Consider the following 47,395-nt stretch of genomic DNA (forward strand, 5'->3'; position numbering starts at 1 on the left):
GATCAGGTTGATAGGTTCGAGGTGGAAGCATGGTGACATGTGGAGCTGACGAATACTAATAGATCGAGGACTTAACCATATAATATGTAGCAATGTTATCTAGTTTTGAAGGAATATGCATTAAAATTTCTTCTTGACATTTCGAAAGAAATGTTTATAATGATAAAAGTCTGGTAATGATGGCAGAGAGGTCACACCCGTTCCCATACCGAACACGGAAGTTAAGCTCTCTAGCGCCGATGGTAGTTGGGACCTTGTCCCTGTGAGAGTAGGACGTTGCCAGGCTAATATTATTCCGCAGTAGCTCAGTGGTAGAGCTATCGGCTGTTAACCGATCGGTCGTAGGTTCGAGTCCTACCTGCGGAGCCATTATGCTTCCATAGCTCAGCTGGTAGAGCACTTCCATGGTAAGGAAGAGGTCACCGGTTCAAGCCCGGTTGGAAGCTTGGGAATAGGTTTAAAACTTTTTTGGCCCGTTGGTCAAGTGGTTAAGACACCGCCCTTTCACGGCGGTAACACGGGTTCGAATCCCGTACGGGTCACCACTTTTGGAGGATTAGCTCAGCTGGGAGAGCACCTGCCTTACAAGCAGGGGGTCGGCGGTTCGATCCCGTCATCCTCCACCATATATATTTAAAATGTCGGAGGGGTAGCGAAGTGGCTAAACGCGGCGGACTGTAAATCCGCTCCTTCGGGTTCGGCAGTTCGAATCTGCCCCCCTCCACCATTTTCTTTAAAATAACCTGAGAGGGTTTATTTTTTTGAAAAGATAACCATACTAGTAAATATTAATGGGCTATAGCCAAGCGGTAAGGCAACGGACTTTGACTCCGTCATGCGCTGGTTCGAATCCAGCTAGCCCAGCCATTTACGAGCCATTAGCTCAGTTGGTAGAGCATCTGACTTTTAATCAGAGGGTCGAAGGTTCGAGTCCTTCATGGCTCATCATTTTTGCGGAAGTAGTTCAGTGGTAGAATACAACCTTGCCAAGGTTGGGGTCGCGGGTTCGAATCCCGTCTTCCGCTTAATTAAGGGGCCTTAGCTCAGCTGGGAGAGCGCCTGCCTTGCACGCAGGAGGTCAGCGGTTCGATCCCGCTAGGCTCCATCTAAATAAAAAAGCTTACATCATATGATGTAAGCTTTTTTTGTGTTCAAAAAGACAACTTTTATACTTGTCGTTTAAAATGAAGAAAACGTAAAAATAAGGGATGGGGAGATAATTGTGAAAGTTGTTATTGCATCTGATTCATATAAAGAAAGCCTAAAAGCTATAGAAGTATGTGGAGCTATTGAAAGAGGTTTTAGAGCAATTTTTCCTAATGCAGAGTATGTGAAAATACCAATTGGAGATGGAGGAGAAGGGACGGTTGAATCACTTGTTGATGCTACAGGGGGGAGAATTATATCAATTAGTGTGACAGGACCGCTTAGAGAAGGTATACAAGCTTTTTATGGCATTTCTAAAGATAAAAAGACAGCGTTTATTGAAATGGCAGCAGCATCAGGATTACAGCACGTTCCAGTTGAAAAGCGCAACCCACTTATTACAACGACAAAAGGAACAGGAGAACTTATATTACATGCGCTAGATCAAGGAGTGGAGTACATAATTTTAGGACTTGGAGGAAGTGCTACAAATGATGGTGGGACAGGTATGTTAGCAGCTTTAGGAGTAAGATTTATAAATGACAAGGGTGAAGTAATAGATCCATCTGGAGGCACATTACATTCGATTGTTGCTATTGATTTTTCACGAATGGACCCCCGCTTAAAGGGGGTAAAGATAGAAGCGGCATGTGATGTGGATAATCCATTAGTCGGAATGCAGGGAGCATCTTTCATATTTGGGAGACAAAAGGGTGCAAATGTAGAGATGATGAAAGAGCTAGATGAGAATTTACAACATTATGCGAATATGCTTAAACGATATGTATCTTTTGATGTATCTGAAATACCTGGTGCAGGGGCAGCGGGAGGAATGGGAGCGGCTGTTATTTCAGTGTTAAAGGGAGACTTGCGGAGGGGCATTGAAATTGTATTAGATTATACAAATTTCGTTAAACATATAGAAGATGCAAATCTCATTATAACTGGTGAAGGTAGAATAGATAAACAAACTGCATATGGAAAGGCTCCTGTGGGTGTTGCGGGGCGTGCAAAACGTTTTTCTGTGCCTGTAATTGCTATTGGAGGGTCTGTATCACCTGATTATTCAGCTGTGTACGAGAAAGGAATAGATGCGGTATTTAGTATTACAACGAGACCGATGACACTAGAAGAAGCATATAAAGTAGCAGAAGAAAATATTGAAATGACAACAAAAAATATTGCAACAGTATGGAAAATAGCATCAGAAAAACACTTCTAAATGTAGGAGTGTTTTATTATTATTATTTAATAATAGTGATTGCGATTGTTTCATTAAGTTAACTTTATACATAGAATAGTTTTAAAATTTGGTTTTCAGTATGAATATAAGTGAATAAATTGTATATCCATACAGAAAAATGTCGAGTTGAGTCAGACTATATAAAAGATTTAAAATATTTAGTGAAGGCATAAAAGGGGGATACTATCTATGAAAAAAGAAATCTCAGTTATTGGAGTTCCAATGGATTTAGGACAGATGCGCCGTGGAGTTGATATGGGACCGAGCGCGATCCGTTATGCAGGGGTAATTGAAAGAATTGAAGAAATTGGATATGAAGTTAAAGATATGGGAGATATATGTATAGAGAGAGAAAAAGAGATAGATGAAAATACAAAATTAAGAAACCTTACACAAGTTGCAACTGTATGTAATGAATTAGCAAGTAAGGTGGATCATATTATAGAAGAAGGTCGTTTTCCACTTGTATTAGGTGGTGACCATAGTATTGCTATCGGTACATTAGCTGGTGTAGCAAAACATTATAAAAACTTAGGCGTTATTTGGTATGATGCACACGGTGATTTAAATACAGAGGAAACTTCACCATCTGGAAATATTCATGGTATGTCACTTGCAGCAAGTTTAGGTTATGGACATTCTTCACTTGTAGATTTATACGGAGCATATCCAAAGGTGAAAAAAGAGAATGTCGTAATTATCGGTGCGCGTGCATTGGATGAAGGAGAAAAAGATTTCATTCGCAATGAAGGTATTAAAGTGTTCTCAATGCATGAAATTGATCGTATGGGGATGACGGCTGTTATGGAAGAAACAATCGCATATTTATCTCATACTGATGGTGTACACTTATCATTAGATTTAGACGGTCTTGATCCTCATGATGCACCAGGTGTTGGAACGCCTGTAATTGGCGGTCTATCTTATCGTGAAAGTCATTTGGCGATGGAAATGTTAGCAGAAGCTGATATTATCACATCTGCTGAATTTGTTGAGGTAAATACGATTTTAGATGAGAGAAATAGAACGGCAACAACAGCAGTTGCTTTAATGGGTTCTTTATTCGGTGAAAAACTAAAATAAATGTAAGAAAAGCAACTGAGAAGTTGCTTTTTTTATTTGAAAATAGGCGTATAATAATGATTTATATTATACTGTACAATAAAAATGTTTGACATCTTACCAATTTGAGCTAAAGGGGGTTGTTTGTAATTGTCGTTTGTTTCATGTATGGTATAATTAACTAGTTGTTGGAAATACATACAGATAGAGCATAAAACAATATTTCAATATATGGATAGAATTGCTCGTAAGTAGGAGGAAGGGATAGCATGCCTTTTGAAGATACGACCATTTTGAAATATCTTAGTACGGCATTAGATATTGCCATTGTATGGTTTATTATATATAAGCTAATTCTTATAATCCGAGGGACGAAAGCTGTTCAACTTTTAAAAGGGATTACAGTTATTATCGTCGTTAAGATGATCAGTATTTTCCTTGAATTGCGTACGCTATCTTGGCTAACTGAACAAGTATTAACGTGGGGATTTTTAGCCGTTATTATTATCTTTCAGCCAGAATTGCGAAGAGCACTTGAGCAGCTAGGGCGCGGAAGCTTATTTTCGCGTGTTGGAACGCATGAGGATGATGAACCTGAAATGGTTGCAACAGCGATAGCAAAAGCAACCGAATATATGGGGAAACGTAGAATTGGTGCATTAATTACTTTGTCAAAAGAGACCGGTATGGGTGATTATGTGGAAACGGGTATTCCGCTGAATGCAAACGTATCATCGGAATTACTTATTAATATTTTTATTCCAAATACACCTCTTCATGACGGAGCGGTAATTATGCAAGGAAGTACAATTAAAGCAGCAGCATGCTATCTTCCATTATCAGAAAGTCCGTTTATTTCTAAAGAATTAGGAACTAGACATCGTGCTGCAATGGGAGTTAGTGAAGTTACTGATAGTATTACAGTAGTTGTGTCTGAAGAAACTGGTCAAATTTCTTTAACGAAAAATGGTAAGTTGCATCGTGATTTGAAGACAGAACAGCTGAAGGATATGTTATTAGCTGAATTTAGTGGAAACGAAAAAACGACTTCTTCGTCTTTATGGAATTGGAGGAGAAAGCGTCATGGATAAGTTAATGGAGAATCATTGGTTTTTAAAAGGGATCTCATTACTATTGGCGTGTATGCTTTTTATGTCAGCGACGTTAACTGAAAAAAATACGACATCAGGTATATTACCTTTTGCAAATGATACGAAAGAAACATTAACTAATTATGCTATTAATCTTAAGTATGATGAGGAGAAATATATTGTAAGTGGTATTCCAGCAGAGGGCGTTAAGGTGAAATTAGAAGGCCCAAAAGCATCAGTTGCTACAGCAAAAGCAAAAAAACAATTTGATATACCGATTGATTTGCGAGATAGTCCAAAAGGAACTTATGAGATTTCTTTAAAAACGAACGGGCTTCCAGATGATGTGAAAGGAACAGTTCAGCCATCAACAATTAAAGTTACTCTGCATGAAAAGGCGAGAAAATATGTTCATGTAGATCTGAAATTATCAAATGAGGATCAGATGCCAGCGGGGGCTACACTAGAAAAATCAAGCCTTAAACCGGATACTGTTGAGGTAGTTGGGACGAAAGAAGAAATTGAAAGTATTTCATCTGCCAAAGCGTATGTTGATTTAAAAGGTGTTAATAAAACTGTTACAAAAACGCCCGAAGTTACATTATACAATAAAGAAGGAAAACGTTTAAATGTAAGAACAAGTCCATCTAAGATTAGTGTAACGTTGAATGTGGCAATGCAAACTACAGCCAATAATACTGAAAAAACTGTTCCTGTAACGTATACGAAGAAGGGGAGTTTAGCAGAAGGATTGGCAGTTACAAATATCAGTGTTGAGCCGAGAGAAGTAACGATAGCAGGTCCAAAAGATATTTTGGATAATATACAATCGCTAGAGGGGGTCGAAGTAGATCTTAGTCAATTGACAGAGTCTACAACATTCGATGCCTCTGTTTTATTACCCAAGGGTGTAACAAGTGCAAAACCGAATCAAGTGAAGGTTTCGGTGGGAGTGCAAAAAACAAAACAAACGAAAACAAAAACGATTGATGGTATCCCAATCCAGAAAAATGGACTTTCTAAAGATGTTACTGCTCAGCTACTTTCGCCGCAAGATGGAAAGATAAGTGTTGATATTTCAGGAGAAGCAAGTATAGTAGATAAAATAACAGCTGCTCAAATAACAGCGGTAATTAATCTGCAAAATGTATCTCCAGGAACGAAAGATATTTCCATTCAAGTGAGTGGTCCTGGTAATATTTCAATAGAACCAAAACAAAAAAGTGCTAAAGTTACTATTGTGAAGAAAGAAAAACCAGATAAAGAAGTACAGGGTAACGGTCAACAACCGGATTCAAACACCGATCAAGAAAATCAAAATGAGAAACCAAAAAATCCTGAACCTGATTCAGAAAAAGAACAGGAAAAGAATCAAAACCAAAACCAAAACCAAAACCAAAATCAAAATCAAGATAAAGAAACGAGTCAAGAACCAACAGTAGATAATCACAATCAAAAAGAGCAAGAAAAAGGAGCGAATCATAATGGGTAAATATTTTGGTACAGATGGAGTACGCGGAGTTGCAAATAAGGAGTTAACACCTGAATTAGCTTTCAAAATTGGACGTTTTGGTGGTTATGTATTAACAAAAGATACAGATCGTCCAAAAGTAATCATCGGTCGTGATACACGTGTATCTGGCCATATGTTAGAAGGAGCTTTAGTAGCAGGGCTATTATCAACTGGAGCAGAAGTAATGCGCCTTGGCGTTATTTCTACACCGGGCGTTGCTTATTTAACAAAAGCACTAGACGCACAAGCGGGTGTTATGATTTCTGCATCTCATAATCCAGTACAAGATAACGGTATTAAATTCTTTGGTTCAGACGGCTTTAAATTAACAGATGAGCAAGAAGCTGAGATTGAAGCTTTATTAGACAAAGAAGTTGATGAACTACCACGTCCGACAGGTACTAATCTTGGACAAGTGAGCGATTACTTTGAAGGTGGACAAAAATATTTACAGTACATTAAACAAACTGTTGAAGAAGATTTCTCCGGCCTACATATCGCTTTAGATTGTGCACATGGTGCAACTTCTTCTCTAGCTCCATACTTATTTGCAGACCTAGAAGCTGATATTTCAACAATGGGAACTTCTCCAAATGGTATGAATATTAATGAAGGTGTAGGATCTACACATCCAGAAGGCTTAGCTGAATTGGTAAAAGAAAAAGGAGCGGATATCGGACTTGCTTTTGATGGCGATGGCGACCGTTTAATTGCTGTAGACGAAAAAGGAAACATCGTTGACGGTGATCAAATTATGTTCATTTGTGCGAAGTATATGAAAGAAACTGGTCAATTAAAACATAATACAGTTGTTTCAACTGTTATGAGTAACTTAGGTTTCTACAAAGCACTTGAAGCAAATAATATTACAAGTGATAAAACAGCAGTTGGTGACCGCTACGTAATGGAAGAAATGAAGCGCGGAGGTTACAACTTAGGTGGAGAACAATCAGGCCATATTATCTTACTTGATTACATTACAACTGGTGATGGAATGTTAAGTGCACTTCAACTTGTAAACATCATGAAAATGACGAAAAAGCCATTATCTGAGCTTGCAGGAGAAATGACGAAATTCCCACAATTGCTAGTAAACGTTCGTGTAACAGATAAAAAATTAGCATTAGAAAACGAAAAAATTAAAGAAATTATTCGTGTTGTAGAGGAAGAAATGAACGGTGATGGCCGTATTCTTGTTCGTCCATCTGGAACAGAGCCACTTATTCGTGTAATGGCAGAAGCACCAACACAAGAAGTTTGTGATGCATATGTACATCGCATTGTAGAAGTTGTGAAAGCTGAAGTTGGCGCTGAATAATTAGCTAAATTTATATGAAAAAGGAGCACAAAAAGTGCTCCTTTTTCATATGTTTTATAGACAATGAAAAAAATTTCATTGACGGTTTATCCATGTTTGTTATAAGATAGTCTTGTTCTTTTTCTCAAAGGAAATATTGTAAATTATAAAAGCGCCAGAACTACAAATAGTGTAGTTGACGAGGTGGGGTTTATCGAGATTTCGGCGGATGACTCCCGGTTGTTCATCACAACCGCAAGCTTTTACTTAAATCATTAAGGTGACTTAGTGGACAAAGGTGAAAGTGTGATGAGAGAAGAGGAACGGATGAAAACTAGCTGTATAAGTATATACGGACTTAAACCCAATCGAGAGGAAGGTGAAAGCCGTTACAAGCTTACAGGGCTAGCAATATGTAATCCGTTTTTTAGTATAAATAAAAATGGTATCGGACTATGTCGTTACATGTTCGCAGAGCAGTGTAAGCATTTGTAACGGCGACTAAACATGTGTGGAATCGTAGGATTTATTGGAGAGCAAGATGCAAAGGAAATTTTATTAAAAGGTTTAGAAAAGCTAGAATATCGTGGATATGATTCAGCAGGTATTGCAGTACAAGCAGAGAACGGTGTTGTTGTATACAAAGAAAAAGGCCGTATCGCAAAACTTCGTGAAATCGTAGATGAGAACGTAGCAGCAAGCGTAGGTATCGGACACACACGCTGGGCTACACACGGTGTTCCAAGTAAAGTAAACGCGCATCCGCATCAAAGTACATCAAAACGCTTTACATTAGTTCATAACGGTGTAATTGAAAACTATGAATTAGTGAAAAAGGAATATTTACAAGATGTAACGTTCGTAAGTGAAACAGATACAGAGGTTATCGTACAGCTTATGGAACAACAAGTGAGCACAGGATTAAGTGTAGAAGAAGCGTTCCGTAATACACTATCTCTTTTACATGGCTCTTATGCAATCGGATTACTTGATGCTGAAAATCCAAACATGATTTATGTTGCTAAAAACAAAAGCCCGCTATTAGTAGGTGTTGGTGACAACTTTAATGTTGTGGCAAGCGACGCTATGGCGATGTTACAAGTTACAGATCAATTTATTGAGTTAATGGATAAAGAAATCGTAATTGTAACGAAAGAAAGTATTACAATTAAAAACTTACAAGGTGAAATGATTGAACGTGCACCGTTTACAGCGGAATTAGACGCAAGTGATATTGAAAAGGGAACATATCCTCATTTCATGCTTAAAGAAATCGATGAGCAACCACTTGTAATCCGTAATATAATTCAAAAGTATCAAGATGAAAATGGCGAAATTGAATTAAATCAAGACATCCGCAATGCGATTTTAGATAGCGATCGTATTTACATCATTGCATGTGGAACGAGTTATCATGCAGGTCTTGTTGGAAAACAATTTATCGAGAAGTTTGCAAAAATGCCAGTTGAAGTACACGTGGCAAGTGAATTCTCTTATAACATGCCATTATTAACAGAAAGACCATTCTTCATTTACATTTCACAAAGTGGTGAAACAGCTGATAGCCGTGCAGTACTTGTGCAAACAAATGAAATGGGCCATAAAGCCTTAACAATTACAAACGTGCCTGGTTCTACACTTTCTCGTGAAGCTGATTATACACTTCCGTTATACGCTGGACCAGAAATTGCAGTTGCATCAACGAAAGCTTACACAGCACAGCTTGCAGTACTTTCAATTTTAGCAGCTGATATTGCTAAAGCAAAAGGTGAAGTTCTTGATTTCGATTTAACACACGAACTAGGACTTGTAGCAAATGCAATGATAGAACTTTGTGATCAAAAAGAAGAAATGGACGCATTAGCAAAACAATTTTTAGCAACAACGCGTAACTGTTTCTTCATCGGACGTAGCGTAGACTTCTACGTAGGATTAGAAGGCGCGTTAAAACTAAAAGAAATCTCTTACATCCAAGCAGAAGGATTCGCTGGAGGAGAGTTAAAACACGGTACAATCGCTTTAATTGAAAATGGTACACCAGTTATTGCACTTGCTACACAAGAGCACGTAAACCTTGGAATTCGTGGTAACGTGAAAGAAGTAGTAGCACGCGGAGCTAACCCATGTATCATCTCAATGAAAGGCTTAGAAATGGAAGGTGACAGCTTCGTATTACCAGCTGTACACGAAGCACTAGCACCGCTAGTAGCAGTTATTCCATTACAACTTATCTCATACTACGCAGCACTTCACCGCGAGTGTGACGTTGATAAGCCACGTAACTTAGCTAAGTCTGTTACTGTTGAGTAGGACGTTGGTAGGTTAATAAATATAGTATGCGTTTGAAATAAATTTTGATAGTTTATAAAAAAGTCTGATCGTTTATAATAAATTAAAACTAAGAAAAAAACTCTGTAAAAATCATTTTACAGAGTTTTTTTAGTTATTTATTGTTTTACATAACAAATTGTTACTTGTTCGTCTATGTGGAAAATCTGTAATGCTTTACCATCTAAATTTTTAACTTCATATGATGAATAAATAGGTCTTTCCAATTTCACTTCTTGACCATTTTGAGTTCCTTTTTCCACCATTAGCGTTAACTGATGGGAAGAAACGTCTGCTTGGTATGTTCCTGTTAAGTAATTATCTTTATTTGGATAAGAACCATTTGCATATGTTTCAAATGTCTTATCTGCTTTTAGGACTAACGTAGTTTTGACTCCGTCTCCGTAATCAATACCCCAATTACCTACAAGCTCTGTACCGTCTTTATAGTTGTTCTGTACATTCTTAAACTTAGCGGAATCCTCGTCTGGTGTATCAATTTTTCCTTTGAATATACCAGTTTTATCTTGGGTACTGTATGTTTTAACTGTATTACCACTAGATAAACTCGGTGAGTTAGAAGAACTAGTACCACTTGTTGTAGAAGTAGTTGTTGAACCACCCTTAGCTTCCGCTTTTAACTTATCAAATACAGGTTTCCAAATGCGTTTTGCTTCATCTAATTTATTGTTTGCTTTATCTATGATTGCATCATCCGTATCTTTAAGTGTTTTAGAGTAATCAAATAACTTCGATACTTCTTTGAAAGACTCTTTTAACTTTTGAACAGCTTTTACAATTTCCTTATGGTCTTCCTTGTATTTTCCTGGTGCATCTATACGCTCTATTTTATTAAATACTTTATCTAAGTCTTTAATACTATCTCGTACCTCTTCATTTGACTTACTTCCCTTTTTATTATCCCTTACAGAAGCATCATAGTAATCTAGACGTCTTAATAAGTCTTCTTCAATGTCTACCATAAGTTGTGGGTAATCCTCAGGTAAAACCATAATCATCTTAACATCTTTACTTTCTTCTTTCGAGTTAGTTGATTTTTCCTTTGTTTCAGATGATTTACTTTCTGACTTAGTTGAACTTGTTCCTTCTGTCGTAGTTTCTTTACTTTCTTGTTTACCAGATTCAGCATTTGTTTTTTCTTTTTCTCCAAATAAACTAGTTACACTACAAGCTGACATAGAAACTACTAATCCGGATACTAGTAAAATTTTACCTGTACTCTTTTTGAAATTCTTCATATGATTTTTCAATTCTCCCTCTAAAAACATAAAATAGATGTGCTTTAGCCCCTTTAAAACTAAAAAACATACCCCTTCTATATTTATTTTATAATACCTTTCTATGTGTAATATTTTACAATTAATTACAGATGCAGTCAAAGTTTATCTTAGTTTAACGATGTTCATAAAAAAGATGCGAAGCTTTATTCCTTCAAGTAAAGATTCTAAGTGAGTTTTGATTAAAATTTTTTTATAAAAATCTCATACTTAGTTAAAAAGAGTAATTCTATTTTGATCAATCGTTTTTTCAAAATGGATTTTTTTGTTGTTAAATAAAGATTTGTGACTTCATTTTTATCAAATTTTATTCCAAACCAACATATAGTTATAGCTTTAAAATAAACTTACAAATTTGTATCTAAAAGGGGTGTTTTTGTGTCGAAAAAGAACATCTAGAATTGGTAAGCGGATAGAACCCTATAGATTAAAGTTTTACTTTATCGAATTCACTTTTATTTATCTGAATTTTCGATTATCATTTTAAGTATTCGTGAACAATTTCCTTTATTACGACAAAAAGAGACGAGAGATTTATGGACATTTCAAGGGGGTATATTGATTAAAGTGAATGAAAAAACATATTTAAGTATAGAAGAGATTATTTCATTACCAACCTTATCAAGTACAAACATAAGTGATGATGGTAAAAACGTAGCATTTGTTAAGAAGACGGCTGATTGGAAAGAAAATACATATAGGAATCATGTATGGATATATGAAAAAGATAAGAAGCAGAGTTACCCATTATCAAATGGGGATATAGATAGTACACACCCATTATGGTCTCCAGATGCTAGGTGTATCGCATATCTTAGTCTAGTTGGTGATGGGAAAAATCAGATATTTGTTAAGTCACTAGATGGTTATAGAGAGGTTCAAATTACTGATGAGAAAGAAGGAGTCAGTACATTCAAATGGGGTCCTACTGGCAAGGGTCTTTATTATGTTACGCAGTCAAAAGAATGTGAGGAGATAAAGAAACGTAAGGACCTATATGGAGATTTTCAACATATAGGTAAGGAACACCAGAATAATTGTTTATATTACATTGAAATAGAAAAGGTGATACAAAGTGATACAGATGAACACGAGAACAGAGTTGTTTATCAATTAACGGATGGTAAGGATTTTCATATCCATGAATTTGATATTTCAAATGATGGTAAAAAGGTTGTATTTATGGCGACACCAAGCTCAAATATGGAAGATTATATAAATGGAGATCTATACATACTCCATATTAAAGCTGGAGAGCTACAAAAGCTGAATGTGAATAAGTTGTTGGGAGGGAGTGTTTGCTTTTCTCCTGACGGCAGTAAAATATGTTACACAGCAAGCATAAGAGAGAAGGATTACTATAGAAACCATATACAAGATAGTACGTTAGAGATATATGATATAAATACCGGAGAGCTAATTCAACTTTTAACAGATTTTGATAGTACGGTTATGCCATTACAGTGGACAGCTAAAGGGGTTTTAATTAGGTGGCAGAATAAAACGAATTATCTTATTGGATTGCTAGCCGAAGATGGCACTGTGGAAATATTAAGCGAAAAAGTAGATGGCTTTATAATGGATGCTTCTATAACAAAGGATGGCAAACATATATCCTACAATAAGGCAATAACAAATGAAACCTTTGAAATCTATTTAGACGATAAAAAAATAACGAATGAAAATAGCTTTTTCAAAGGGAAACTTAGAAGTAACAGGGAAATCATCTCATGGAAAAGTAGCGATGATCTTGAAATAGAAGGTGTTTTATCAACGCCAGTAGAGTTTGACACTAATAAAAAATATCCTTTATTAGTAGTAATTCACGGCGGTCCGGCTTGGGCATCTTTTCCGATATTTTCAGACTGCTTCAATGAGAAATATCCGATTGAACAGTTTATTGAAAAAGGCTTTATCGTTTTAGAACCAAATTACAGAGGAAGTTCAGGTTATGGTAATGAATTTTTAAAAGCTAACTATAGAAAACAGGGGATTGCTGACTACGATGATGTTATATCTGGAGTGGATGAACTAGTAGAAAAAGGGATGGTAGACAAGGATAGGGTAGGAGTTATGGGATGGAGCAACGGTGGATATGTATCAGCTTTCTGTTCTACATTTAGTAGTCGATTTAAAGCTATTTCAGTTGGCGGTGGAATCACTAACTGGAGTACCCATTATGTAAATACAGATATACCTTACTTTATTAGAATGTATTTAGGAAATACTCCATGGAATGATCCAGAGATATATACGAAGACATCACCTATGACGTATATTAAATCAGCTTGTACGCCTACCTTAATTCAACATGGGGAAAAGGATGCAAGAATTCCAATTACAAATGCATATGATCTATATCAAGGATTAATGGATATGGAAGTTGATACAGAATTAATTATATTTAAAGGAATGGCATATAGTTCTGACCAACCAGGAGTTCATGTAGCTATTATGAAGCAGAACTTGATGTGGTTTTCACACTATATTCTTGGAGAGAGTATGGAGGGTTTTAGGACTTTGTAATGGGTGTTTGTACAAGACATAAGGTTGAAACGGTCTTCATATTGAGATGATTTATTATAAAATATATACTTAAACTACTATCAGTACATACATTAGGGAGGACTAATATGACAGGGAATAAAAATGACTTACTAGTAGAAAAACGTGAAGAGTTATTGAAAGTATTGCAAGTTCGTTTTGAGAAAAACATGAACCGCCATGAAGGTCTTGAATGGGCTAAAGTTGAAGCGAAGATAGAAGGTAATGCTGAAAAATTATGGTCACTTAACGAAATGGAAGTAACTGGCGGTGAGCCGGATGTTGTCGGTTATGATGAAGAAAAGGACGAATATACTTTCTATGATTGTTCAAAGGAGAGTCCTAAAGGTCGCAGAAGTCTTTGTTATGATCTTGAAGCGTTAGAATCAAGAAAAAAACATAAACCAGAAAATAACGTTATTGATGTTGCCAATGCTATGGGCATTGAACTATTAACGGAAGAACAATATCGGGAATTGCAACAACTTGGCGATTTTGACATGAAATCATCAAGTTGGGTACAAACACCTTCAGATATTAGAGAACTCGGTGGTGCTCTATTTTGCGATTATCGTTTTGGACATGTTTTCGTGTACCACAATGGAGCAGACTCTTACTATGCTGCCAGAGGTTTTCGTGGCTCGTTAAAAGTTTAAATTAGGATAAATAAGAAAAAGAGCCTATATTCAGGCTCTTTTTCTTATTTATATTTTAAAAGTAAACTGTTACTACGCAGTTTTACTTAATTTATATGTTCCGTGGTTGTTTTTACGGAAAAGTTTAGGGAAAACAGAGCCATCTAATCCAATACGTCCAGCGTTCTGCCCTGCAACTAAAATGAACATAGTCAAAATAAGCAGGTTTGGGTTTACACTAACAGTTCCACTTAATAAAAATGAAAGATTCATTATGATTCCGAAAAATGCAGCTGTTTTTGTTAGTCCGCCTAAAATTAAACCTAGACCTACTAAAATTTCTCCCCATTGAACTAAAAAGCTAAATAGGTCTGCGTTTGGAAGGACAAAATGTTGAAGAAAATCTGCCCACCAACTTTGTACTGCAGGGTGGTCACCAGATGCTTGAGCAATAGCACCCTTTAGAAAGCCACTTGCGTCAAAAGATTGTCCGAAGACTTTGCCTATCCCAGCAGCGAGCCATGTATATCCTATGTAAAGCCGTAAAAGTAATAATATGAAAGTAGCACGTTTATCAGTTCTTAAAAAATTGATAACCATTGAAATCCCTCCAATATTGTATTTACAAGTTTATTATATATCCATTGTGAAAAAAATCACAATGGATATAATGTGAACAAGGATAGGCTGTGAGTAATTGTTTTATTTTTTGTAACATTTTATCTGTTTTGGTAAACTAAGAATAGAGATATATGGAGAGGAGACAACGACTCAATATGTGGATGAACTTGTAATGATTAGAAACTACTAGATAGATGAATTTTTCTCTCATAAGCGAGGGTTTATTTAGTTATCTGTAAATCATTCAAGGAATGCATATTTGGCTTGTATATCCTTTTTGTAAGGATAGATACCTATTTTATGTATCTGTCTTTTTTGTGGGAAGGTTTATATCTCTTATATAAAATATGCGTCCTTTAAATTTGGAGGAGTATATGATAAACCAATTAAAAAATAAGGTAGCAGTTATTACAGGGGTAAGTCGTCTAGATGGTATAGGCGCAGCGATTTGTAAAGAATTAGCTGAATCAGGATACGATATATTTTTTACGTATTGGACAGCTTACGATAAAGAGATGCCTTGGGGCATTGATGAAAATGAACAAATACAATTAGAAGAAGAGCTATTACAAAAAGGTGTTAGAGTATCGAGTATGGAGTTAGATTTAACTCAGAATGATGCACCGAGAGAGCTTATAAATAGAGTTACTGAACAAATTGGATACCCTCATATATTAATTAATAATGCAGCGTATTCTACGAATAATGATTTCTTTAATTTGACTGCTGAAGAATTGGATAGGCATTATATGGTGAATATTCGTGCGACTACATTGCTCAGTAGTCAATTTTCCCGGGGATTTGATAAGAAATCTGGTGGTAGAATTGTGAATATGACTTCGGGGCAATTTCAAGGTCCTATGGCAGGAGAACTAGCTTATGCGACAACGAAGGGAGCTATTGATGCTCTTACTAGTACGTTGTCAGCAGAGGTAGCTCATTTAGGAATAACAGTGAATGCAATTAATCCAGGACCAACCGATACAGGATGGATGACTGAAGAGATAAAACAAGGGTTAAAGCCGATGTTTCCTTTTGGCAGAATTGGTGAGCCAAGGGATGCAGCTAGACTCATTAAATTTTTAGTAAGTGAAGAAGCTGAGTGGATTACTGGGCAAGTTATTCATTCAGAAGGTGGATTTAAAAGATAAAAAGAAGGTATCTCACCTTGGTGAGATACCTTCTTTTTTAATCTTTCTTCAGTCTTCGTGCAACACCATTCCCTAAAGATTGTAATCCTTGAACGAGGATAATTAAAATAAAGACCGTTGCATACATTACTTCAGGCTCGTAGCGTAAATGTCCGAAGCGGTATGCTAAATCCCCTAATCCGCCAGCACCTACAAGGCCAGCCATTGCTGTTGCGCCAATTAAGCCAATTGTTGCAATTGTTAATCCAAGTACAAGGGAGGGACGAGCTTCTTTCACCATGACGTGCCAAATGATTTTTATAGTAGAGACTCCCATCGCTTGGTAGGCTTCAATGACACCGCGATCGACTTCTAGTAAAGCTGTCTCCATTAAACGTGCGATATAAGGGGCTGTGAAGACGACAAGCGGTACGATAACACCTTGCACGCCAATGGATGTTCCCATTAGAAACTTTGTAAAAGGCAAGATAAAGAATAATAGAATGATAAATGGAAGAGAGCGAATAACATTAATAACCGTATTAAGAATAGGATAGATGATTTTATTTTCACGCTGCCCACCAGGTCTCGTTAAAACAAGTGTGACGCCAAGTGGCAGTGCAATAAGGATCGAGATGAGTAATGAAATAGATGTCATTTGAAAGGTTTGGATTGTGGCTTCCCATATGACTTTACCCCATTCATCCAAAAAGGACTTGTTTCCCATAATCTGTTCTACCTCCTTCTACGATGATTCCTTGCTCTTGTAAAAATGATAAAGCACGGTGGATTTCATTTTGTTCCCCTTGCATATGAACGACTAGTTTCCCATATGCTTCATGTTTTAACTGCGTAATATTACCGGATAAAATATTCGGATACACTTGGAAACGTTTTGTGGCAACGGCTAAGGCAGGTTCCCCTGAAGTAGTGCCAATAAATGAAAGTGTTACAATTTCTCCAGTACGTTGTAGTTCTTTCTGTACCTCTTCTGGAATTTTCGCTGCAAATGCGCTATTTACAAATTTCTTCGTTGTTACATGTTGTGGGTTTGTGAAAATATCTTTTACAGTTCCACTTTCGACTACAGATCCATGTTCCATAACAGCAACGCGGTCACATATACGCTGGATGACATTCATTTCATGTGTAATGAGTAAAATCGTAATTCCGATTTCTTCGTTAATCTTTAATAGCAAATCAAGGATAGAATCGGTTGTTTCTGGATCTAATGCGCTCGTTGCTTCATCACTTAATAACACTTCAGGTTCATGTGATAGCGCACGAGCAATTGCAACACGCTGTTTTTGACCACCAGAAAGTTCGCTTGGATACGCATCTTTTCGATTAAAAAGATCGACAATGCGTAAATACTTTTCTACTCTTTTTTCAATTTCTGCTTTTGGAATGCCAGCAAGCCGTAACGGTAATGCGATATTTTCATAAACGGTAACAGTTTTAAGTAAATTGAATCCTTGAAAGATCATTCCGATTTTTTGTCTCGCTTTTGCTAGTTCTTTTGTCGATAACGTTGTTAAGTCTTGTTCGTTTACAATGATATTTCCTGTCGTTGGTTTTTCTAATAAATTTACACATCGAATCAATGTACTTTTACCAGCGCCACTATACCCAATGATTCCAAATACCTCGCCTTTTTCTACTTTAAGGGAAGTAGACTTAAGAGCCTCAACATTCCCTTTTTTTGTTGTAAATACTTTGGATATGTTTTGTAATTCAATCATTATCGTCAGCTCCTACCAAGATGGTAAAACTGAACCATCAAATTTTTTCTCGATAAACTCTTTTACTTCTTTAGATTGATAAGCTTTCTTTAATTTATTTACAACGGCATCATCTTTATTTTCAGTACGAACAACAACCCAGTTCACATATGGTGAATCTTTTCCTTCGCGGAAAATAGAATCTTTCGCTGGACTTAATTTTGCACCTAATGCAAAGTTTGTGTTAATTGCAGCTGCTTTCACTTCACTTAGTTGCGTTGGTAATTGAGATGCCTCTAATTCGACAATCTTTAATTTTTTTGGATTTTCAATTACATCTTTTGCAGTCGCTTTTTCTGTAGCCTTTGGATCAACTTTTAAAACCCCTGCTTTTTCAAATAATTTTAAAGCTCGAAGTTCATTTGTTGGGTCATTTGGTACAGCAATTGCGTCGCCCTCTTTTAAATCTTTTACATCTTTTACATCTTTAGAATATACGCCCATAGGGAATGTTACTGTTGAAAATACTTCAGTTAATTTCATATTGCGTTCAGCTTTAAATACATCTAAATAAGATTTCGTTTGGTAGCTATTTACATCAAGGCTTTTTTCATCTAATGATACGTTTGGCGCTACATAATCATTAAATACTTTTATATCAATTTCGAGACCATCTTTTGCTGCAACTTCTTTTACCTTTTCAAAAATTTGTTCATGTGGTCCACCTGTTACACCGACAGTAATCTTTTTCTCGTCTAATGCTTTTACCTCTTTATTTGAACTCACGCTACATGCGCCTAATAACAATACTGCTCCGCTTACAATGCTTAATAATACCTTTTTCATCTATAAATCCTCCTTCATATACGTTCCAAAATAAAAAGCACCTCCCAAAAATAAGAGAGGTGCCGAATAGACGAAATAGATTCCTCTCTTATCTTCCAAAACGAAAAATCGTTTTGCAGGAATTAGCACCTTAGCTTATACGTCATAAGCTCGGTTGCCGGGCATCATCGGGCCAGTCCCTCCGCCACTCTTGATAAGAGTATGTGTATGTAGTTTTGAATATGGTACTAATAGTAAATCGTACAAAAAGAATTGTCAATAATATTTTCAGAATATATTTTATTTTAAGGTAATCGAAACGTTTCCCTTTTTATGTCCTTTTTCTACATATATATGTGCTTCAGCAATTTCTTCTAATCGGTAAGTTCTATCAATAACAGGTTTTAGCTTTTCTGTTTCAGCTAGTTGTTTTAGCAGGTTCATATCTTCTTTACTGACCTTTGCCATCATTCCGTTCACAGATACATATTTTCCATTAGGCATTAATGCATCTGTACAAAGAGACTTTTTATATTTTCCAACTGCATCAAATATAATATCGTAGTGCTCGCCCTGCTTAGTAAAATCTTCTTTCATATAATCAATTACGTTGTCTGCCCCTAATGTTGTTACTAAATCGAAATTCGAACTACTACAAATGGCTGTGACAGTCGCCCCGAAGTATTTAGCAAGTTGTATGGCAGCTGTCCCTACTGACCCAGAGGCGCCGTATATAAGTACTCGTTGCCCTTTTTTTATCTGTCCTTTTCTAAGGAAGTGTAATGCTGAAGTTCCGCCAAAAGGAATAACGGCAGCTTCTTCATATGTCACATTGGTAGGTTTTAATGCTATTAATCCACTTTCATGCACGCATGTGTATTCCGCATAACCACCAAGGTTTAGTTCTGTTAATGCAAAAACTTGATCTCCCTTTTTAAATTGTGTTACATCTGTTCCAATGTCTTCGATTTCACCGGATAACTCTACGCCAAGTATAGGTTTTCTCGGTTTTCTGAAACCTAATATGATCCACATAGGAATCCAAAATAAGGGGGGGCTATTAAAGCCACGTATTCTACAATCTCCAGTCGATACACTTGTTGCGTGAATTTTAACTAATACTTCATTTTTTTTAGGTTTAGGCTTTTCTACATTTTGAAGCTGGAGAACATTAGGTGGTCCATACTTTGTGCAAATAATAGCTTTCATAATGACCTCCTGAAATGAGTTGTTATTATTTACAACATATTTAAAGTTTTTCTCAAACATGTTGCTATATAGAAAATAAATTTAAAGAGGAATATTAAGAATTATATGGATTTCATAGGAAAAGAGATGATATTATTTTTGGGGAGGAGGGGATGTTATGAAAAAATTTATTTTAATTTCAAGCTTAGTACTTGCAGTCGGTCTAGGAGTAGGGTGTAGTAATGAGAAAACTAAAAAGACTGATGAACCGAAAAAAGAAGTTGTGCAGAAAGAAAAGGAATTAACAGCGAAGGATGTTTTTAATAAAGCGAATGAAGCTTTTAAAAACGAAGAAAATGTAACGATGACATATGATGTGGGAATAAAGGCTGAAGGAACAGAGATGAATGTAATAAAGGCTAAAATGCAACTAGAGCCGAAGAAAAAAAATTCTCGTTCTGAAATGAATGTTTCTGGTACAGAGGTTGTTGTTTATGATGTGGGTGGCAAAATTGCTGGTCAGTTAAAAAATCCTAATACGGGTGAAATTATGTCTGTACCAGAGGAACAATTGAATGCTAACGGAATGAACGCGACTCAAGGAATGGTAGATAATTTAGAGATTCCATCGGAAATTTTAAATAAAGTGAAGATGGAGAAAAGTGGAGATAATTATAAGCTGAAGTTTGCATTAAAAGGGCAAGAGACAGAGAGTATGCTAGCTAGTATGGATGAAAAGCAGAAACAAATGCTACAAGGCCAAAATGCAAAGATAGAAGAAATAGATGGGGAATATATTATTACAAAAGAATTTAAATATGAATCAGCAAAGATAGATATGGTTATGAGTAGCAATGGTGAGGATAAAGCGCACATTATTACGGATGCAAAGTTTACATCGTATGATAAATTTGATCCAATACAATTGCCAGCAGCAAAGTAATCACTGTCAAGAGAGGTACCTGAAAGAACGGGTATCTCTTTTTGTTGCTAATAAGGAGAGTGTCCTTTGAAAAAAAGAAAGATAGCAGTGGTCATTGTCGCATATACGGTTTTGCTTGCAACGTCTGTACATACGTATAAAAAACAAATTGATCATCCTATTATGAGTGATGTAGGTAAATTGCTTCCGACAAAAATAAAACGTGTTGAAAGTGCTACGGAAGAGCACTCGTTAATAAAATTAGTGCGAGATGCAAAAGTTTCAGGAGAGAAAATTTCCATTGCAGGCATGCAACATAGCCAAGGAGGACAGACATATTATCCGAATGGCACGATGCTCGATATGAAAGGATATAATAAAATATTAGAATTTGATCCAGAGAAGAAGCGGATTACAGTGCAAAGTGGTGTCACCTGGAATGATATTCAGAAGAAAATAAATCCTTATGGCCTTGCGGTACAGGTCATGCAGTCTCAAAATATTTTTACTGTTGGCGGTTCATTAAGTGTAAATGTACACGGGCGTGATATTCGTCATGAGGCACTGATTGATACAGTAGATTCATTTAGATTGTTAATGGCAGATGGCACGGTACGTAATGTAAGTAGAGAAGAAAATGCAGAGTTATTTCCATATGTCATTGGGGGTTACGGTTTATTTGGAGTTATTTTAGATGTGACGCTGAAGTTAACAGATGATGAATTATATGAAATGCACACGAGAATGATAGATTATAAAGAATACGTATCTTATTTCAAAGAGAAAGTGAAAAGAGATGAGAATGTTCGTATGCACTTAGCGCGTATTTCTGTTGCTCCAAATTCATTTTTAAAAGAGATGTATGTGACAGATTATACTTTGGCACAAAATCAAAATATGAGAGAAGAGTACAGTGAATTAAAGGAAGAAAATATTATAGCTGTACCGAAATTTTTACTTGGGTTATCACGTTATAGTGATTGGGGAAAGAATACATTTTGGGATATACAAAGAGGTTATTTTGAACGTACAGATGGAAAGTATGAGACGCGTAATAATGTTATGAGATCAGATAGTGCTTTTATGGAATATGAAAATCCAAATAGGACCGAAGTGTTACAAGAATACTTTGTGCCTATAGATGCTTTCACAGAGTATATAGATGATTTACGTAACGTATTAAATGAAGAAGAGTTTAATTTACTCAACATTACCATTCGTTACGTGGAAAAGAATGAAAATGCAGTTTTGTCCTATGCGAAAGATGATATGTTTGCGCTGGTTCTTTTGATTAACCAGGGACGCTCAGAGAGTGAGATAAAGAAAACAGAGGATGTCATTCGCAAGATGATTGATGTTACTTTAAAGCATAACGGTAGTTACTATTTGCCGTATTATTCTTATCCAACGAAAGAGCAGTTAAAGAGGGCATATCCTCGTATTGAAGAATTTCTCAAGAAAAAGAAGGAAGTAGATTCAGAAGAGAGATTTGTGAATTTATTTTATAGGGAGTATACGAAATGACATATAGAAGATTTGTGGCCTCGCAAAGTATCATCATGATGGCAGGAAGTATGGTATTTCCTTTTTATATATTATTGCTTCGAAACGTTGGAAATAGCTTCTCGCAATTTGGCTGGGCGTATGGCTTATTTGCTTTAACATCAGCACTTGTATATCCACTAGTGGGGAAGGTATCTGATCAAGTAGGTGATAAAAAATTATTAATCATATACGCTTGGTCCATGGCAATCTTAATGCTTTGCTTTCCAATTGCCACGGAAGTTTGGCATGTGTATATTCTTCAAATTGTAATGGGCGTTTTAGGTGCTGTGCAGCGTAATACTGAGAAGACTTCGTTAGCACGAAAGGTTGCGCAGGAAAAGGCTGGTTATGAGATTGGAAAATACCATGTGTGGACATCCATTGGCGGAGCAGTAGCGGTTATTACCACGGGATATTTAGTAGATTTCTTTACGATTGGTACAATTTTTTATATTGCAACTATTCTATATGTAGTGAGCGGGATTGTATTAAGTAGTAAAAAAATATAACTATTCCTATTTTCACCTTAATACCCTTTATTTGTTATACTAAAAGGGAATACAAAAGAAAAGGGGACAGTGCCTTTGATGAAATTTGTAGTTTTAGCTATTCTTACTTTGTTTTTGATTCCATGGACAAGAAGTAGTAGTAAGCTTCGAGCAGTGGATAAGAAGGGAGATAAGAAGATTGTAAAGGGTAAGAAATCATCTATTTTAGTTATTCCTGTTTTATTTTGGATAGGTATTGCAATCTATGAATACTTTTGGCTAATTGATGATCGAGTAGATTCGATTCTTACTCATTATTCTGTTGCAGTAGCAATTTTAATTGGGCTTGTTTTATTTTCACAAGATCAAATAGGGAAATTAGAAGGTACATTAAAAGGAATTCTAATGTTTATTTTACTCGCAGGTTACGGCTACTTTGGTTATTTGCACGATATAGTAATCTCGCAAAAGAAATATGATTCTGTTGTTAAGGTAGAGAAAGATATTTCAGAGCCATTTACTGAAAATGACCAGCCGTTTACAGTGCCGCCAAAGACAGCGGAGAATAAGATGAAAAAAGTATTTGGTGATATTCCAAAAGTAGCTTATTTTGAGCTAGGAGAATTAACGCCACAAATGGTAAACGGCGAGGCTTTATATGTAGCGCCGATTGAAGTTTCAGGATTTTTTAAAGCGCGTAAAGCTGAGACAATTCCAGGGTACGTAACGATGTCAGGTACGAATCCTGATGCGGAAGCGAAACTGCACCTCGGTTATAAAATGAAATATGTGCCAAGCATGTTTTTTGGTAATAATTTAGAGCGTGTGGTAAGGCAAGCAGAACCAAATTTAATCTTTAAAGGAAAACCTAAATTTGAGGTTGATGATAAAGGAAAACCATATTATACAATGACGTATGGTGAATTTATTTCAGGAAGATCTGGATTTGAGGTAGAAGGTGTTGTCGTAGTAGATGCACAAACAGGTGAAGTGAAAAGATATGATAAAGGAAAGGCACCTAAATTTGTTGATGGTGTATTAAATCATGAGACTGCATCTACGTTAAATACGTACTTTGGTAAATATATTCACGGATTTTGGAATACGAAATTCTCACAAACAGATATGAAAATTCCGACTGAGTGGGGAACGAAAGAAGGCGTGACCCCGATTTTTGGTAAAGATGGAACACTGTATTATTTTACAGACTTTACTTCTCCAAAAGAAGGAGTAGATTCAGCTCTAGGCTATTCATTAGTAGATGCACGCACAGGCAAGCTATATTACTATAATGGAAAAGAAGTAAAGGGGATTATGGATGGTTCAGCAGCTACAGAAGTAGTAGATAATTCCTTTAAGAGAGAGAAATGGCATGGGACAATGCCTGTCATTTATAACGTATACGGTAAACCAGCTTGGATTATTCCGGTTGTTGATGACGGAGGCCTAGTACGTGCGCATACAGTTGTATATGCTGCTAATGCAAAAATATTTGCAACAGGTTCTTCGCAGAAAGAAGCGCTTGAGAATTATAAAAACGTAATGAGCGGTAATGGTGATACATTTAGACCAACCTCAACAGGAAAAGAAGCGCAAAAAGAAGGTATTGTACAACGTGTATATAAAGAAAAATCAGGTGAAAATACAATCGTGTACGTACTTTTAGAGAATGAACAAAAGGTATTTATGATACCAGTGAAGAAATTCCCATATGCTATGTTTACAGAAGTAGGAGACCCAATTCAAATTACATATTTAGATACGGGAGAGACGATGGCCTCAGTATCTAAATTTACGAATAGCAATGTGAAAAAGTAAAGCGATAGAATTTCTATCGCTTTTTTTACATTATGAAAGAGGAAAATGCAATGTACTTGACGTATGTTTATGATGTAACTATAATTGTTACGATTTGGTGTGTATAGGAAAGGGTGAATTGGAAAAGTGAATGAAGTTAATCACGAAATATATAAACCTGTAAAGGCAAACAGGTTATGGATGATTCTTGTATTAGGAACACTTACGGCGATTGGGCCATTATCTATTGATATGTATTTGCCTTCATTACCGAAGTTAACGGATGACTTGCAAACAGGTGCATCCCTTGCGCAACTTACATTGACAGCTTGTTTACTTGGGCTTTCAGTAGGACAATTATTTGTCGGTTCGATTAGTGATATTTACGGAAGGCGCAAACCTCTTATTATTGCACTTATTATTTATGTAGCTTCTTCTTTACTTTGTGCTGTTGCGCCATCTATTTGGACATTAGTGTTATTGCGCTTCCTACAAGGAGCTTCAGGATCAGCCGGAATTGTTATATCACGTGCAATGGTAAGAGATATGTACTCAGGTTCTGAAATGACGAAGTTTTTCTCACTGCTTATGTTAGTAAACGGAGCAGCACCTATTTTGGCACCAATTATTGGAGGGCAATTGTTACAGTTTACAACGTGGCGCGGTGTCTTCATCGTCCTTGGGGCAATTAGCATATTCATGTTAATCTCAGCTACTTTCGTATTGCGCGAAACATTACCTCCTGAAGAAAGAGAAACGGGTGGTTTGTCAGGGACTTTGGCGACGTACGGGAAATTGTTAAAGGACCGTCTGTTTATGGGATATGCATTGTCACAAGGATTAGTAACAGCGGCAATGTTTGCATACATTTCGGGCTCACCATTTGTGTTGCAGAACATATACGGAGCATCACCACAGCAATTTAGTTTATTTTTTGCGATTAACGGCATCGGTATTATTATTGCTAGTCAGGTAACGGGTCGTTTAGCGGGGAAAGTAAATGAGAAGACATTATTTGTTGCGGGTATTATTATCGCAGCTGTTGGTGGTCTATCTTTACTACTGACAATTGTATTAGGAATAGGTTTAATTGGTGTTTTATGTTCGTTATTCCTTGTCGTATCAAGTGTCGGGGTTGTATCAACAACTGGGTTCTCATTAGCGATGAGAAATCAGAAGCAAGCTGCAGGAACAGCATCAGCTTTATTAGGTTTATTACAGTTTATTTCAGGAGCTCTTGTTGCTCCGCTAGTAGGTATCGGTGGAAGTAATACAGCATTACCGATGGGTGTTGTTATTGCGCTTTGTGAAGTAGGAGCAGTGTTATGTTATCTATTTATGGCTAGAAGAAGTGAGAAGCAGTTTGAACTGCAACAAAAACAAAATCTAGAGGCTTAACAAAAAAGAACTGATTCAAAGGGAATGTTTGGATCAGTTCTTTTTTTCATTTCTTTGAAATACCTCATACAGTTTTGTAAGGTGATGTAGTAAAGCATTGCAAAAGTTATTTGTATAAAGTGACGATACTGTGACAAACATGTTGGTATATATATTACGATGTCGTCTTAAGTGTAAAAAGTAGGATGTTCTCGGTATAATAACAAGTGGAGATAAAAGAAACTATAATGAGTAATAGTTGTAGATAAAAGGAGAAGAAGAGATGAAGAAGGTTTTGGGTATTGCCGTAATGGGAGGAATGCTCCTTCTAGCAGGGTGTAATGGAAATAAAGATACGAAAGAACCGAAAGAAAAGGTAGAGCAATCTACAGAACAAACAGAAGAGATGAAAGAATACCGTGCAGTACATGAAAAATATGATTTGAAAATGAATAAAGAAATTAATAAAGCACTGCAGTTATTTGAAGTAGCAAAAGAAAAGGGCGGTAAGGAAATAACGACTGCTACATATAAAGAAGATGTGCAAAAGGTAACAACGAGCATGTTAGAAGATATTGATCATATACGTAAAGAAATTCGTGTGCCGAAGTCGAAAGAGCAAGAACATGAAGTATATATTGGTTTCTTGAATGAATCGGAGCAAGCGATGAAAAAATTACAGAAGTTAGCTAAAGAAGAAGATTCATCGTTGATTCGTGATATAGAAATTAATTTTGCAACAGCATCGACATACTATAAACGTTTTCAAGCAGAAACGAAAAAATAACCTTGCCTGTGCAAGGTTATTTTATTTCTCTTTTGTATTCTTTTTTCGTTCCATCAGAGAAGACAACTTCTAAATCGAATTTTTGATAGTCTTTATCAAGTTTGAACACGTTCACTACTTGATCGATTACTTCTTGGTCAGGAGTGTCTTTATCAAATTTTAATTCTTGTAGAAGTGGGCTTAATTTTGTAATAGCCTCGTCACCTGTAAACTTTGCATTTGTTTTATGATCTTCAAGCTTTGCTTCCATTTTCTTATCAGCCGCTACATTTTTATAATCAGCTTCGTAGTCTTTCTTCGTATCTTCATAGTCTGCATCTAAACTAAATTCATTAAAGTTTAATTTTAAATCTGCAGGAGCCTCATTTTTTGCTTCTTCAGTCGTCTTTTTATTAGAAGTTGTGTCTTCTTTTGCAGGAGCTTTACATCCTGTTAATGCAGGTACTAGCATAAGAGCTAATAAAACTGATAGTAGAATTCTCATTATAAATTCCTCCTTATGTAAATTCGTTCTATACAAGTTTTTCCCAAAAACATGTAATTATGTATGTGTTGAAAATAAATTATTATTCTGCAGTCACAAGGGCTAATCCGCAATTTAAATCAAAAACGATTTGTATGTATATGGTAAATTGAAGTTGTGAGGGAGGGACTAAAATGCATGAAGAATATAAAGAGATAATAAAAAAATCAATTGAATATATAGAGAATCACTTACATGAGGAGCTTACAACAGAAAGAGTGGCATCTCACAGTGCAGTATCGATGTACCATTTTCATCGCATCTTTCAAAGATATGTTGGGATGAGTGTAACGGATTATATTCGAAAGAGAAGGTTAACTCATGCTGCACAAGTTTTAGTGTCAACGGAGAGAGCTGTTATTGATATTGCAGTGCAATACGGTTTTTCCTCACAAGAGGCATTTACGAGAGCTTTTAAAAGAATGTTTCAATTGCCACCAAAGAAATATCGAAAGTACTTCCAGTCATTTTATATAGAAAGAGAGGGTGTTTCAATGCAAAAAGGTATACCAAAAGGATGGATCTTAAGTGGAAGTCATCCTGCTGAATATGAGATGGGTTTAGATTATGAAGTTGTCCATCAAGGAAAAGTATCTGCATACATAAAAGCAAAAGAGAATGTTACGCACGGAGGATTTTCGACATTAATGCAAATGTTCAGAGCGGATAAATATGTAGGGAAGAGATTACGTTTTACAGCATTTGTTAAGAGTGAAAGCGTAAGAGATTGGGCAGGATTGTGGATGCGAGTAGATGGAAAAGATACAGAACCGCTCGCTATGGATAATATGCAAAATCGCCCCATTAAAAATACGAATAACTGGCAATCGTACTCGGTTGTATTAGATATACAAGAAGGAGCGCTTGGTATTGCATTTGGTGTTTTATTATCAGGGGAAGGTTGTGTGTGGCTAGATAGTATTCGATTTGATGAAGTAGATGAAAAAATTCCTTCAACAGATTTGGCAGAGAACTTTTATGAAACACTTTTAGAAGAACCGGTGAATCTACAATTTGAAGAAGTAGAAAAATAAAAACAAGGAGAAAAGATATGTTCAAATATGTAAAACTAATAAGTATTAGTATAGTAATATCGTCTTGTATTATGGGAATTAATTATTTAGTTAGCTATCTTTGGTCAGGGCATATACCTTCTTTGACGTGGAGAACATATTTGATGTTTATGTTTATATTTATTATGAGTTTTAATTCTGTGCAAAAAGAGGGAGAAGAGGATTATTGACAATAATTAGAAAAGGTATATAATCTAAATGTAAGTGATCACTTGCATTAGGGAGAGAGGTTTTTTATGGCGCGCTCAAAGACAGCAGAAAAAATTATTCAAGCAGCAATTGAATTAGTGAAAGAAAAGGGATATACGGCGGCAACAACGAAGGAAATTGCAATGCGTGCTGGTGTTAATGAAGTAACGATATTCCGCAATTTTAAAAGTAAAAAGGGTGTTATTGAAGCGGCGGTTGCTGAATTTTCATATGTCCCGCATTTAAAACATTTTTTACAAACAGAAATTGTATGGGAATTAGAAACGGATTTAAAGAACTTAGCGAGGCATTATCATAAATTTTTAGATAGCATAAAAGACATTATTTCTATCGGTATACGTGAGGCGAGGGAATTTCCTGAATTAGATGAGGAAATCTCCAAAATTCCAAAAGGGTTAAAAGAAGAATTAATCATATATTTTGCTGAAATGCAGGAACAGGGAAAGGTTATTCATACAAATATTGAAGCGCAAGTAATGAATTTTATATGGATTAATTTTGGTTACTTCTTATCTAAATTACGTTTTGAAAACCGACTTATGGAAATCGATGATGAGAAATTTATTGAGAATAATATAGTTTTATATGCTAGGGCTTTAAGACCCTAGTATTTATTTAAAAACAAAATGTAAGTAAGTACTTGCTTGCTGTACGGGAGAGCGGGAAGATGGATACATTAAAACAGTTTTTAAAAAGACCAGGTACGTATATTGGAATGGTAGTAGCGCTATCGTTCCAACTTGTTTTCTTTTGTGTTTGGTTAACGGCATATGATGGAGTGAATGAAAGGGCAGACCAAATGCGTATTGCTATTGTGAATGAAGATGGAAATATAGGTAGTAAAATAGCAGAAGGCTTACAGAGAAGTTTACCATTTCAGGTGAAAGCAGAACAGTCTGTGGAAAAAGCAAATAAAGCAATGAATGACCATGTATACGATATGATTATTGAAATTCCTGCTTCTTTTTCAAAGGATATAAATGAAACAGGAAAATCAAATTTAAACTTTCACATTAATCAAGCGAATGCCATGATGGCAAAGCAACTGATGGAAGGAGCCGCAAAACAAATCCGAGACAATGTAAATAAAGAGATAACAAGTTATAAAAAACAAGCGATTGTGGGGAAATTACAAGCTGTAGGGCCTGAAAATGTAGAAGTAATAAAAGGGTTAAACGAAGATTCAATTAGTTTTACAGTGCATAGAGTAAATGATGCAAAAGGATTTTCGGTTAACATGGTACCACTAATGATGGTATTAGCTTCATTTGTAGGAGCCATGATCATGAGTATGGAACTATCAAAAGTTGCAAAGGAAGTAAAGAACGGTTGGAGTAATTTTGTATCAAGACAGGTTATTAACAGTATAGTATCAATTTTACTTGCATGTATTACAATTGGTTTGATGAGAGGATTTCAAATTGAAATACATGAAGCAGTATGGAGTATATGGATGTTTCAAGCGATAGTCTTCTTCGCCTTTCTTTCATTAACACAAATGTTCATAGCTGTTTTCGGAAACGCAGGTATGATTTTTAATATTATCTCGCTATCACTACAACTTGTAAGTTCGGGTGTAATTGTACCGCATGAAATGCTTTCTAAAACATATCAAACAATGGGTGAAGTATTTCCCGCAACATATGCAGCAAATGGCTATTATACAATAATATTTGGGGGAGTTAGTCTAGAGAAAAATATTATTTCATTATTAGTCATTATATTAGTTACGCAATTGGTAGCGGTAATTACTGTATCTATAAAAGGAATAGTAAAGAGAAGAAGTCATGTAGTTAAAGAAGTATAAAATAAAAAGGTATCCTGTGATTGGATACCTTTTTATTTTATTATTTTGCAACTTCTGTCCACTTGTAGTTAAATTCACCGCCGAAGTCAGTTGTTACAAGCCCTTTAATGAAAGAGCGTTGTAGGTAAGAACGACCTTGTTGGTATAAAGGAGCGACAGCACCGTCTTGTAATAGAATTTTTTCAGCTTGCTTCATTGCTTCAAAGCGTGCTTTTTCATCGCCAGCTAAATCTGTTTTCACTTTATGAATTAGCTCATCGTACTCTTTGTTAGAGTATTTATCGAAGTTATAAGCACTATCTGTTGTAAATAAATCTAAGAATGTAATTGGATCAGCGAAGTCAGGGCCCCACCCGTCAATACCAATTTCATAGTCACCACTTAATAGTAGTTTCAACTGTTGTTTGCGTGGTTGCGGTTTTAAATTCACTGTTAATCCATCTAAGTTTTTTTCTAATTCACCTTTTAAATATTCACCAGTCTTTTTAGCTAAAGCATTATCACTTGTTAATAGTTCGATTGTTACTTTGTCAGTACCAAGTTCTTGTTTTGCTTTTTTCCAATTTTCTTTCGCTGTTTTCACATCATCCTTGACTAGATTTCCATTTTCTTTACGGAAGTCATTGCCTTCTGGGCTCTTTGCAAATTTCGCAGGAACCATTCCTTCAGCTGGAACAGCGCCGTTATTTAAGATTGTTTCTACGTAAGCTTTTTTATTCATTGCGCCGTTAATAGCAAGGCGTGCATGTTGATTTTTTAATGTTTCATTTTTCTGATTTAGTCGTAAAAATTGAATGCCGACTTCAGCGCGTTCCTTGAAGTTTGGATCGCTTTTATATTTATCAACAAACTCTGCAGTTAAAGCAACACGATCAATTTGTCCTGAATCATATAAGTTCACTTCTGTAGACTTATCTTTAACGACATTGAAGTTGATTTCTTCTAATTTTACAGTTTTAGCATCCCAATAGTTAGGGTTTTTCTTCAATTGGAAGCTTTGTTCATGTTTCCAGTTCTCTAATGTGAAAGCACCGTTGTAAATTAAATGATTTGTTTCTAAACCATATTTATCGCCTTGAGACTTTAAGTACTCTTCATTAATTGGTAAGAATGTTGAGAATGTCGTTAAGCTTAAGAAGTAGGGAACAGGACGGTCTAGTTGTACTTCTAACGTTTTGTCATCAACAGCTTTGACCCCTAGTTGATCAATTGGCAATTGTTTTTGGTTTATTTGTTTCGCATTCTTTATATCGAAGAATAAGAATGCGTATTCAGCTGCTGTATTAGGATTTACAGCACGTTGCCAAGCGAAGGCAAAGTCCTTTGCTGTAACAGGAGTACCGTTTGACCATTTTGAATCACGCAGATGGAATGTATATTTTGTTTTATCGGGACTAATGTCAACCGACTCAGCGACGCCAGGAACCGGTTTATTATCTTCTCCCATTGCATATAACCCTTCAAAAACATTGCGCATTACGTTCATGGATTCCCCATCCGTTGCTTTTGCAACATCCATTGTTGGAATTTCTGAAGCGAATGATAAGTTAATTGCCTGTTTATCAGGTGCTTTATCGTTTGCTTTCGCTCCGCTTGCATTATCTTTATTTCCCCCGCAAGCAGTTAGTAATAGACTTGCCCCTAAAACAGATGCAACAACAGGTACAACTTTTTTCTTCATTGTTCGTTCCTCCCTAAATGTGTTGTTCGTAACGTCATAATGTCCGTGTCTTGAAGTGGCTATAGAAGGAGATAAAACCTATTATAAATATTTGTTTATAGGTAATCATGTGTTCTATATGTATATACATGTTGAACTATAATCTATCGTTATGTGTTTCAACGTAGTAGACATTATATTTTGATGGTGAAATATTTTGTTTCTTTGAATATTTAGAATATTAGCACTGGAAAGAACTATATGTCAATAGTAAAAATAGATTGTTAATTTCTTAGAATAATATATTAAAAAAGCAGATTCTCATGTGTGAGAGAACCTATTTTTAATATATTTTGCTAAAAAAACAATTGGTGTGGGCTAATAATAAGTGGGGATGAAGAACCCCCCACTTATTAAAGTTTCACTTTATTTTTCAATTTTTGCCCACTTGAAGTTTAATTGACCTGCAAAGTCTACTTGCACAATTCCTTTCACATAAGAACGTTCTAAATAAGATTCGCCTTTTTGGTAAAGAGGAGCGATAACAGAGTCTTTAAATAATATTTTCTCGGATGCTAGTAATGCTTCCCAGCGAGCTTTTTCATCACCAGCTAAAGTTGTTTTCACTTTTGCTATTGTTTCATCGAATTCCTTATTAGAGTAATGATCTAAGTTATAAGGGTTATTCGTTGTAAATAGCTCAAGGAATGTAATTGGATCCGCAAAGTCAGGGCTCCAGCCATCAATTCCGATTTCGTAGTCACCTTTTAATAAAAGCGAAACTTGTTGCTTACGCGGTTGCGGTTTTATATTTACTGTTAATCCATCTAGATTCTTTTCTAGTTGTCCTTTTAAGAATTCACCAGTTTTCTTATCAAGGTCAGCATCACTCGTTAATAATTCTAATGTTATCTTTTCCGAACCAAGCTCTTGTTTAGCTTTTTTCCATAACTCTTGTGCAGATTTTGTATCAACTTTTGTTAAATCGCCGTTTGCAGTACGGAAGTCTTTTCCTTCAGGTCCTTTTGCAAAGTTTTTTGGAACGAGACCAAATGTTGGTGTAGATCCATCATTTAATAACGTATTTACAAAGGATTTTCTATCAATTGTTTGATCAATTGCTTGGCGTGCAGAAACGTTTTGAAGCACTTTGTTTTGTTGATTCATACGTAAAAATTGTACGCCTACGTTTGGACGTTCTTTAAAGTTAGCATCCTTTTTATATTTATCGACGAAGTCAGATGTTAGTTTTATACGATCTAATTGTTTTGACTCGAATAAATTTACTTCTGTTGATTTTTCTTTTACGACGTTAAAATTGATTTCTTCTAGTTTGACAGTATCTTTATCCCAATAGGTAGGGTTTTTCTTGAATTTAAAGCTTTGTTCGTGCTTCCAATCGCTTAGTGTAAAAGCTCCGTTGTACAAGATTGTATTATCTTCTAAAGCGTACTTATCACCTTGTGCTTTAAAGAATTCCTCGTTAATTGGTAGAAATGTTGGGAACGCTGTTAAGCTAATAAAATACGGAACAGGACGCTCCAATTCTACCTCAAACGTATGGTCATCAACTGCTTTTACACCAAGTTGGTCGGCTGGAAGTTCTTTGTTGTTAATTTTTGTTGCGTTTTTAATATCAAAGAATAGAAATGCATATTCAGAGGCTGTTGCTGGATCTACGGCTCTTTGCCAAGCGAACACAAAATCTTTAGCTGTAACAGGAGTGCCGTTTGACCATTTTGAATCTCGCAAATGGAATGTGTATTTCGTTTTATCGCCACTTACTTCATGAGATTTTGCAACACCAGGAACAGGTTTGTTACCTTCACCAAGATTATACAAACCTTCAAATACGTTTCTCATTACTTGACCAGAATCAGTATCTGTAGCACGAGCCGTATCCATTGTTCGTATTTCAGTAGGTGAAGATAAGTTTAAAACCTGTTTACTAGGTGCCTCGTCTTTTGCATTTGCTCCGCTTGCTTCGTTTTTATAACTACCGCAACCAGTTAATAAAATACTTACTCCTACAACTGATGCAATACCGGGTACAAACTTCTTTTTCATTTGATTTTCCTCCTAAATAATTAAGTTTGGATGATGATGAGGGAAATGAAAAATAAAAAATCCCTCTTTTCATATTGAGAAAGAGGGATTTTTACGTACAAGTTATGCACCCGTATATAAACGAAGTCCCTCATTCTATCTTTCAAGCATAAAGCTTGCAGGAAGTGGCACAGTATTCAAAATGAACCTGTTGCCGAGGTTTCAAAGGGCCAGTCCCTCCACCTCTCTTGATACAATGAGTAAACGAATAAATTTTATTAATTTTTGTGTTTCTTTGATAATTCAAAATCTTACACCTTGAATAATGAAGTGTCAACTGAATGGAATATAGTTTAAATTTTCAGTTTTCTTAAATAAAAAGACCACTGCATATGGCAGTGGTTTTTCTACTAGAAGTTAAAGTTATCTGGATCTGGACCAACGCGACGATCTTCATTTAAAGCTTGAATTGCTTTCATATCATCAGCACTTAATTCAAAGTCGAAGATGTTTGCATTTTCAATAATGCGATGTTCTTTAATTGATTTAGGAATTGTTACAACTTTGTTTTGTAAATCCCAGCGTAAAATAATTTGCGCAGTTGATTTATTATATTTTGTCGCAATTTCTTGTAACGTTGGATTATCTAGTAGTTGTCCTTGCATTAATGGTGACCAAGCTTCAAGCTGGATATTATGTTCTTTACAGAATGCATGTAACTCTTCTTGTGCTAAACGTGGGTGGTATTCCACTTGGTTGACCATTGGCTTAATTTCAGCAATTTCAAATACGTCTTGTAAGTGGTGAATGTGGAAATTACTCACACCGATAGCGCGAACACGACCATCTTTATAAAGTTTTTCTAATGCTTTCCATGATTCAGTATATTTCCCTTTTACAGGCCAATGTACTAAATATAAATCTAAATATTCTAGACCTAATTTCTCTAATGTAGTTTCAAATGCTTGAAGTGTTGTTTCATATCCTTGATCGCTATTCCATACTTTTGAGGTAATAAATAATTCTTCACGTGAAACACCGGATTCACGAATCGCTTGTCCAACGCCTTCTTCATTTTGATAGATTGCTGCAGTATCGATGCTGCGGTAGCCATTTTTAATTGCTGCTTTTACAGAATCAATTACTTCTGAACCATCTTCTACTTTAAAAACACCTAAACCAAACCAAGGCATTTTTACACCGTTATGTAATGTTGTATAGTCTTTTAAACTTGTTAAAATCATATTATTTCCCCCTAGCTTTTTTGTTTGTTGCTTCTACTGCTTTTTGAATTGCCTCTGAAAAATTATACTCGTATAAAATTTTGAGACCCTCAGCTGTGGAACCACCTGGCGTTGTTACTTGTTCGCGGAGGTTAGCTGGATTTTGCGTTTGTTCGAGCATAGAAGCAGAGCCAGAAATCATTTGAATGACAAGATGTTTTGCGGTTTCTTCATCGACTCCATAACTTTTTGTTGCTTCAATTAAGCTTTCAGCAAAGTAATAAAGGAAGGCTGGTGCACTTCCAGTAACTGCAGTAAGCTGATGAACTTCTTCCTCAGTACAAAGTTGCGAAGTACCAATACCTTTTAAAAGTAGTTGCAGGGTTTCTTGATGTATCTCGTTTACTGATTGTCCCATTGTATATAAGGAGATAGACTTTCCAATTTCAGCAGCTGTATTAGGCATAATCCAAGCAACAGGCGTGCCTTTTGGGAGTCTAGCTTCTAAATAAGATGGTCCAATGCCAGCTGCTACTGTTACGACTAGTTGATTTGATAGTAACGGAGATAGCTCAGCTAATAACTCTTCATGAGCAGAAGGTGGCATTGCTAAAACAACCGTATCAACAGATGTAACATGCTGCTTCCAATCTGTTGTAGTAGACACATCATATCGCCCTTGTAATTGCTTTAGCTTTTCTACGTTGCTTCGGTTAGAAACGATAATTTCTTCGATGTATTCTTTGCTTGTTTTAAGTAATCCGGAAAATATAGCTTCTGCCATACGACCAGCACCAATAAATAAAATTCGATGTTTAGTTAGCATATCCTTTATTCCTTTCTAGTAGAGATATGTTATAAAAACGATATCATCTTTAAGAGAATTTTGTAAAAAGAAAAGACTTACCGTAGATGGAATGGATAATGAGAAGGCGGAAATTCATGGTAAAGGAAGGAGCTATTCCTTATATTGGTTTATACATCATGCTAATATTAACTGTTATTAATCTCTTTATATGTGTAGCTGGTTTGCTAGAGTGGAAGAGCAATTATAAGGGACAAGAACATAAAAATAACTATATCTAGAAAATAATTAGAATTGAAAAACCCCTGAAGCATATATGCTTCAGGGGTTTACTAATAGAATATAAGATTATGCTTTTGTCATACCAAGTAATACAGCGCCGCCGATAATTAAAACACTACCTAGTGCAATAAAGATCAATTGACGTTTTGTTTTCTTTTCACCTAAGAATACAATCGCACCGAATGTTGAGATAACGATTCCAGTTTGAGATAATGGGAAGCTTGTTGCTACTCCAACACGTGGTAATGAAAGAAGTAAGAATAAGTTTCCAGTTCCCCATAGTAAACCAGACAAAGCATTACGGATTGCATATTTGTTAAATGGTTTATGTTTAGACGTCAGTACAACCGCACCAACAAACATACCAACTGCTTGTGGTAAGATAGCAGACCAACCATCAATATTATACCAACGAATAATTATTACATATACAAGATAGCCGAAAGTAGAAACAATTAAAGTAAGAAGTCCTTTTTTCAATTGTCCAGGTGGCTGAGCATTTTCTTTATCATCTAATGATGTGAATACAACACCAACTACGATTAATAGGATTGCAATCGTTCCCAGAATGATTGTTGTCGTAGTAGTCCACTCACGGAAAGCGATAACCCCAAAGATAGAAGTTGCAACAAGTTGCATACCAGTAGAAATCGTTACAGTAGTTGAAACACCTAGTTTTTCAACTGTTTTTAATTGGTTTACTTGTCCTAAAGCCCAGAATAAACCTGAGATAAAACCAACAATTAAGATTGTCATTGTTAAAGCTGGTTGAGTAAATACATACATAATTGTTGCGAAGAATAGAGCACCGATTGTCATACCTACCGTTTGGCTATATGCACCACCGCCCATTTTTACGCTTACTAATAAGATGTTTCCCCATGCAATTGCAGGAAGAAGCGCTAATAAAATGTCCATTACAAGACTCCCTTCGGTTTGCTATACCAATATAGTTACATATCGTTCTAACGATCGGTAATGCACCACTAATAGAGTAGAAGATTACCGATCGCTAAAACAGGATGAAGAATTCACGATATAAATGCGTTTTCATTTCTTCATTTTTTGAAACACCTCCATATAATAACAGGAAATTGCCTATTTTAGAAAGTGAATTCAAATAAAATGTCTATTTTAATAAGAGGTAAAATTCAGTTATTTCCCATTGGTATATTTTATTTCCTAAGAAATAAAGAAGCAGCTTTGACAAAAGCTGCTTTAAGAGTTAGTGATTCTTTTATTAATAAGTTGAATACATAGTAGAAATACGAGTGACATACCGATAGTAATAACTACAAGTGTCCAGGCGAGTTGCATATTACTTGCATCAATAGCCATGTAAATTGCAGTTGGGATTGTCTGTGTTTTACCAGGAATGTTCCCGGCAAACATAAGTGTAGCACCAAACTCTCCGAGTGCGCGGACAAAGCTCAAAATCATCCCGCTTAGTAATGCGGGAAATGCGAGTGGAAGTGTAACGTGTAGAAAAACTTGATATTCACTTGCGCCAAGGTCACGAGCACTTTCTTCAATTTGTACATTTGCGATAGAAAACCCTGTTTTCGCTGATTGGTACATAAGCGGAAATGCAACAACTGTAGAAGCGATGATCGCAGCAGTAGATGTGAACATAATAGACTGCTGAAATAATGATTCAATCCACTTTCCGATCGGGCTGTTGTTTCCAAAGATGATAATGAGAAAGAAGCCGATAACAGTTGGTGGAAGTACCATTGGTAATAAAAATATGGTTTCTAATAGTACTTTATATCGCCATGAGGAGCGAGCTAGTGCTCGCCCGACAATTGTCCCTAAAATTGTAACGAGAATAGTGGCACACGCAGCTACTCTTAAAGATAGAAAGACAGGCGATAAAATAGCATCAATGCTCATAGTAATTACGACAGGACTGTAAATCCATATTTCTTAAAGATAGATTGTGCATCTTTTGACTGCAAATACTCATAAAATGAGGTCGCCTCTTTCTTATGTTTAGATTCCTTTATAACACCTAAAGGATAGTGGATTGGCTCATGAGAAGTAGCTGCTGCTGTCTCACCAATCTTTACTTTATCCGAAATGAGAGCATCTGTTTTGTATACGATACCAGCATCGACATTCCCTGTTTCTACATATGTTAACACTTGGCGAACATCTTTTGTAAATACGACTTTATTTTGAACATCATTCCAAAGGTTTTCGTGTGTTAGAGAAGCCTTTGCATATTTGCCAGCAGGTACAGATTCAGGTGTACCAAGTGCAATTTTTTTGATTTTCTCATCTTTTAAATCTTGAAATTTTGTAAGAGAACTATCTTTAGGGATGACTAGAACTAGTTCATTTCCAAGAAGATTTTTCCCTTCTTTTTCATTAATGAATCCTTTTTTTACAAGGGTTTGGAATTTATCTTCTGCTGCTGAGAAGAATAAATCAGCAGGTGCACCTTGTTCAATTTGTTGTTGAAGTGCTCCAGAAGCACCGAAGTTAAAAGAAAGTTTGATATTTGGCTCTTTTTCTTTATATTGTTTTTCGATTTCTTTTAATGCATCTTGTAAGCTTGCAGCAGCTGAGATAGTCAGTTCAACTGTTTTATCCTCTTTAGCAGCTGAATTTGTATGCTTTTCCCCACTTGTACAAGCAGCGCTAAATATAAGAAGGAAAGAAAGTATAAGTGCCCCGATGGAACGTAATATAAATTTATTCATAAAAAAATACCCTTTCATTTTGATACATCTAATTATAACTAAATATAACTAAATATAACTAGTTATAATTGAATATAATTTGAACATATATCTATTTTTTAAAAATAGGAGAAATATTCTTTTCTTTGTTACAATGAAAGGAGAAAGTGAGGAATCGTCTATGGATCATCATTCCTACACAACGGAAGAAGTAGCAAAGCGATTAAAAGTATCGAAATTAACTGTATACGACTTAATTAAAAAAGGAGAACTTCCTTCTTATAGAGTTGGTAGACAGATGCGCATTGATGCAGCAGATTTAGATCAATATATAAAGCAAATGAAAACAGGAAAGGTACAAGTTAATCCTGTAAAAAACGATGGTAGTAGTAACTTGAACACGTGTATTATTAGTGGTCAAGAACTAACGTTAGATATGTTAGCTAAACGTATAGAAAATCGTTTGCCAAGTTCTAATGTTTTAAGAGCGTATCAAGGTAGCTTAACAAGTTTGGTGAAAATGTATCAAGGAGAAGGAAGTATCGTTAGTTTGCATTTGTTTGATGGTGAAACGGGTACATATAATATTCCTTACGTAAAACGCATTTTAGTAGGACAGCCATGTATTATGATTAATTTATTGTCCAGAAATGTGGGATTTTATGTCCGAAAAGGAAATCCGAAGAGAATAAAGACATGGGCTGACATATCCGGGTCCACTATAAAGTTTGTGAATCGAGAAAAGGGTTCTGGTATTAGAGTGTTAGTGGATGAACAATTACGAATCCAAAAATTAAATAAAGCTGATATTAGTGGATATGAATGGGAAGAATCGAATCATCTTGGTGTTGCCACGCAAGTTGCAAATGGAAAAGCTGATGTAGGAGTAGGTTCAGAAAAGTTTTCGCAAATTGTAAATGTGGACTTTATTCCGATCATGAAAGAACAGTATGATTTAGTAATTTTGAAGAATAAAGAAAATGAAGAGCTGATTGAAGTTGTGAAAGACATTCTGCAATCGGAAGAATTTCATAATGAATTAAATGCGATTGGCGGATATGATATTACGAAAACGGGTCAAATTATATATGAAATAAAGTGAAACTTTAATCAGTGGGGGGTTCTTCATCACCCACTGATTATTAGCCCTCACCAATCGGACTTTAATGGGCAGCCTGATCCCCACCTAACTTCTTTGCTTTCGCTGAATTTCGAGGTGGGGGTCTTACTGCCCATTAAAGCGGGACAAACTAAAAAGCTGCTTGTCTATAAGACGAGCAGCTTTTTCTATATATAAAGGGGTTTGGGGAAACAAAGTGTTAAACAAGACCTTGAGCAAGTGTATAAATGAAAGCCGTAAGAAGAGTAGCTCCACTTGCAAGTCCGATAAAGTCTGATTTGTTGAAAGTAATGTTGTTCATTATAATCTCTCCTTATTTGTTTAATGTAGTTGCAACAGCTTTTGCATCGACAAGTGCGGATAGCACCATGCCCATTGTATTTAAAAATTTATTTGATTTTATATTGTTCATCATGCGTATCCGCTCCTTTTCGAATTGTTGTTGCCCTGCTTATGTCTTAATTATAGGGAATATGGCTACTTGCAACTATCGAATTAGCTTACGAAAGACTTACACTTTTGTAAGAAAAAAAGACATTCATGTAAGAATGTCTTTCACAGCATATTGATATGATGATGGTCTTCAATTGTTTTTAAAAAACTACGCATTGAATTTGTCATATAGCTATCTTTACGGCGTATGAAAACCGTTGAAATACTGCCGTATTTTTCAGGGATTGCATGACAATGTACCTTACCTGCTTTAGAAAGATGATGGACAGCAGACTGTGGTACGAGTGTAATTCCGAGACCGAGTGCAACACTGTTTAATATTGTCTCTAATATATTGAATTCCATAATTCTTTTTGGTAGCAAACCTTCATCTTTAAGCCAACGTTCTAGTTTGGAGCGGTATCCACATCCTTGGTTAAAAACGAGTAGAGGCGTTGTTGTAAATTCTTCTATATGAAAGGCTTTATTTTGTGTTATAAGCATTAATTTCTCTGTACTAACATCGTATTGTTCGATTAGTGGATGTTTAATAGGACCTGATATAAAGGCGCCATCTAATTGATGATCAAGTACTTCTCTAATTAATTCTTCTGTTAGACCCGCTTGTAATGATAAATCGACATTCGGATAGCTTTTATAGTAAGAAGATAAAATGGTAGGCAGTGTACTTACTGTTTCGACTGTACCGATTTTTAATATACCAGAAGGTGTTTCGCTATCTAAAAATACTTGTTTTAGTTCGTCGACATCTTGCAAAATTTTACTAACATAAACGAGCATTTTTCTTCCTTCAGCTGTTAAAGTCATTCCTCGTTTATGGCGGTAAAAGAGTGGGGTTTTTAATTCGTTTTCTAGTTGTTTAATACGTGCAGTTACATTTGATTGTACATAATTTAATTCCTTTGCTGCGCTACTTACACTACCTTGGTCGGCAACGCTTTTAAAGATTTGTAAGTCTCGTAATTCCATTTTGTAATCCCCCTTGATGTTAACTATCATTATAAATGATAGTTAACATCATTTTGAATCATTTTACGTGATATATTTTTTCTTTTACAATTCTCTTTGTGCAAATAGAAAGAAACGGGGGATTGCGGTGAGAAGAGGTCAAATGATAATAGGGGCTTTAGCGTGTTTAATTGCGAGTATGTCATGGGGAGCGATGTTTCCAGTTGCTGATCATGCGCTAGAATACATAGATCCATTTTATTTTTCGCTTATTCGCTATGGAGCAGTGGCGATAATGTTGATTGTATTGTTGTTAATGAAAGAAGGAAAACAGGCATTTCGTTTAGAGGGAAGAGGAAAGTTACTCGTCTTTTTTGGAACGATGGCATTTACAGTATATAATGTCCTCATATTTTTAGGGCAAATGTTGATGGGTAAGTCGGGTGTAATGGTAGCTTCCATTATGGAAGCACTTATGCCGATGATTTCTATTTGTATTTTATGGGGATATAAGCATATAAAACCGAAGAAGTATATGATAACGAGTATGGTTATTGCTTTTGTAGGAGCTGTGTTTGTTATTACAAAAGGTGACATGAGTTTCTTTGTAACATTGAAAGATAATATGTTCCCATTAGCATTTATATTTATTGGTGTTGTAGGCTGGGTTATTTATACGATGGGTGGTCAAACTTGTAGTGATTGGTCAACATTACGTTATTCTACGTTGACGTGTGTATTCGGTACGACTGTTACAGCGATTATAACGGTAATTATTACGTCGCTTGGATATATTTCAGTTCCGAGTATGGGAACGATTTCTATTGTGAAATATGATTTGTTATTTATGATGACATTGCCAGGTATTGTAGCGCTACTTGCTTGGAACTATGGTGTGAAAATTTTATCATCCATTAATGGGATTTTATTTATTAATTTTGTACCAATTACGACTTTAGCTATTATGATGATGCAAGGGTATCAAATCACAATGTTTGATATTATAGGGACTGTACTTGTTATTGCAGCGCTTATTCGCAATAACGTTTGTCAGAGAAAAGAAGAAAATATAAATAAGAGAGTTTTACAAGAAGAACAATTACGTCAAGCTGTTTAATAGGCAAATGGAGGATTTTACATGTTAGAAAGTTTATTGTTTTTCTTCGCCGTGGGAGTTGCCTGTGAGCTTGCAGCAATTAATCGAAATGGTCGTAAAAAGATAAAACAACAAGCTGAGCTGATACAGCTTTTAAAAGAATTGAAAGAAAGAAAAAATTAAAAAGACGACCGGGCATAGACGGTCGTCTTTTTCTATATAAAGGGGAAAGGGGACACAAAGTTATACAAGCGTAGCAGCGTAAATAAAAGCAGTAAGAAGAAGAGAGCCGCTAGCTAATCCTAAAAAGTCTAATTTGTTAAAAGTGATGTTATTCATAATGAGTTCTCCTTACTTGTTTAATGTATAAGCAACAGCTTTTGCGTCGAAAAGAGCTGATAATACCATGCCCATTGTATTTAAGAAATTGTTCGTTTTCATATTGTTCATCATATCAATCGACTCCTTTTCGAATAGTTGTTGCCCTGTTTCTGACTTAATTGTATGAAATATAGTGAGAAGTAACTATCGAATTAGCTTACAAGAAAATTACACTTTTGTAAGAATTGAAATTTAACAATTCATACTTATTTTTATTACCAACTCCTAAAACTTAGTGTTATAATTGTTGTAAGAATATGATTATACTTCGGATGTTTAGAAAGGAACGAAATAAATGTATAAACCAATTACATTTTTGTTGAAATATATATTTAAAACAGCTGGGAAAGTAGAAGTGCAAGGAAGAGAAAAGCTACCAGAAGGTGGTCCGTATGTTGTTGCGTGTACACATACAAGTTTTATGGATGTATTAATGTTAGCTACAGGGATGTACCCAACAGAGATTCATTACATGGCAAAAAAAGAATTATTTGAAGGGAAATTCAAAAATTGGTTCTTTAAAAATGTAAATGCATTCCCTGTAGATCGCGCGAATCCGGGACCGAGTACACTTAAAATTCCATCACGTTTATTAAAAGAAGGAAAGGTAGTAGGGATTTTTCCGAGTGGAACGAGATCAGCGGAAGATGTTTCATTAAAAGCGGGTGCTGTGACAATTGCGATGCGTTCTAATGTACCTTTAGTGCCGGCAGCTTATGTTGGTCCATCAAGTGTAAAAGAATTAATAAAGGGGAAAAAGGCACAATTGATTTTTGGAGATCCGATTCAAATTGAGGCTGGAGAACAAATAGATCGAAAAACCGCTATGAAAATGATGACAGATCAATTAAATGAGAAGTTTGAGGAGTTAAAAGAAGCTTTGCAATCAAATCAAAAATAAGAAAAGACGACCGGGCATAGACGGTCGTCTTTTCTATTACTATTTATAATAAAGGGGAAAGGGGACACAAAGTTATACAAGCGTAGCGGCGTAAATAAAAGCAGTAAGAAGAAGAGAGCCACTAGCTAGTCCTAAAAAATCTAATTTGTTAAAAGTGATGTTATTTATAATATATTCTCCTTACTTGTTTAATGTAGAAGCAACAGCTTTTGCGTCGATAAGAGCGGAAAATACCATGCCCATTGTATGTAAGAAATTGTTCGTTTTCATTTTGTTCATCATATTAATCCGCTCCTTTTCGAATGGTTGTTACCTTGTTTCTGACTTAATTGTATGAAATGTTGCGGAAAGTCACTATCGAATTAGCTTACAGAAAAATTACACTTTTGTAAGAGAAACGAATGAAGGTGTAATGATAAGAAGATTTGACATATGTTCATGAGATTCATTAAGTTAAAGATAGAGGTGAGTGTATGGCTAATATTAAAGATATAGCAAAGATAGCGGGAGTTTCAGTTACGACTGTTTCGAGAGTGTTGAATGATCACCCATATGTAAGTGAAGAAAAAAGGAAAGCGGTTATAGAGATAGTTGAGAAATTGAATTACTCGCAAAACGCAAATGCTGTTCATTTATCAAAAGGAAAGACGAATATTGTTGGTGTGATTTTACCGTATATTAATCATCCGTGTTTTGATGCGATGGTGAGCGGAATGATGGAGATTGCGTTAACTCATAATTACAGAGTGTTACTTTGCCAAACGAATTATAATAAAAAAGAAGAAATGAAAAGTTTACATATGTTAAAAACAAAACAATTGGATGGTCTTATTATTTGTTCACGTGCAAATGATTGGGAAACGATAGAACCGTATGCTTCTTACGGCACAATAATTGCTTGTGAAGATAATGATATTTCAAACATCTCAAGTGTATATACGAATCATTCAGCGGCCTTTCAATTAGGAATGGATTATTTGATTGAGAAAGGTTATAAAAAAATTGGTTATTGTACGGGAAGAAAATTAGGGCCGAGTAGTCAAAAGCGTTTTGATGTTTATAAACAGCGATTGCAATCTATAGACGAAGAGGTTAATGAAGAATGGATTTTTACAGAATGTTTTACACTAGAAGATGGTGTAAAAGTGGCTCATAAGTTAAAAGAGATACAGGATCTTCCTGAAGCATTAATAGTAGCAGGTGATGAAGTTGCGATTGGGGTTATGACAGAGGTTGAAAAACTAGGGATTCAAGTTCCTGAGGATTTAGCGATTATTGGCTTTGATAATCAACCTATCTCGCAAGTGTTACAATTGACAACTATTGATCAAAATTTAAAGGAGATAGGGAAAACTGCTTTTGAAATGTTGCATAGAAAAGTGAATGACGAGAGTTCTAAACAAGAAAAGCTGGAAATTCCATACGAACTTGTGGAACGCTCTACAGTTTAATCTTAATCCGTTATGTGTATAATCGCATAACGGATTATTTTTTTGAAATATCTTTGACAGGAAACGCGTTTCATACTTTATAAAGGAGTTAAACCGGTTTGTAATAATCCATGGATTCTTTTCAAGTGTTAATGCAATGAATAGAATTTGGAGGAATATGCATGAATGAACTTTTATCGAGTATGAAAAAGTATGTAGATGATGATGAAAAGATTCTGGCTTTTGTGGTAGGGATCTTTGAGAAGGATAATTTCATGTTATGTTATCAACATGGAATTTTTGTTGCCACTACTAGACGTCTCCTTTTTTACGGGAAATTTCCGTACTATCCTTCAACATTTAAAGAGTACTCATATTTGCATATAGATAGCATAGATTTTCATTCGTACTTTGAGTTTACTTATAATCATGAAACCATTCGCGCTAAGCATATTCAGAAAGGGAATGTGGAGCAATTTATCCATGCAGTTAGAGCAAATATGAATAATTAATCAACCCTCTGTTTAAACATAATATTTCAATTTTTAAGAGGGAAAATGCGGAATAAAAACCACTTCTAAACCTCTAGGAGATAGTGATACAATGTCAAATGGGGGGAGGGTATGAACTATGGTTAATCAACGTATAAAGGAAATAACACTAATTACAATTGGTTCATTATTATTCGCAATTGGTATTAATTACTTTGCAATTCCAAACCGTTTATCGGAAGGTGGAATTATTGGTTTAACGGTTGTTACGTACTACTTATTTGATTGGTCACCAGGGATTGTGAATTTTGCTATAAATGCAATTTTACTAGCTATTGGTTATAAATTTTTTGATAAGAAAACAATGATTTATACAATTTTAGGGATTGTAGAAACATCTTTGTTTTTATACGTTACAGAACATATTGAGTATCATGTAAATAGTGATACATTATTAGCAGCTTTATTTGCTGGTTTATTTGTGGGTATTGGATTAGGCTGTATGTTCAAAGCTGGAGGTACATCGGGAGGATCGGCAATCTTAGCTCAGTTAGCAAATCAATATTTAGGTTGGAGTGTAGGTAAAGGCGTACTAATTATTGATATTGTTGTAATTGCTGGTTCAGTATTTATAATAGGGCAAGAAAAGGCAATGTATACACTTGTAGCTGTGTTCATTGGAGCGAAGGTGATTGATTTCATTGTAGAAGGAATGGACACAAAAACGGCTGTTACGATTATTTCGAATCAACCAGACTTAATTCGTGAAACTATTACGAAAAATATGACACGCGGTGTTACTGTATTAGAAGGGCGGGGCGGATATACTGGTAAAAATAAAGAAGTTTTATATGTTGTTATTAATAAACAAGAGCTTGTTAAGTTAAAACAAGTTATTAGCCGGGTAGATGGAGATGCTTTCGTTGTTATACATGATGTACGTGATGTACTTGGCGGTGGCTTTAAAGCAAGCTAAAAGGTGAACGAGTAAATTCGTTCACCTTTTTTAATTCTTACAAAAATGTAAGTGTAATGTAATGAGATTCAATAGTAGATTTTATTCCCCCTTTTTAAAATGGATGTATATATATCCTGCAGAGGAGGAATGTTTATTATGAGGAAAAAAATGATCACTACTATAATAGCGATGATAGTGATAGTAGTAATGTTACTGCCTACGAAACTTGGACCGGTTATCGATAAATATAATCCATTTTATAAGACGAAAGAATACTATACGGTTGTGAATACAATTGGTCAGCATATTGGTGATGAGTGGTATGAATATGAATTTATTGCATTCGATGAACGTGGTAGAGAGCAGAAAATAAAGAAAACGGTTAAGCATATGTTAAAGAGAGATGAAGCATTAAAGGTTTTTGCAAAAGGACGTTACGGTGAATCGATTGAAGAGATTGAGGTTGCAAATATTCCTATAAATGCGAAGAGCAAACTTTTAACGATGAGATAGTGAAATATACCCCCGGCTATTTTTTGTCGAAAATAAAAATACTGGGTAAGGGTATTTTTGAGGTTAATAAAAAAGCCTTAGTCTATATTGAAGTGCACCCCAATTGTTAGACATAGTCTAACAATTGGAGGTGCATTTTTTATGGCTAAATTTTCTTCAAAAGAAAAAATCCAAGCGGTGAAACGATATTTAGATGGTACAGAAAGTGGAAAAACAATTGCTAAATCTATAGG

At 35.6% G+C, this 47,395-nt stretch carries 47 protein-coding genes, 9 tRNA genes, 1 rRNA gene and 2 riboswitches; of the genes, 39 read left to right on the forward strand and 18 right to left on the reverse strand.

The genetic code is table 11. The features are described from left to right. Positions 1-169 precede the first annotated feature (169 nt). The 17 genes from rrf to glmS all read left to right on the forward strand — a co-directional run bounded on the left by rrf (position 170) and on the right by glmS (position 9,662). A 5S ribosomal RNA gene (gene rrf / locus CGQ22_RS29615) occupies positions 170-285 on the forward strand. A 9-nt stretch (positions 286-294) separates the two neighbouring features. Continuing rightward, positions 295-369: transfer RNA gene (locus CGQ22_RS29620), tRNA-Asn, on the forward strand. Positions 370-373: 4 nt separating this feature from the next. Continuing rightward, positions 374-446: transfer RNA gene (locus CGQ22_RS29625), tRNA-Thr, on the forward strand. 24 nt (positions 447-470) lie between these two features. After that, a tRNA-Glu gene (locus CGQ22_RS29630) sits at positions 471-545 on the forward strand. A 5-nt stretch (positions 546-550) separates the two neighbouring features. Then, positions 551-626, forward strand: a tRNA-Val gene (locus CGQ22_RS29635). A 17-nt stretch (positions 627-643) separates the two neighbouring features. Next, a tRNA-Tyr gene (locus CGQ22_RS29640) sits at positions 644-727 on the forward strand. A 65-nt stretch (positions 728-792) separates the two neighbouring features. Then, a tRNA-Gln gene (locus tag CGQ22_RS29645) sits at positions 793-867 on the forward strand. Between the two features lie 5 nt (positions 868-872). After that, a tRNA-Lys gene (locus tag CGQ22_RS29650) sits at positions 873-945 on the forward strand. Positions 946-953: 8 nt separating this feature from the next. Further along, a tRNA-Gly gene (locus CGQ22_RS29655) sits at positions 954-1,025 on the forward strand. Positions 1,026-1,032: 7 nt separating this feature from the next. After that, a tRNA-Ala gene (locus CGQ22_RS29660) sits at positions 1,033-1,105 on the forward strand. A gap of 117 nt (positions 1,106-1,222) precedes the next feature. After that, positions 1,223-2,368, forward strand: a complete 1,146-nt coding sequence (locus CGQ22_RS29665; RefSeq protein ID WP_089149714.1) for a glycerate kinase — start codon at positions 1,223-1,225, stop codon at positions 2,366-2,368. A 210-nt stretch (positions 2,369-2,578) separates the two neighbouring features. Next, positions 2,579-3,472, forward strand: coding sequence for an arginase (rocF, locus tag CGQ22_RS29670; protein ID WP_000711575.1), 894 nt, complete (start codon positions 2,579-2,581; stop codon positions 3,470-3,472). A 248-nt stretch (positions 3,473-3,720) separates the two neighbouring features. Beyond that, complete coding sequence (gene cdaA, locus CGQ22_RS29675) at positions 3,721-4,542, forward strand: diadenylate cyclase CdaA (RefSeq protein ID WP_001115697.1); 822 nt, start codon at positions 3,721-3,723, stop codon at positions 4,540-4,542. Next, positions 4,535-6,034: a CdaR family protein gene (locus CGQ22_RS29680; RefSeq protein ID WP_089149715.1), complete on the forward strand. Its 1,500-nt coding sequence runs from the start codon at positions 4,535-4,537 to the stop codon at positions 6,032-6,034. The genes cdaA and CGQ22_RS29680 overlap by 8 nt, the downstream gene beginning before the upstream one ends. Further along, on the forward strand, positions 6,027-7,373 hold the full coding sequence (gene glmM, locus CGQ22_RS29685; protein ID WP_000521476.1) for a phosphoglucosamine mutase: 1,347 nt from the start codon (positions 6,027-6,029) through the stop codon (positions 7,371-7,373). Before CGQ22_RS29680 ends, glmM begins: the two co-directional genes overlap by 8 nt. 288 nt (positions 7,374-7,661) lie before the next feature. Beyond that, positions 7,662-7,847, forward strand: coding sequence for a hypothetical protein (locus CGQ22_RS29690; protein WP_001206405.1), 186 nt, complete (start codon positions 7,662-7,664; stop codon positions 7,845-7,847). A gap of 12 nt (positions 7,848-7,859) precedes the next feature. Next, positions 7,860-9,662, forward strand: a complete 1,803-nt coding sequence (gene glmS, locus CGQ22_RS29695) for a glutamine--fructose-6-phosphate transaminase (isomerizing) (RefSeq protein WP_089149716.1) — start codon at positions 7,860-7,862, stop codon at positions 9,660-9,662. A gap of 137 nt (positions 9,663-9,799) precedes the next feature. On the opposite strand, the gene CGQ22_RS29700 is transcribed toward glmS, so the two are convergent. After that, positions 9,800-10,951: a DUF3994 domain-containing protein gene (locus CGQ22_RS29700; protein ID WP_089149725.1), complete on the reverse strand. Its 1,152-nt coding sequence runs from the start codon at positions 10,949-10,951 to the stop codon at positions 9,800-9,802. A gap of 588 nt (positions 10,952-11,539) precedes the next feature. On the opposite strand from CGQ22_RS29700, the gene CGQ22_RS29705 reads away from it, so the two are divergent. Both CGQ22_RS29705 and CGQ22_RS29710 read left to right on the forward strand, forming a co-directional pair. Then, complete coding sequence (locus CGQ22_RS29705; protein ID WP_139032812.1) at positions 11,540-13,504, forward strand: S9 family peptidase; 1,965 nt, start codon at positions 11,540-11,542, stop codon at positions 13,502-13,504. A 107-nt stretch (positions 13,505-13,611) separates the two neighbouring features. Further along, positions 13,612-14,178, forward strand: a complete 567-nt coding sequence (locus CGQ22_RS29710) for a DUF4256 domain-containing protein (protein WP_000147399.1) — start codon at positions 13,612-13,614, stop codon at positions 14,176-14,178. A 72-nt stretch (positions 14,179-14,250) separates the two neighbouring features. Here the strand turns inward: CGQ22_RS29710 and CGQ22_RS29715 are convergent, their stop codons facing one another. Further along, entirely contained in the window at positions 14,251-14,757 is a 507-nt protein-coding gene (locus CGQ22_RS29715) for a DoxX family membrane protein (RefSeq protein WP_000236365.1), read from the reverse strand. Positions 14,758-15,152: 395 nt separating this feature from the next. On the opposite strand from CGQ22_RS29715, the gene CGQ22_RS29720 reads away from it, so the two are divergent. Continuing rightward, entirely contained in the window at positions 15,153-15,929 is a 777-nt protein-coding gene (locus CGQ22_RS29720) for an SDR family oxidoreductase (RefSeq protein WP_000609968.1), read from the forward strand. A gap of 37 nt (positions 15,930-15,966) precedes the next feature. Here the strand turns inward: CGQ22_RS29720 and CGQ22_RS29725 are convergent, their stop codons facing one another. From CGQ22_RS29725 to CGQ22_RS29740, 4 genes are all read right to left on the reverse strand, one after another. Then, a complete protein-coding gene (locus CGQ22_RS29725; protein ID WP_000527154.1) occupies positions 15,967-16,635 on the reverse strand; it encodes a methionine ABC transporter permease in 669 nt (222 codons plus the stop codon). Next, positions 16,610-17,650 (reverse strand): methionine ABC transporter ATP-binding protein, encoded by a 1,041-nt coding sequence (locus tag CGQ22_RS29730; protein WP_000571620.1) that lies wholly within the window; start codon positions 17,648-17,650, stop codon positions 16,610-16,612. The genes CGQ22_RS29725 and CGQ22_RS29730 overlap by 26 nt, the downstream gene beginning before the upstream one ends. A 12-nt stretch (positions 17,651-17,662) precedes the next feature. Beyond that, positions 17,663-18,475: a MetQ/NlpA family ABC transporter substrate-binding protein gene (locus CGQ22_RS29735; RefSeq protein WP_000756998.1), complete on the reverse strand. Its 813-nt coding sequence runs from the start codon at positions 18,473-18,475 to the stop codon at positions 17,663-17,665. Positions 18,476-18,560: 85 nt separating this feature from the next. Further along, positions 18,561-18,675: riboswitch (SAM riboswitch) on the reverse strand. Positions 18,676-18,754: 79 nt separating this feature from the next. Continuing rightward, positions 18,755-19,663: an NAD(P)-dependent alcohol dehydrogenase gene (locus tag CGQ22_RS29740; protein WP_089149718.1), complete on the reverse strand. Its 909-nt coding sequence runs from the start codon at positions 19,661-19,663 to the stop codon at positions 18,755-18,757. Between the two features lie 157 nt (positions 19,664-19,820). Between CGQ22_RS29740 and CGQ22_RS29745 the strand changes: the two genes are divergently transcribed. From CGQ22_RS29745 to CGQ22_RS29770, 6 genes are all read left to right on the forward strand, one after another. Next, the gene (locus CGQ22_RS29745) at positions 19,821-20,585 is read left to right on the forward strand and encodes a DUF6612 family protein (RefSeq protein WP_000713525.1); all 765 of its coding nucleotides are present in this window, start codon (positions 19,821-19,823) and stop codon (positions 20,583-20,585) included. A 66-nt stretch (positions 20,586-20,651) separates the two neighbouring features. Then, entirely contained in the window at positions 20,652-22,088 is a 1,437-nt protein-coding gene (locus CGQ22_RS29750; protein WP_046946220.1) for an FAD-binding oxidoreductase, read from the forward strand. Further along, the gene (locus CGQ22_RS29755; protein WP_089149719.1) at positions 22,085-22,618 is read left to right on the forward strand and encodes an MFS transporter; all 534 of its coding nucleotides are present in this window, start codon (positions 22,085-22,087) and stop codon (positions 22,616-22,618) included. The genes CGQ22_RS29750 and CGQ22_RS29755 overlap by 4 nt, the downstream gene beginning before the upstream one ends. 78 nt (positions 22,619-22,696) lie before the next feature. Beyond that, on the forward strand, positions 22,697-24,415 hold the full coding sequence (locus tag CGQ22_RS29760) for a DUF3981 domain-containing protein (RefSeq protein ID WP_089149720.1): 1,719 nt from the start codon (positions 22,697-22,699) through the stop codon (positions 24,413-24,415). A 117-nt stretch (positions 24,416-24,532) separates the two neighbouring features. Continuing rightward, positions 24,533-25,792, forward strand: a complete 1,260-nt coding sequence (locus CGQ22_RS29765; protein WP_232294088.1) for a multidrug effflux MFS transporter — start codon at positions 24,533-24,535, stop codon at positions 25,790-25,792. A 262-nt stretch (positions 25,793-26,054) separates the two neighbouring features. Further along, complete coding sequence (locus tag CGQ22_RS29770) at positions 26,055-26,558, forward strand: hypothetical protein (protein ID WP_000756514.1); 504 nt, start codon at positions 26,055-26,057, stop codon at positions 26,556-26,558. 16 nt (positions 26,559-26,574) lie between these two features. On the opposite strand, the gene CGQ22_RS29775 is transcribed toward CGQ22_RS29770, so the two are convergent. Next, the gene (locus tag CGQ22_RS29775; protein WP_001221554.1) at positions 26,575-27,042 is read right to left on the reverse strand and encodes a YusW family protein; all 468 of its coding nucleotides are present in this window, start codon (positions 27,040-27,042) and stop codon (positions 26,575-26,577) included. Positions 27,043-27,215: 173 nt separating this feature from the next. On the opposite strand from CGQ22_RS29775, the gene CGQ22_RS29780 reads away from it, so the two are divergent. From CGQ22_RS29780 to CGQ22_RS29795, 4 genes are all read left to right on the forward strand, one after another. After that, positions 27,216-28,115 carry a helix-turn-helix transcriptional regulator gene (locus CGQ22_RS29780; protein WP_089149721.1) on the forward strand — a complete coding sequence of 300 codons (900 nt, stop codon included), beginning with the start codon at positions 27,216-27,218 and terminating at the stop codon, positions 28,113-28,115. Positions 28,116-28,132: 17 nt separating this feature from the next. After that, a complete protein-coding gene (locus CGQ22_RS29785) occupies positions 28,133-28,324 on the forward strand; it encodes a hypothetical protein (protein WP_089149722.1) in 192 nt (63 codons plus the stop codon). Between the two features lie 66 nt (positions 28,325-28,390). After that, positions 28,391-28,972, forward strand: a complete 582-nt coding sequence (locus CGQ22_RS29790; RefSeq protein WP_074593939.1) for a TetR/AcrR family transcriptional regulator — start codon at positions 28,391-28,393, stop codon at positions 28,970-28,972. Positions 28,973-29,031: 59 nt separating this feature from the next. After that, complete coding sequence (locus CGQ22_RS29795) at positions 29,032-30,171, forward strand: YhgE/Pip domain-containing protein (protein ID WP_074593940.1); 1,140 nt, start codon at positions 29,032-29,034, stop codon at positions 30,169-30,171. 40 nt (positions 30,172-30,211) lie between these two features. Here CGQ22_RS29795 and CGQ22_RS29800 read toward each other — a convergent pair whose 3' ends face one another. From CGQ22_RS29800 to proC, 4 genes are all read right to left on the reverse strand, one after another. After that, positions 30,212-31,852, reverse strand: a complete 1,641-nt coding sequence (locus tag CGQ22_RS29800; protein ID WP_000731089.1) for a peptide ABC transporter substrate-binding protein — start codon at positions 31,850-31,852, stop codon at positions 30,212-30,214. Positions 31,853-32,257: 405 nt separating this feature from the next. Continuing rightward, positions 32,258-33,898, reverse strand: a complete 1,641-nt coding sequence (locus CGQ22_RS29805; protein WP_000726474.1) for a peptide ABC transporter substrate-binding protein — start codon at positions 33,896-33,898, stop codon at positions 32,258-32,260. Between the two features lie 132 nt (positions 33,899-34,030). Beyond that, a riboswitch (SAM riboswitch) is annotated at positions 34,031-34,135 on the reverse strand. Between the two features lie 152 nt (positions 34,136-34,287). Beyond that, a complete protein-coding gene (locus tag CGQ22_RS29810; RefSeq protein WP_000604198.1) occupies positions 34,288-35,121 on the reverse strand; it encodes an aldo/keto reductase in 834 nt (277 codons plus the stop codon). A gap of 1 nt (position 35,122) precedes the next feature. Further along, positions 35,123-35,926, reverse strand: a complete 804-nt coding sequence (gene proC, locus CGQ22_RS29815) for a pyrroline-5-carboxylate reductase (protein WP_089149723.1) — start codon at positions 35,924-35,926, stop codon at positions 35,123-35,125. A 116-nt stretch (positions 35,927-36,042) separates the two neighbouring features. Here proC and CGQ22_RS32225 point away from each other — a divergent pair, with 116 nt between their 5' ends. Then, entirely contained in the window at positions 36,043-36,186 is a 144-nt protein-coding gene (locus CGQ22_RS32225) for a hypothetical protein (RefSeq protein ID WP_000237841.1), read from the forward strand. A gap of 67 nt (positions 36,187-36,253) precedes the next feature. Here the strand turns inward: CGQ22_RS32225 and CGQ22_RS29820 are convergent, their stop codons facing one another. The 3 genes from CGQ22_RS29820 to modA all read right to left on the reverse strand — a co-directional run bounded on the left by CGQ22_RS29820 (position 36,254) and on the right by modA (position 38,892). After that, a complete protein-coding gene (locus CGQ22_RS29820) occupies positions 36,254-37,105 on the reverse strand; it encodes a GRP family sugar transporter (protein WP_000353544.1) in 852 nt (283 codons plus the stop codon). 300 nt (positions 37,106-37,405) lie between these two features. Further along, positions 37,406-38,080 carry a molybdate ABC transporter permease subunit gene (modB, locus tag CGQ22_RS29825; RefSeq protein WP_000020523.1) on the reverse strand — a complete coding sequence of 225 codons (675 nt, stop codon included), beginning with the start codon at positions 38,078-38,080 and terminating at the stop codon, positions 37,406-37,408. A 5-nt stretch (positions 38,081-38,085) separates the two neighbouring features. Continuing rightward, complete coding sequence (gene modA, locus CGQ22_RS29830; protein ID WP_001031844.1) at positions 38,086-38,892, reverse strand: molybdate ABC transporter substrate-binding protein; 807 nt, start codon at positions 38,890-38,892, stop codon at positions 38,086-38,088. Positions 38,893-39,052: 160 nt separating this feature from the next. Here modA and CGQ22_RS29835 point away from each other — a divergent pair, with 160 nt between their 5' ends. Next, positions 39,053-39,973, forward strand: coding sequence for a substrate-binding domain-containing protein (locus tag CGQ22_RS29835; RefSeq protein ID WP_033703495.1), 921 nt, complete (start codon positions 39,053-39,055; stop codon positions 39,971-39,973). Positions 39,974-40,190: 217 nt separating this feature from the next. Here the strand turns inward: CGQ22_RS29835 and CGQ22_RS29840 are convergent, their stop codons facing one another. Further along, positions 40,191-40,292 carry a DUF3948 family protein gene (locus CGQ22_RS29840; RefSeq protein ID WP_001060018.1) on the reverse strand — a complete coding sequence of 34 codons (102 nt, stop codon included), beginning with the start codon at positions 40,290-40,292 and terminating at the stop codon, positions 40,191-40,193. Between the two features lie 254 nt (positions 40,293-40,546). Further along, the gene (locus tag CGQ22_RS29850; RefSeq protein WP_000423031.1) at positions 40,547-41,413 is read right to left on the reverse strand and encodes a LysR family transcriptional regulator; all 867 of its coding nucleotides are present in this window, start codon (positions 41,411-41,413) and stop codon (positions 40,547-40,549) included. Between the two features lie 127 nt (positions 41,414-41,540). Between CGQ22_RS29850 and CGQ22_RS29855 the strand changes: the two genes are divergently transcribed. Continuing rightward, positions 41,541-42,509 (forward strand): DMT family transporter, encoded by a 969-nt coding sequence (locus CGQ22_RS29855; protein WP_016119004.1) that lies wholly within the window; start codon positions 41,541-41,543, stop codon positions 42,507-42,509. Between the two features lie 21 nt (positions 42,510-42,530). Beyond that, positions 42,531-42,671, forward strand: coding sequence for a YrzO family protein (locus CGQ22_RS29860; RefSeq protein ID WP_000894065.1), 141 nt, complete (start codon positions 42,531-42,533; stop codon positions 42,669-42,671). Positions 42,672-42,731: 60 nt separating this feature from the next. Here CGQ22_RS29860 and CGQ22_RS29865 read toward each other — a convergent pair whose 3' ends face one another. Then, positions 42,732-42,827, reverse strand: coding sequence for a DUF3948 family protein (locus tag CGQ22_RS29865; RefSeq protein ID WP_001060007.1), 96 nt, complete (start codon positions 42,825-42,827; stop codon positions 42,732-42,734). Positions 42,828-43,164: 337 nt separating this feature from the next. On the opposite strand from CGQ22_RS29865, the gene CGQ22_RS29875 reads away from it, so the two are divergent. After that, positions 43,165-43,770, forward strand: a complete 606-nt coding sequence (locus CGQ22_RS29875) for a lysophospholipid acyltransferase family protein (protein ID WP_000277769.1) — start codon at positions 43,165-43,167, stop codon at positions 43,768-43,770. A gap of 72 nt (positions 43,771-43,842) precedes the next feature. Here CGQ22_RS29875 and CGQ22_RS29880 read toward each other — a convergent pair whose 3' ends face one another. Continuing rightward, a complete protein-coding gene (locus tag CGQ22_RS29880; RefSeq protein WP_001060007.1) occupies positions 43,843-43,938 on the reverse strand; it encodes a DUF3948 family protein in 96 nt (31 codons plus the stop codon). Positions 43,939-44,243: 305 nt separating this feature from the next. Between CGQ22_RS29880 and CGQ22_RS29890 the strand changes: the two genes are divergently transcribed. The 4 genes from CGQ22_RS29890 to CGQ22_RS29905 all read left to right on the forward strand — a co-directional run bounded on the left by CGQ22_RS29890 (position 44,244) and on the right by CGQ22_RS29905 (position 47,162). Continuing rightward, positions 44,244-45,221, forward strand: coding sequence for a LacI family DNA-binding transcriptional regulator (locus CGQ22_RS29890; protein ID WP_001273890.1), 978 nt, complete (start codon positions 44,244-44,246; stop codon positions 45,219-45,221). A gap of 161 nt (positions 45,222-45,382) precedes the next feature. Next, entirely contained in the window at positions 45,383-45,712 is a 330-nt protein-coding gene (locus tag CGQ22_RS29895; RefSeq protein WP_001004247.1) for a PH domain-containing protein, read from the forward strand. Between the two features lie 118 nt (positions 45,713-45,830). Beyond that, the gene (locus CGQ22_RS29900; protein ID WP_089149724.1) at positions 45,831-46,667 is read left to right on the forward strand and encodes a YitT family protein; all 837 of its coding nucleotides are present in this window, start codon (positions 45,831-45,833) and stop codon (positions 46,665-46,667) included. Positions 46,668-46,805: 138 nt separating this feature from the next. Further along, a complete protein-coding gene (locus CGQ22_RS29905) occupies positions 46,806-47,162 on the forward strand; it encodes a YxeA family protein (protein ID WP_001227798.1) in 357 nt (118 codons plus the stop codon). Positions 47,163-47,395: the final 233 nt, after the last annotated feature.

Origin of the sequence: Bacillus sp. M13(2017) (genome assembly GCF_002218325.1) — a bacterium.
Classification (GTDB): Bacteria; Bacillota; Bacilli; order Bacillales; family Bacillaceae_G; genus Bacillus_A; species Bacillus_A thuringiensis_K.

Bases quoted from the DNA above. Each gene is read 5' to 3' on its own strand.
- CGQ22_RS29795 (WP_074593940.1), top strand. From the start codon at position 29,032: ATGGATACATTAAAACAGTTTTTAAAAAGACCAGGTACGTATATTGGA.
- CGQ22_RS29715 (WP_000236365.1), bottom strand. From the start codon at position 14,757: ATGGTTATCAATTTTTTAAGAACTGATAAACGTGCTACTTTCATATTA.
- modA (WP_001031844.1), bottom strand. From the start codon at position 38,892: ATGAATAAATTTATATTACGTTCCATCGGGGCACTTATACTTTCTTTC.
- CGQ22_RS29760 (WP_089149720.1), top strand. From the start codon at position 22,697: ATGAAATTTGTAGTTTTAGCTATTCTTACTTTGTTTTTGATTCCATGG.
- CGQ22_RS29805 (WP_000726474.1), bottom strand. From the start codon at position 33,898: ATGAAAAAGAAGTTTGTACCCGGTATTGCATCAGTTGTAGGAGTAAGT.
- CGQ22_RS29875 (WP_000277769.1), top strand. From the start codon at position 43,165: ATGTATAAACCAATTACATTTTTGTTGAAATATATATTTAAAACAGCT.
- CGQ22_RS29770 (WP_000756514.1), top strand. From the start codon at position 26,055: ATGAAGAAGGTTTTGGGTATTGCCGTAATGGGAGGAATGCTCCTTCTA.
- CGQ22_RS29865 (WP_001060007.1), bottom strand. From the start codon at position 42,827: ATGAATAACATCACTTTTAACAAATTAGACTTTTTAGGATTAGCTAGC.
- CGQ22_RS29895 (WP_001004247.1), top strand. From the start codon at position 45,383: ATGAATGAACTTTTATCGAGTATGAAAAAGTATGTAGATGATGATGAA.
- CGQ22_RS29785 (WP_089149722.1), top strand. From the start codon at position 28,133: ATGTTCAAATATGTAAAACTAATAAGTATTAGTATAGTAATATCGTCT.
- rocF (WP_000711575.1), top strand. From the start codon at position 2,579: ATGAAAAAAGAAATCTCAGTTATTGGAGTTCCAATGGATTTAGGACAG.
- CGQ22_RS29725 (WP_000527154.1), bottom strand. From the start codon at position 16,635: ATGGGAAACAAGTCCTTTTTGGATGAATGGGGTAAAGTCATATGGGAA.
- CGQ22_RS29680 (WP_089149715.1), top strand. From the start codon at position 4,535: ATGGATAAGTTAATGGAGAATCATTGGTTTTTAAAAGGGATCTCATTA.
- CGQ22_RS29775 (WP_001221554.1), bottom strand. From the start codon at position 27,042: ATGAGAATTCTACTATCAGTTTTATTAGCTCTTATGCTAGTACCTGCA.
- glmS (WP_089149716.1), top strand. From the start codon at position 7,860: ATGTGTGGAATCGTAGGATTTATTGGAGAGCAAGATGCAAAGGAAATT.
- CGQ22_RS29890 (WP_001273890.1), top strand. From the start codon at position 44,244: ATGGCTAATATTAAAGATATAGCAAAGATAGCGGGAGTTTCAGTTACG.
- CGQ22_RS29710 (WP_000147399.1), top strand. From the start codon at position 13,612: ATGACAGGGAATAAAAATGACTTACTAGTAGAAAAACGTGAAGAGTTA.
- modB (WP_000020523.1), bottom strand. From the start codon at position 38,080: ATGAGCATTGATGCTATTTTATCGCCTGTCTTTCTATCTTTAAGAGTA.
- glmM (WP_000521476.1), top strand. From the start codon at position 6,027: ATGGGTAAATATTTTGGTACAGATGGAGTACGCGGAGTTGCAAATAAG.
- CGQ22_RS32225 (WP_000237841.1), top strand. From the start codon at position 36,043: ATGGTAAAGGAAGGAGCTATTCCTTATATTGGTTTATACATCATGCTA.
- CGQ22_RS29820 (WP_000353544.1), bottom strand. From the start codon at position 37,105: ATGGACATTTTATTAGCGCTTCTTCCTGCAATTGCATGGGGAAACATC.
- CGQ22_RS29780 (WP_089149721.1), top strand. From the start codon at position 27,216: ATGCATGAAGAATATAAAGAGATAATAAAAAAATCAATTGAATATATA.
- CGQ22_RS29840 (WP_001060018.1), bottom strand. From the start codon at position 40,292: ATGAACAACATTACTTTCAACAAATCAGACTTTATCGGACTTGCAAGT.
- CGQ22_RS29740 (WP_089149718.1), bottom strand. From the start codon at position 19,663: ATGAAAGCTATTATTTGCACAAAGTATGGACCACCTAATGTTCTCCAG.
- CGQ22_RS29755 (WP_089149719.1), top strand. From the start codon at position 22,085: ATGACATATAGAAGATTTGTGGCCTCGCAAAGTATCATCATGATGGCA.
- CGQ22_RS29745 (WP_000713525.1), top strand. From the start codon at position 19,821: ATGAAAAAATTTATTTTAATTTCAAGCTTAGTACTTGCAGTCGGTCTA.
- CGQ22_RS29900 (WP_089149724.1), top strand. From the start codon at position 45,831: ATGGTTAATCAACGTATAAAGGAAATAACACTAATTACAATTGGTTCA.
- proC (WP_089149723.1), bottom strand. From the start codon at position 35,926: ATGCTAACTAAACATCGAATTTTATTTATTGGTGCTGGTCGTATGGCA.
- CGQ22_RS29850 (WP_000423031.1), bottom strand. From the start codon at position 41,413: ATGGAATTACGAGACTTACAAATCTTTAAAAGCGTTGCCGACCAAGGT.
- CGQ22_RS29735 (WP_000756998.1), bottom strand. From the start codon at position 18,475: ATGAAAAAGGTATTATTAAGCATTGTAAGCGGAGCAGTATTGTTATTA.
- CGQ22_RS29835 (WP_033703495.1), top strand. From the start codon at position 39,053: ATGGATCATCATTCCTACACAACGGAAGAAGTAGCAAAGCGATTAAAA.
- CGQ22_RS29730 (WP_000571620.1), bottom strand. From the start codon at position 17,650: ATGATTGAATTACAAAACATATCCAAAGTATTTACAACAAAAAAAGGG.
- CGQ22_RS29810 (WP_000604198.1), bottom strand. From the start codon at position 35,121: ATGATTTTAACAAGTTTAAAAGACTATACAACATTACATAACGGTGTA.
- CGQ22_RS29905 (WP_001227798.1), top strand. From the start codon at position 46,806: ATGAGGAAAAAAATGATCACTACTATAATAGCGATGATAGTGATAGTA.
- CGQ22_RS29690 (WP_001206405.1), top strand. From the start codon at position 7,662: ATGAGAGAAGAGGAACGGATGAAAACTAGCTGTATAAGTATATACGGA.
- CGQ22_RS29720 (WP_000609968.1), top strand. From the start codon at position 15,153: ATGATAAACCAATTAAAAAATAAGGTAGCAGTTATTACAGGGGTAAGT.
- cdaA (WP_001115697.1), top strand. From the start codon at position 3,721: ATGCCTTTTGAAGATACGACCATTTTGAAATATCTTAGTACGGCATTA.
- CGQ22_RS29790 (WP_074593939.1), top strand. From the start codon at position 28,391: ATGGCGCGCTCAAAGACAGCAGAAAAAATTATTCAAGCAGCAATTGAA.
- CGQ22_RS29800 (WP_000731089.1), bottom strand. From the start codon at position 31,852: ATGAAGAAAAAAGTTGTACCTGTTGTTGCATCTGTTTTAGGGGCAAGT.
- CGQ22_RS29860 (WP_000894065.1), top strand. From the start codon at position 42,531: ATGTTAGAAAGTTTATTGTTTTTCTTCGCCGTGGGAGTTGCCTGTGAG.